Below are 42,924 nucleotides of genomic sequence, written 5' to 3' on the forward strand. Positions count from 1 at the left end.
GAACATCGCGAACACCTCATGGGGAACGCCGAAGCCCTCCGCCATGGTCCGGGCGTACAGCCCCAGCTCCTCACCCTCCACCGGCCGTATGCGCAAGGATCCCGCGGGCGCCGGCGGCATCCCCGCACCGGGTCGCCTGATCATGAGCGGCAACGTGGTGACCGCGGTCAGCCCAAAGCGTGCCGCCACGTCCGTGACGGCCCGACCGGCACGACCACGGACCTGAATACTCCACGGCAGCCCTGTGAGGCTCGGATCGCCGGCCAGGGACTCGAGCACCTGGGGGTTCGGATCACGGTTGGGACTGATGACGCCGTTCAATGTGGCCACAGGCGCACCCGAGACAGCCAGAACCGTGCCGTCCGGATCCCTTGTGCACCGCCCCTCCGCTGCAGCGGCCAAAGCGTCGCGGACGACCGTGTAGGCGAAGACGATCGGTCTGAGGGGGTCGTGGAGCGGTGTCATGGTGTCGTCTCTCTGTGGTCCCTGGACGGTCGGGACTACGGTGGCCATGCGAGCGGCGCTCCGATCCATGCCTGCGACGGTCGACCCGAAGCAGCCACGCCAGAGGCCTCACGGGGAAGGTGGGTGCGGCCTCAGCTCGAGGACGACGGTCTGCGTCGTGCCACGGCGTTCCGCGGTGGGCCGGAGATCGCATGCGACACGTCCGACCATCGCAGCGGTTGCTGCAAACTCATCACACCGCGCAGGGACTCGGATAGAACGCGGATGCCACATGTGCCGCGGTGGTCCGACCGGCACACGAACCGGCCCAACGCTCGCCGACGGCCGTTGACAACTACGGCCGCCCGGAGCAGCCACACGAGTCACTTCAGCGACAGCGAGCTGGTCAAGACTTGTCGAGAGGCAATTGAGGGTAGGGTGACATTTGCGGAGGTTTCTGGGCAGTCTGTAGGGAGCCACGACAGGTTCCATGAGGCCGTTTCCTGCCACGGACACCGAACCGCGCGATGTCGACGCACCGAAGGAAGTGAGCAGCCATGCTGGCGCTCTTCCTGTTTTTCGTACTCGTAGCTGTCGCCCTGGGACTTGTCGGCGCACTGGCGCAGGGGCTCTTTTACCTTTTGATCATCGGGATCGTTGTCTTCGTGGCCGACTTCGTACTGCTGGGCGCGCGTTGGTCCCGGCGGTCGCATCGACACGTCGTCCGGTGAGGGCCTGACGCCCGACTCCACAGCTTCCACGGAGAAGCCTCGGCGATGATCTTGAGATAAGGCGCCGCAACGCCAACCTCGAGGCAGGGAGGGTCAGGCTCAGCGCCTGGTCGCCACGCTCCGCCGACCCACGCGATCCGAAGAGCCGGGCGGCCGGTCGGGGGCGCGGGCTCGTATGCGCGTGCCACGCGATAGAACCTCAGCGCCAGCACTCCTTGATCATTCGACAAGTACCCTTCCCGGCAAGTAAAGTGAGCAAATCCTTGCGTGCGACAACGATGTCACCTGCTTGCAAGCAGTCCTATTCCCCTGTCGATCGCCCTATGCCTTCACCAAGAAGATCGGTTGGAGCGATCGAAAAGAGGCGCAGATGAGTGACCAGAAACTGGAAGATTCCGCAGACCCTTCACTGAACTGCGGCCGCACAACAGATTTCAAGACCAAGTTGGATCTGACGGCCCGGCAGATCAGAGATACCGAGCATATCTTCCAGGAGTGGGAAGGCGGCCCTTTCTCGCACCTCACGCGCCTCACCATCCCTCAGCAATCCGCTCACGGATTCAAATTCTCCGCGAACGGACACCTCTTCGACAGCCTGCTGTCGGTAAAAGTTTACTGCGACTCACTGACGGGGATTTCCGGGAGCAATCTGGACCAGGATCCGATCGTGGCCGACCTGGTCACTGCCGGCCGGATCAGCTTCGCGGGCAAGTACGGCACCCACTCCGTCACACCCGGCCAGATCTGCATCCGCGACACAAAGGCCTCTTGGGAATTCGATTGCGCGCCTGCCACCCGCGTACGCGTCGTGACCATCCCGAGACACCTGCTGTTCTCGCGCATACGATCGACCAAGGTGCTCAATCAGGCGTACGTCTCTGACATCTCTGCCCCCGAGGTCCGCTTTCTTGTGAACTTCCTGGAGGCGATCGAGAAGACCAGTAACGACCTGGACCTTTCGATCTCCGCGCAGAACATTGCGCTGGATACATGCGCGACCTTGTTTTCAGGAATGCTCTCCGAACGCACCGAGCTGGGGCTGCAGGAACACCCGAACGCCACATTGAAGGCCGCGAAGAACGTCATCGAAAAAAATCTCGACAGACACGACCTGTCCCCCGCAATGGTCGCCCAAACAGTCGGGGTTTCCCTTCGCACGCTGCACAGATCTTTTTCTGCATCCAATGATTCCATCATGGCCTTTGCTCGCCGACGACGTCTGCAGAAGGCACACGGCGAACTGGTGAGGCTGGGCAACACGGCCAGCGTCTCCGAAATCGCGGCACGTTGGCATTTTGCAGATGCCAGCCACTTCATCAGACACTTCAAATCAGTCTACGGAACCACTCCGACCGCCTACTTGAGAAATTACGGCGAGGCGAGCAGCGAGAATTGACGCTTCCCTCCCCCACCGTGAGCACCGCGAGGGCAGGGGCAGGAGCCCGACACCGGAATCCGCAGCCCCTCAGAGGCCTTCGCCGTATCGAGAGCAACTCTGCCCCTGCCACGCTCTAGCCCAGAACGGCGGGCTTGAGCACCTCCTCGCACCACTCGCGGAAGTGGGTGGGCGCCGACTCGGGCGTACTCGGCGCGTCAGCCCCGTAGAAGCCCTGTTCGTTCAGGGCGTCCGTCATGTCCGCCAGTGCAAGGGCCCAGGCCTCGCTCACGCCGTGGCGCAGTGCCGCAGCCCTGTACTGCGAGCTGCTGATCAGCTGGGCGCGCACGGGACGGTTCAGCACCTCGGAGACGACGTCTGCCATGCCCCCAGGGGACAGGTCGTCGGGTCCCACGAGCGGGACATCGTGCTGCTCCGTCCACGATTCGTCGAGCAGCAGCCGGGCCGCCGTGGCAGCGATGTCGCGGGTGGCGCATGTGCGCAACACGCGGTCCTCCGTCATCGACAGGAAGAACACCCCGGCGTCTCGGATCGAGGCTGCCTGCCCCAACAGGTTCTCCATCAGGAACGGCGGGCACAGCGCGCGGTAGTGCACACCCGTGGCCATGATCGCCTCGTCCATGGCGAGCGAGGCGGAGATCTGCCCGGCGTTCTTGGCCACCGTGCGGCCAAGGGTCGAAACACTGACAACATGTTCCAAACCGTGGCGTGCGATCGTCTCGCACAGCGGCTCGGTGAAGGCTTGGAAATGACCCTCGACGCTGTCGGCCTGCGGCGCCGGGGGCACCAGCCAGAACAGGCGGTCGGCACCCTCGCACGCCTCCTCGAGGACGGCCGGGTCGGCGTGCGAGCCCCGTACGACCTCTACGTGTTCGCGCACACGGAGGGAGAGCCGTTCGGGGTCTCGGGCGATCACTCGGATGTCCGTCGTGCCGTCCGGGGCGTCCAAAAGGTGGTCGAGGACCTGTCGGCCGATCTGACCGGTGGGGGTGGTGACGACGATCATTCAATGACTCCAACTCGATAAGGCGGACCTGATGTTGTCGAGCCTGCTGCGTAGCGAGCTCGAACTGAAGGATCGATCGGATCGCCTGCGTTACCCTGAGAGCAATACCGAACAGAGGGGGCCGTGTGGAATCACGCCCGCTGCGCTACTTCGTCGCCGTCGCCGAAGAACTCAATTTCACCCGTGCCGCTGAGCGGCTCGGCATCTCCGCGCCACCCTTGTCCCGCGCGATCCGCAAGCTGGAGAAGGAAATGGGCGTCGCCCTCTTCGATCGGAATACCCACGGCGTGGCGCTGTCCCCGGCGGGAGCGGTGCTGCTCGCGGAAGCGAAGATCGTCCTGGACGCCCTGCAGGCCGCCGAGCGGCGGGCCCAGCGCGCCGCAGCGACGGAACCGAAGCTGATCCTGGCCGTCAAGGCCGACGGAGACGCGGGCCTGCTGGAGCCGATCCTCGCGCGCTTCGCGTCGGAACCCGCGGCCATACCGGTCGCCGTCCGCCTGTGCGGCTGGCACGAACAGCCACGGTTGCTGCGGCAGGGAGAAGCCGACGCGGCTCTGGTCCATGAGCCCTGCGACCGAACCGGCCTCGACGCGGAGACACTGATCCGCGAGCCGCGTGTCGCAGCACTCGCTGCCTCCCACCCCCTTGCCGCCCGCGACCAGCTGACCCTCACCGACCTCGACCTGCGCCCTGACGAAGTGGACCAGTTCATCAACCAGCACCGCGGCCAGGGCCGCGACCTCGCCCAACTGCTCACGCTCGTCGGGCTCGGTGGCCCGACCCCCCTGCTGCCCGCCTCCGTCGCCGCTCGCTATCCGCGCCCCGGTGTCGTCTACCGGCCCGTCGCGGACGCACCACTGTCGGTGCTGACCATCGCCTGGCCACAACAGTCCCGCTCGACCGCCACCGCGGCACTCGTCCGGGCCGCGTGCAGTGTGGCCGATGTCGTCAGGGGCTCGGCAGCTACCTCTTGAGGGCGCGTCCTGGAACGCCGCCGAGCCATGGCTGCCGCGGCCCTGCCGTGTTCGTCGGCCCTCCCCTGCCCTCGACGAAAGCACGTGGTCGCAGATGGCGGGATCGTGCATGCCACCGGAAGGAGGGCCTCACCGGCACATCGCATCCGCTCGGGCTATAGGTCCGCACTCGGCAACATGTGATTGTCGACGGCCTATTGCGGGCAGCAGGGCACGGTCACTCACTGCGCAGTGCGGTGGCTGTGTCCTGCTTGGCGGCCCAGCCGGCCGGCAGCAGCGCGCCCGTCACCGCGATGACCAATCCGCCGAGGGCGAGCACGGCCAGCTGAGGTGTGTGGTAGACGGCGACGTCCGAAGTGGGCAGGGCCATACCGACGGCGTTACCCATGAGCGGTGTGACAAACCGGTGCAGGGCGACCCCGGCCGGGACGCCCGCGGCACCGGCGACCAGGCCGATCCCGGCGACCGAGGTGAGGACCATGGTCACGGTCTGGCGGGGCGCCATGCCCAGAGCCTTGAAGACGCCGAGTTCGTGGACGCGGTCGCGGGTCTCGAGGACCACCGTGTTCAGCACGCCCAGGCCCGCGACCGCAACGAGCATCAGGGTGAGCGTCCCGACCAGCGCGTCCATGGTCACGATCACATCGGATGTGTTGGCGGTGTTGGCTCGGGCGACGGCGCCGACCGGCTGCAGTGCGGCGTTGAGCGAGGTCAGGTAGTGCGCCAGAGCCGTGCCTGGTCTCGTCTCTACGTTGTACTTGCCGGGCTTTGCATCGAGTCCCAGTACCGCGAGGGTCGAGGTCCGGGTGAGGAGTTCCATGCCCTCGCCCTGGGTGAAGAACGCCTCGCCGACGATCCGAACCGAGGTCCGCCGCCCCTGGGCCGTCAGGGTCACCGTGTCCCCGACACGGATTCCGCCGGCCTGCAGGAACCGGGGGGTGACCACGGCCTGACCGGGGCCGTCGAGCCAGCTCCCCGAGACCATCTGTGGGGCGGCCCACGAGGCGTCGCCCTGGTACGCCACCACGGTGGTGGCGCCCGTGATCCCGGACGCGATCACCTCCGCCTGGGCCGTGCCGTAGAAGCGCCTCGTCCCCTGCTGCGCACGGAGCGCGGTGGCGATCTCCGCCAGTTCGGCCTTCGGCGCGTCGGGCTCGCCGCCCGCGTGGACCACCTGGGCGCCCGGAGGCGCCTGCCCGCCACCGGTCTCCACCACCACCGAACCGGCCGAGTCGAGCATGCGGCCCGACTGGACGGCCCCGAGCGTCAGGGCGAGCCCGACTCCGAAGGTGACGGTGGCGGCGCCGAAGGCGACCGCGGCAGCCGTCGTCGCCGAGCGCGTCTGGCGGACGAAGGGGTTCGCCAGCCCGAGGCTGACCGCGCGCGGCAGCGGGAGCCGCCCGGTCAGCCGCCGAGCCAGGTGCCCTCGACCGGCGTCGGGGATGCGGCCGACGCTGATCGCCTCCACGGGACGCAGTCGGCCGGCGCGCGACGCTGGTACCAGTGCGGAGCCTGCGACCAGGACGAGGGCCGCGGTCGAGACAACGGCGTCGATCCACACGGGAATCGACGCTGCCGGACCGCCGAAGGCCGTGCCGACCTCACCGAGCACCGGAACGGCCAACAGGTTGCCCAGAGCCAGTCCCAGGGCACAGCCGACCGCCGCCGGGATCAGCGCCTGCCCGACGTAGGCCCGTACGACCTGTGCCGGGGTGAAGCCGAGGGACTTGAGGATGCCGATGCGCCGGGTCGCGGCGCCGACCGCGCCGCTCACCACGATGCCGATGACCAGCACCGACAGGAGCAGTCCGAGGACACCGAAAGCGGCCAGGAAGGGCACGAAGGCCATCGCGTTGGCGGTCTCCTGTTGCTTGACGGCCAGGTAGGAGTGCGACCCGGTCATCGTGCCCCTCGGCACTGCGGTGGTGACAGCGGCGCGGTCCGCGGCCATTTGGGCGTCCGTATCCGCGTGGCGGAAGCGATAGAGATCTCGAACGTGAGGGGACTGCCCGGCGCGGTCAGTGCCTCGGCCTGAGCGGGAGTCACCCAGGCGTCCGCGGTGCCGGTCACCGACCGGGCGACGCCGACCACGGTCAGCGTGGGGCTGCCCGGCGCGGCGGGGAACGTCAGCCGCTCGCCCGGCTGTACGGGCACCCTGTCGTAGGCCACCACGATCTGGCCGGGTCGGGTGGCCCAGGTGCCCGCGACGAATGTGAGTCCGTCGACGCGGCCTGCGGCATCCGCCCGGCCGACGACGGTCAGCGGCGGCAGATCGACACCGGCCGGAAGCATGCCGGAGCGCGACGCCGTGCGCGGGCGTACCGAAAGGGTCCGGAAGGGTCCGACTGCGGCGGCCACGCCGGATGCGTGCGCGGTCGCCGCGAGCTTCGAGGCTGTTGCCTTCGTCCCGTCGAACTGCGCGGTCAGGTGGGCGCCGCGCTGCTGGGCGAAGGCGCGGTCGAAGGGCGCCTGGGCCGCGACGAGCAGTCCGGCGGCGAGCACCGACGCGGTCACGGCCATGAGCGTGGTCAGGATGATCACCGCGGTACGGACGCGCCGCCGCCCGACTCCGGCGCGTACCACCCGACCGAGCGCGCTCATCGGGCTACCGCCGCGGTGTGCTCCGTGTCCTGCACGATCCGGCCGTCGACCAGCTCGACGGTCCGGGTCGCGCAGGACACGGCAAGGCTCAGATCATGCGTGACCAGGATGATCGTCTGCCCTTCCGCGTTGAGTTCGGTCAGCAGTTCTCGGACGTACTCTCCAGAGGCGGTGTCCAGCGCGCCCGTGGGCTCGTCGGCCAGCAGTAGAGCCGGACGGTTCATCAATGCCCGAGCGACCGCGACCCGCTGGCGCTCGCCGCCGGACAGCCTGCCGGGGTAGGCACCGGCGTGCCGGTCGATGCGGAGGTACTCCAGCAGACTGGCGGCACGCCGTCGGGACTCGGCCCGGGGCAGGCCCGCCAACTGCGCGGGCAGCAGCACATTGTCAGTGACTGTCAGGTCGTCCAGAAGGTTGAAGAACTGGAAGACCATGCCGACTTTCACCCGCCGGTACTCCGCCGACCTGGCCTCGTTCAGCTCGTCCACCCGCAGTCCGTCGACCGTGACGTTGCCTGCGGTCGGCCGGTCGAGTCCGGCGATGAGATTGAGCAGCGTCGATTTGCCGCTGCCGGACGGCCCCACGACGGCGAGTGCCTCTCCAGCAAGCACGCTCAGTGTCACGTCGGCGAGAGCCGGCGACCCCTCCCCGTATGTTCTGGTCACGTCGCGGATGTCGATCACGGGCGCAGTCGCTGCCACGGTGCCTCCACAGGCCGGTAGTTGACGGTTCGGCCCGAAGGTAGGGGCCGGGCCGTGCCCTGTGCGTCGCCTGCGAAGGCGAGATGGGCTGCCGTCCCTGGGTGACCCGCCGCTCGGCGTCATCCCTGCGATGTACGCGGGGGATGTAGGGCTCGTCCTCGGCGGGAGGGATGTGACGGGGTCCGGGGCTTGCGACACTGTGCGCATGGGCGCAGCTGTTCTTGCGGAGATCGTGGAGCGGTCGAGGGTGGGTGTCGCAGCGCTGCGTCGCTCGAGCCCGCTGCCCCGGCCGTCCCGGTGGATGTGGGCCGCCGACGCGATCCTTGCTTTCGTCCTCGCCGCATGCACGGTGGGAACCGTCCTCCGGCAGGGCAGCAGCCACGCCCCGGTCCCGTCGTTTCTGGTGCCGACACCACCGCCCGTGCCGACGCTGGACGCCGGGCCGCCTGCTCCGCCCGCGCCGCTGGGCGTCGCGCATCACCTCGAAGGTGGCCAGCCCTGGCAGTTGATGTTGGCGGCGCTGACCGCGTTGCCCCTGGTGGTGCGCCGACGATATCCGTTGGCAGCGTTCTGGGCCGTGATCGGCGCGAGCCTGCTGTTCAACCAAGGTACGGGCGGCGGTGACGCGACCGTGTACACCTTCCTGGCCTGCGCAGTCGCCGCCTACAGCGCCGCCGTATACAGCCCCTACCGGGCGCTCGCCCTCACAGGCCTGGTGGCCGGCACAGGCCTGCTCGCCGTGTTCCACGATGAGAACTTCCCGTCTTTCGCCCCCAATTTGGCGCCGTTCCTCGCGTTGCTCGGTGTGGGGCTCGCAGCCAACGCGATCCACACCTGGAAGCAGCGCCTGCGCGTCCTGCAGGAAGAGCACGAGGCCGCCACGCGGCTGGCGGTCGACCGCGAACGCTCACGGATCGCGCGGGAACTGCACGACGTGGTCACCCACAATGTGAGCGTGATGGTGATCCAGGCGGGTGCCGCCCGCACGGTGATGGGCACCGCGCCCGACCGGGCCCGCGAGGCACTGCTGTCCGTGGAGGCCGGCGGGCGTACCGCGATGGCCGAACTGCGCCACGTCATGGGCCTGCTGACCATGGCCGGTGACGACCACGACACGGCCACCGAGACCGACCTGACGCCCCAACCGGGCCTCGGCCAAGTGCCGGCCCTCACCGACCGCATGCGCGAAACCGGTGTCCCTGTCGAACTGATCGTCACCGGCACCCCGGTGCCCCTTCCCGCAGGTGCCGACCTGGCCGCATACCGCGTGGTGCAGGAGGCGCTGACCAATACCGTCAAGCACGCCGTCGGAGCCCGTGTACGGATCGCAATCGACCACGTCCCCGGCGCCGTGCACATCGATGTGTCCGACACCGGTGGCGTCTCCCAGGCCCCCGCCGGTCCCGGGGGCGGTCGCGGACTGATCGGCCTCCGTGATCGCCTCGCCGTCTACGGAGGCACTCTCCAGTCGGGCGAACGCCCTACCGGCGGCTTCCGGCTCCGCGCCGTCATACCAGTTGAGGAGATTGCGTGAGCAAGCTGCCACGCGTGGTGATCGCCGACGATCAGGCCCTGGTCCGCACCGGTTTCAGCCTCATCCTGGCGGCGAACGGAATCGACGTCGTCGCCGAAGCCTCCGACGGGGACGACGCGATCGACGCTGTCCACCGCACCCGCCCCGACCTGGTCCTGATGGACATCCGCATGCCCGGGACCGACGGACTGGAAGCCACGCGGCGCATCCTCTCCGGCACCGTCCCCGATCTGCCCCGCGTCATCATGCTGACCACCTTCGACCTCGATCGCTACGTTTACGCCGCACTTACCGCGGGGGCGAGCGGCTTCCTCCTCAAGGACGTCACCCCCGAACACCTGGTCGCCGCCGTCCGCCTTGCCCGCACTGGTGACGCGCTTCTCGCTCCAGCCATCACTCGACGTCTCGTCGAACGCTTCGTTTCCCGCGACACCCAGACTGCCGCCCTGCACCGGGACCTGTCTGTCCTCACCCCCCGCGAGCTCGAAGTCCTCCGTTCACTCGGCAGCGGCTTGAGCAACGCCGAACTCGCCGCGCACTTCCGCTTGAGCGAGGCCACCGTGAAAACCCATGTGGCCCGGATCTTGGCCAAACTCCGCTTGCGCGACCGCGCCCAAGCCGTCGTCGTGGCGTACGAGACGGGACTTGTCACCCCGGGGGCAGGCGCCCCAGCGGCGGAGCCGTGGACGGGGTAGCAGGAAGTCGGGTGGCGGGGCAGCGACATCCGGTCGTACCGCGACGGCATTCGCCCGTTCGTGCGCGGCAGATGGCTGAATGAGTACCTGCAATCGGCCCAGGAAGCCGGTGTTGCAACGCCCACACGGCAGCGGCTGGCTAGCGACCGATGCCGAGCGCCGACAGCACCACTGCGTCGATATAGCGGTGTATGAAGGCAGCATCTACCTCCACGTCCTCCAGCAGACATCGGGTGACCACGGAGCCGAGCATCATGTGCAGCAGGAGGTCGGCTGCAGGCACGTCAGCTCTTATCTCCTCGCGGTTGGCGGCTCGCCCCAGCATCTGCCGCACGCCGGTGAGCTCGGGCTCAATCATGTGCCGGCGCATGGCCTCCGCGAGGTCGGGATTAATGGCAGAGGCACGGGCCAAACCCCGGATCAGCGGTACATCCACGGCCGAGCCGTCGCCGATGCGATCGGCGAACTCGTGCAGGTCGCCAGTGAGCGAACCGGTGTCGATGTTCTCGACGTGGACTGCCGTGGTGCTCTTAAGCGCAGTCGCGACCAGCTTCTGCTTGCTCCTCCATCGGCGGTAGAGGGTCGCTTTGCTGCAGCGGGTGCGGACGGCGACCGCGTCCATCGTCAGGGCATCGAACCCTACCTCGCGCACCAGATCGATCACCGCGCCGTACAGCTCCTGTTCCCGTACGGGCGTCAGTCGAGTACGGCGCGCCGGTGCGCTCGAGTCCGTGGTCACTTCCGTGCTCTGTCTCTCGTCCCTGCGAGACTGCTTCGCGTCCATCCGACAATGTGGCGTTGTTCGCCGAAACTGATGCTTTTCGAGGGGTTGGTCTCGACCACTCGGTCGCGGCTTCTGTGGCCCGCTATGCGCAGTTTCTATACCGACCTTGTGAGGAGGGGCTGGCGCACAGCCCGAGTGTTTTACTCCCTCTGGCCTCGCGCATGGCAGACGCCGTGGGCTTTGCCAGGCCTACCAGCGTTGCCGGTAAGAGGTTTTGACGCAAGCGCCGCTGCGGGCGGGAGGCCTCAGCGGGGCAACGGGACAGCCACGGGTTCCTCCTGTCCGTCCCATCTCACCCAGACCTCGCCTGGGAGTGGGTGTCCGAATGTGGGAACCATCAGGAACTGCAGCGACTCGCCGGGCCGTACCGTTGCGTTCTCCGGCACGTTTCGCAAGATCGCCGTCGCCCGGTTGCGGTCCAGGTGCACTCCGGTAGCCGTCTCCGCGCCCCCGTTGCGCAGCAAGTAGGCGTGCTTCCCTCGGCGCTGCAGGTCCCATCCCACCGCGGGACGGCCCGCCAACTCAGGCGTCGCGAGCGGTTGCGGAGGTGTCGTGGCGTTCTGCGCCTGCGCGAGCAGCTTCAGTGCTTTGGCCAGGCCCTCTTCCACGGCGATTGCTCTGCGCTCGGCCGCCTCGACCTGTGCCTGACCGGCGATGTTTGCTTCCTCGGCAATTTCCGCCTGCCTCTTCGCGTCGTGGCGCGTGACGAGAGAGATCACCAGGGTGATCACGATGCCGACCCAGGTGGCGATGTTTCCAGCTTGCATGGCTACCACGGCGGGAGGGGCATCCCGCCTTCCTTCTTGCTGTTACTGATCTTCGAAGCACGGTCGTGCGGTGACGGGCTGTCTGCCGTCAGCCCGTCGTTGCTTCTCCTGCCGTGGTGAAGCGGGCCACGGGCGAACGGTAGGTACCGTCAGGCCCAGGCGACGGCGTCCTCGATAGGCACGCGGGGCAGCCGCGGGAACCACGGGTCGGTACCGGGGTGACCGATGTTGACCACCAGATGCGAACGCCAGCTGGTATCGGCGAAGAACTCTTCGTCCACGCCGGCTTTGTCGAAGCCCGCCATGGGACCGGCCGCGAGCCCCGCCGCGCGTACCGCGAGTAGGAAGACCCCGGTCTGCAGTGCCGAGCTGTAGGCCGCGAGGTTCTGGCGCGTCTCGGCCTGGTGGGCGAACGCCGCTCGCAGCACGTCGCCGCGGGCCGGGAAGACGCTCGGCATCTGCTCGTGGAAGTCGACGTCGTACGCCAGGACCGCCACGGCCGGCGCACTGAGCGTCTTGGCCCTGTTGCCCTCGTCGAGGTGTCGAACCAGTCGCTCCTTGCCCTCGCGGGTGCGCACGAAGAGCGCACGCAGAGGCTGACTGTTGGCAGCGCTGGGCGACCAGCGGGCGAGTTCCCAGATCATGGCAAGTTCGTGGTCGTAGACGGCCTTTGCCGCGAAGGTGTTCGCGGTGCGGGCCTCGGTGAACAGCAGCTTTTGCCCGACGTCGTCAAGGACATCGAGGGCCTGCAGTTCGCGGTCGGTCATGCTCACGGTTTCTCTCTTACTTGGATGTGCGGATGGTGTGGTGGATCTCCGTCCCGGCACCGCTGGAAGGAACAGGGTTTGCGGAGCCGGGTGGGGCACAGAATCCCGGCGCGTGGGCCCCTTGCCGGTTATGTGTGGTTCGTTGACCGCGTGCTCCGTTCGGCGCCCAACCGGGTGAAGAAGGCGATGAGTTCGGGGTTGTCGAGTGCTGCGGGGTTGAGGACCTGTGCGGCGGGGGCGCCCTGGAGCAGGCGTTTGACGGGAACCTCGAGTTTTTTGCCGGTCTTGGTGCGCGGGATGGCCGGCACGGCGAGGATCTCGTCGGGGACGTGGCGGGGTGAGGCGCCGGTGCGGATCGCGTCGCGGATCTTCTCGCGCAGGGGGTCGTCCAGGGTGACGCCGGGGGCGGGGACGACGAACAGGGGCATCCAGTAGCCGCCGTCGGGTTCTTCCGCGCCAATGATGAGGGCCTCGGTGATCTCGGGGAGGCGTTCGACGATGTCGTGGATGTCGGCGCTGCCCAGGCGTACGCCGTTGCGGTTGAGGGTGGCGTCGGAGCGTCCGTGGACGATCACCGAGCCGTGGGAGGTGTGGGTGATCCAGTCGCCGTGCCGCCAGACGCCCGGGTAGGTGGCGAAGTAGGCGTCGTGGTAGCGGCTGCCCTCGGGGTCGTTCCAGAAGTGCAGGGGCATGGACGGCATGGGGCGGGTGACGACCAGTTCGCCGACCTGGTCGAGGACCGAGGTGCCTGTGGCGTCGTAGGCTGCCAGTGCCACGCCGAGGTTGGGTGCGGACAGTTCCCCTGCCCAGACGGGGGTCGTGGGGGCGCTGCCGGCGAAGCCGGAGACGACGTCGGTGCCGCCGCTGGTCGAGGCCAGTTGGACGCCGGGCCCTATGTGGTCACGGACCCAGGGGTAGGCGGAGGCGGGCAAGGTGGAGCCGGTGCAGCCGATGACCCGGAGGGCCGATAGGTCGTGCACGGAGGGTTCGATGCCCAGCTTGGCCATGGCCAGCAGGTACTGGGGGCTGGTGCCGAAGACGGTGACCTTGTGGCGGGCCGCCAGCTTCCACAGGATGTCCGGGCACGCCTGCGGCGTGGGGCTGCCGTCGTAGGTGCAGGTGGCGGCGCCGGTCAGCAGGGTGGAGACGACCAGGTTCCACATCATCCAGTGGGTGGTGGTGTACCACATCAGGCGGTCCCCGACGCCCAGATCGCAGTGCAGGCTGAGGGTCTTGAGGTGTTCGAGCAGGACCCCGCCGTGCCCGTGGACGATGCCCTTGGGCAGGCCGGTGGTGCCGGAGGAGAAGACGACCCACAGAGGGTGGTCGAACGGCACTGGGGCGACGGTGAGGTATTCCGTGCGGGTGGCCGCGTCCTGCCATGGAATCGTCAGCGCCGAGTGGCCGCGCTCGGGCCAGGCGAGGTCCACGTGGTCCACGAGCACCGTGCCCTTCAAGGAGGGCAGGGCGCACGCCAGTTCGAGGGAGGCGGCGCGGCGGTCGTGTGTGGTGCCGTTGAAGAGGTAGCCGTCCGCGGTGATGAGGACGGTGGGTTCGAGTTGGGCGAAGCGGTCGGCGGCGGGCTTGGGTGCGTAGTCCTGGCCGCACACCGACCACACCGCGCCGAGGGCGGCGGTGGCGAGGAAGGCGATGACGGCGTGGGGGGTGTTGGGCAGGTAGCCCACCACCCGGTCGCCCTGTCCGACGCCCAGATCGCGCAGGGTGGCCGCGACGGAGGCGACCTGGGCGCGCAGCTGGTGGCCCGTGATCTCGTAGGAGGCGCCGGTCTCGTCCAGCGCGGTGATCGCGGGGGCGTCCGGGTGCAGGTTGCGCAACGCGTGGTGAGCGTAGTTGAGGGTGGCGCCGGGAAACCAGCGGGCACCGGGCATGGTGTCCTGGGCCAGTACCTGATCGTATGCAGTTGTCGCGTCGATGGCGAAGTACTCCCACACCGCGGCCCAGAACCCTCCCAGGTCGGTGACGGACCACCGGTGCAGGGACGGGTAGTCGGTGGGGTCCTGGATCCCTTCGGCGCCATGCCGGGCCGCCCAGCGGGCGAAGTCCGCGATGCGGCTGTGGGCGGCCGCGTTCGGGTCGGGCGGGAGGAAGGGCTCCGGATACGGCGTGGGGTGCGGGGTGGTCATGGTGTGGTGCTCCTCGGCGAGGGGGCGGACCGGGCATGGGCGGGGCGATGGGCCGTGTGCAGCAGCGGTGCCCAGGCAGCGGTGCCCGTGAAGTCGCCGGTGCCGGCGGGGACGGTGTCCATCACAACGCGGTCGGGGCGCAGCAGGACGGCGTCCGCCCGGCCGCGTGCCAGCCAGGCGGTCACGGTGCCGTCGTCCCTCAGGTCCTCGACGCGGATCACGGGTGCGCCCAGTGCCGCGGCCACGGCCGTCACCTGCGGAGCGGGCGGCATGGTGGTCAGAATGGCGAAGGAGTCCCCCAGGACGTCATCGAGGCGCACCCGCCTGCCGTCGACGACCACCCAGGGCTGGGGGCAGAAGGTGCCGGCCAGCACGCGGCCGACCAGCCGGGGGCGGCACCGCACCAGCGGGCCGGCGGTCAGGGCGGGGCTGAGGTCGCGGCTCACCGTGGCGGTCACGCCGGGGATGCGGCAGGCTGCGCCCACCAGGGCCCGGCGCAGCGCCGCGGCACGGTCCTGGCCGCCGGTCATGGCCCAGCCGACAGCGACCGCGAGGCGGATCACGTGGCGTGCGTGCGGTTTGCGTTCGCGCTCGTAGGTGTCCAGCAGTTCCTCGTCTGCGCCCTGTTGAAGGACCTGGGCGAGTTTCCAGGTCAGGTTGTGGGCGTCGCGCAGGCCGGCGCACAGGCCCTGCCCGATGAAGGGCGGGGTGAGGTGGGCGGCGTCGCCCAGCAGGAAGATGCGGCCCCTGCGCCACCGGTCGGCGAGGCGGGCGCGGAAGGTGTACTGCGCCTGCCGGAGCACCTCGAAGTCGTCGCCCGGCAAGGCACCTTGCGGTAGGTCGACCCAGGGGGCGACCAGGTCGCGCAGGCGCTCCAGCCCGTCCGGGCCGTCCAGGCGCTCGTCCTCGGGCAGCCTGAACTCCCAGCGGTAGCGGTCTTCGCCGACGCGCATGAAAGTGGCCGGCCGGGTCGGGCAGCAGATCTGCTCGACGCCTTCCCAGGTGCGCACCTGGCGGCTGGTGCGTACGTCGACGACCCTCCAGCTCTCCTCGAAGTGCAGGTCCTCCCATACGGCGCCGATGGCGTCGCGGGTGAGGCTGCCCGCACCGTCGCAGCCGAGGACGGCATCGGCCCACACGGTCTCCTCTTCGTCGCTGCCGTCGCGGCGGAAGCTGACTTGGACCGGCCCCGTCGAATCGTTTGTTCCGTCGGTGTCCTGGGTGACGGACACGACTTCCACCCCGCCCCGCAGCTCGCATTCCGGGCGGCGCGCCAGGGCGTTGCGCAGCAGGCGTTCCAACTCGGGCTGGTCGAACATGCTGGTCTGAGGGAAGCCGTGGTGTCCGTGCGGGGACCGCGGGAATTCGGCGATCAGGCGGTGCCGGGCGTCCAGCAGCCGCAGGCCGCGGGCCGGGCGGGCGCGGGCGGCGAACTCCTCGTGGATGCCGGCGCTTTGAAGGATCCGGCGGATCTCGTCGTCCATGGCGACGGCGCGTGGCAGGGGGTAGATGTCCTGGTGGCGTTCCAGGATGAGGCTGCGCACGCCGTGCCGGGCGAGCAGGAGCGCGGCCGTGACTCCCACGGGTCCCGCACCGATGATCACCACCGGGCTCCGGGATGCAGCGCTCATGGGGCGTCCGTCACAGCGGTCCGCTGCTCGCCGAGTTCGATCCGGCCGTCCGGGGTAGTGATCGTGGCGGTGATGAGGTCACCGTTGCGCAGGTAATGGGGGTTCTTGGCCTGGCCGTTGAAGAAGGCCTTCCATTTCAGCGCGGGCGGCAGCAGCGCCGCGATCTTCTCGACCGGCTTGGGCGGGGCCTTCAGGGCAGTGCCCCCGGGCGTGCCGGTGAGCAGCAGGTCGCCCGCATCGAGGGTCTGGAAGCGGGCGAGCAGGGTGAGTGCCTGGGCGGGTCGTACGATCATGTCGGCGAGCGTGCGGTCTTGGCGCGGCTCGCCGTTGACCGACAGCCGCAGCCGCAGGTTGAGCAGATGGGCGAAGTCCTCGGGCTCCAGCAGCGCGAGGTAGGGGCCGGTGGGGGTGAAGGTCGGGTAGGACTTGCTCTCGTAGAACTGGGTCTTGGTCAGCTGGACGTCGCGGGCGCTGACGTCGTTGGTCAGCACGAGGCCGGCGACGTAGTGCGGCAGGTCCCGCTCCTCGACGACCGTGCCCACCGGCAGGGGTGCGCCCATGACGAGGCCGAGTTCCACCTCGTAGTCGAGGAACTTCACGTGCGTGGGGCGGACGATGCTGTCGTGCGGGCCGCTGACCGAGCCGGACGCCTTGCGGAAGAAGGTGGGCGGGATGTCGCCGGTGAAGCCCGAATCGCGGGCGTGGCTGCGGTAGTTGACCATCTGTGCGACGACCCGGCAGGGGGTGGTGACCGGAGGCAGGGCCACCAGGTCGGCGACGGGCGTGCCGCTCTGAGCCGAGGCGGCGGCCTCGCGGACCGCGGCCCGGTCGGCGAGCAGTTCGGCGGTGGTGACCGCCTTGGACTCGATGCGGGCGGCGCGCTCGTCGCGGACCGCCCACCAGCCGTCGGTGGTGCGCAGAACGTTGGTGCTCATGAGTTCATCGCTTTCATCAGGCCCAGCAGGCGTGCGGGGTCGAGTTCGTTGTCGCCGCGCAGGGCCGACATGACCTCGCGGAGCTTGGCGGGGGACGGGTTCGTGCCCAGGAAGTCCCGGGTGACCGGCGGGCCCCACTGGGCCAGGCCGCTCGCCGACATCGGCGCCCAGCCGGGCTCGAGGTCGCAGGAGAACAGGTCGCCGTCGGCGAAGTGCTCGAGCATGAAGCGGTCGGGGTCGCGCCAGTAGTCGAACAGCTGACTGCCCTGGATGTGCCGGCCGATCCCCCAGCTGCGCTGGTAGCCGCGCTCGGCCAGGTATTCACCGCCGGCGGCGATCGCGTCGAGGTCGGTGACCTGATACGCCGAGTGGACGTAGCCGGTACCGGGCCCCAGGTGCATGGCCAGCGTGTGGTGATCCACAGCCCGGCTGCCCTGGTCGCAGCGGATGAACGCCATGGTCGGCCCGCGCCCGCGCTGCCCGTCCAGGAACAGGAAGTCGGACACGATCAGCCCGAGGATGTCCAGATACCAGTTAAGAGTCCGCATGAACACGCGCGTCTCCAGCACCACGTGCCCCAGCCGCTGGATACGCGAGGGCTCCCGGGGCGGTCGCTGGGTGGCGTTCGTGCGGCGGTGCTCGGTGCCGACATTGAGGATCAGCCGCTGCTGCTCGGACAGAGCGGGCAGCTGCTGGGCGCAGTGCACGACCCGGACCGGGAAGCCCGAGGGATCGAGCAGGGCAACCGACTGCCCGCCACCGGGGACGTCGAGGTCCCGGACGGTATCGCCGGTGGCGCGGGCCAGCCGGTCCAGGTCCCCGCGCTCGGCCGCGCGGAAGGCCGGTCCGATGAAGCGGGACGCACGCCCACGCCGGATGACCATGCACGGTGAGCCCGCCAACGTACCGCGCAGCCACAGCTCCCGCTCGGTGCGGGCGGCGATCGCGAACCCGAAGTCACGGGCGAACACCTCGGCCCGGTCCAGGTCCGGCTTCTCGAACTCCAGCCAGGCCAGATCCGCCACCTTGATCACGGGATTCCGGGCCCGTCCGGGGTGCTCGCCGCGCAGGGCGCCCTGCTCGCTGTGGAGATCTTGGTGGGGGGTCCGGGGAGCGGCCCTGTTAACGGGGGTTCGAGACATGGTGCCCTCCAAGCAACACTGCTGTAATGAGGAAATCATCAACTTTGCTGATCCTCATCGTCAATAGGGCAACTCTAGATTATTGATAATCTCATCAGCAATGGCAGACTCATCGCGACGGTTGTTACACTCGCCGTATGCCGACGTCAGCCCCGCCTATGAACCGCTTCGAGCGGCGCCGTGCCGAGACCCGCCAGGCGCTCGTGCGTGCGGCCCGGCAGATCCTCGCGGAGACCGGGGACACCAGCGCCAGCATCCAGGTGATCGCCGAGCGCGCGGACGTGGGTTTCGGCACCTTCTACAACCACTTCGAGTCCAAGACGGAGCTGTTCGACGCCGCGGTGACGGACGCCTTGGAGGAGTTCGGCCAGGTCATCGACGAGCGTGTACAAGGGATTGACGACCCGGCCGAGCTCGTCGCAACCGGCTTCCGGCTCACCGCCCGGATGGCCGACTCCCACCCCGAACTCATGCGGATCCTGCGCGACCGCGGCCTGGCCCACATCCACTCCGACCGCGGCCTATCCCCACGAGCCCTGCGTGACCTGGAGATCGGCATTGCCTCGGGCCGCTTCACCTGCCCCAATCCGACCACGGCCCTGTCCGCCCTGGGCGGCACCCTGCTGTCCCTCGTGGCGCTGAGGCTGGATCGTCCGGACCTCGACGGCGACGAAATCGCCTCCGACCTGGCCGAAATGGTCCTACGTATGCTCGATGTCGCCCCGGACGACGCCCACGAAGTCACCCGGCGCCCCCTGCCCGGCCTCGGTTGAGAGCGTCTATTGGCTTAGCGAGCCTGAGCGTTGCTCAGCCTGGAGCCAATCGCCTTCGTGCCCTGGCACTGAACGACAAGAGCCGCCAGCCCGCGTGGCACGTCCGTCCGGACGCTGGTCGACCAGGCCGCAAGACCCGACCGAGGAGGGTGCCCGACGTCGCCTGGGCGCCGAGCCGTCCCAGTAAATGTCGCGCTTGCCGCCGCTGCGGGCCTCGGCGTCATGCAGGGTGACCAGGCGCATCGCGCCCGGCGGCCGGTCTTTTGGGTCCCGTCGTTGCACCTCGCCCTCTACCAGGTGGAAGGGCTGGACCCATACCTGCCGCAGGGTGCCGGCCTCCGGCAGCTCCCGCAGTGCCGGCGGTGCGTCGTCTGCCCAGATCATGCGCAGAAGTGCATGCCGTCCGCGTCGATCCGACCCCAGCGCGAACTTCCAGTCGATCCTGGCCCGCACGGCCTCCGCGGCCTGCCGGTCGGTCAGCCCTTCCACGAATTGCAACACCAGCACCATCACCAGGCGTCCCGGCGACCAAGCCCGCTTCCCCCGGGCCGGGAGCAAGCCTGCGAACTGCTCGTCGCTGAACAGAACGCCCAGCTCATCCCGCATTCGGATCGCCAGGCTCCCCTTCGGGAAGGCCGCCCGCGCCACCCGCATCGTCTCCGCCGGGACCTCATCAGACCCGCTCGGCATCGACATCGACACCCTCCCCATACGACAACGCCGGCTCCCAAGACCACAATCAGGTCTCGGGAGCCGACGTCACGCACAGGCCCGAATTGATCAACGGCATCCCAGAGGGGCACCGGGCCCCTGCCTGCTCGTGCCGGATGCTTACTTCATGGTCGCCAGGGCCGCGTCGACGCCCGCGGTGGGCGAGCCGAGGCCGGTGACGGTGTCGTAGCCGGGGCCGGCGGTGCACTCCGCGCCGCACCGGCCGTTGGAGCCGGAGGTGATGTCCCGCAGAGAGGTGCTGCCGAGCCCGTAGACATCGGTGTGCGCCGTGTCCCCATACGGGCCGGCCGAAGCCAGGTGAGGCTTCGCGGCGGCGGCCCGGAGCTGGTCGGCCGAGGCGATGATCGCGCCCCAGATCGGGGCGGACAGGCTGGTGCCGCCCACCTTGAACCACATGGACCTGGTGGTGTCACCGGAGGTCATGGTCATGTAGACGGGCACGCCGGTGGCGGGGTCGGCCACGAAACTGACGTCCGGCGTGGCCCGCAGCGGCGAGGACTGCACGCCGTCCTGGTAGGCCGGGCGCGGCTCGAAGTAGCTCAGCCCGCCACCGGTGGACCTCCATGCCGTCTCGTCCACCGTGTTGCCTTCGGCGTCCAGTCGGAGGCTGGTGCCGCCGATGGCGAGGGCGTAGGGGTTGGTGGCGGAATAGCCGGCGGGGTAGCCGTCGTCACCGGTGGACTGGACGCAGAGCGAGTCGGCCAGCTTGCAGTGGCCGTCGTAGAAGGACTGTTCGGAGAACTCGCCGGCGCCCCAGCTGTTGCTGACCGCCGCCGGGTGCAGTGCCGCGGCCGTGTCTTCGGCCCGGGACAGCGCCGCCATGGTCGGGTCCTCGGCCTCGACCAGGACGACCTTGGCGTGCGGGGCCACCGAGTGCGCCCACTCGATGTCCAGCGCCGCCTCCTCGTTCCAGCCGGTGTCCGCCTCGGGCTGGGTGCCGTCCGCGTAGACCTGCTGGAAGTCGAAACAGTCCGCTCCCGCACTCACCGTGTCGCAGGTGGGCGGCAGGTTGAAGTGTGCGGAGAAGTGGTTCAGGTCCTCCTTTGCCGTCGGATAGTGGTAGGCGTCGACGATCGCGATCGTCTGGCCCGTGCCGTCGCCCTTGAGACCCAGGCGCGCCTGGATCTGCTGCGGGGTGTAGCCGGGGGCGACCTCGTCGGTGTTGTCCTGGCCCACGCTCAGTTTCGTGGCTGCCGGGGTCTTCTTCTGGATCTCGATCGGGACCGAGGCGGTGCCGATCGGCATGCCGAGGTCCTTCAGCGGGCTCGCGCTGCGCATCCGGTCATCCGGGGCCTGAGGGGCCTTGAAGGCGGCCTGCGGGGCCGCGAGAGACGTGCCGCCGCCGCTCGGAGGCGCCGGGATCCGGGTGGGCTCGTCCTCGGAGAGCTTGTAGGTGGTCAGGCCGTGCGGAAAGTAGTCGATGTCGTTGACGGCGTCGCCGATCGCCTGGGCCGAGATGTTCAGGGCCCTCCAGTCGAGCGCGAGACCGATCATGTCGTCACCGGGCCTGTCGCCCAGCTTCGCTGTTTCCACCTGGCTGGCCCCCAGGGCGAAGTCCGTGGCGCTCTCGCGGAGGAAGCCGTCGTTGTCGGCGAACGGTGTGTCGTAGGACCACAGGTTCTGGTAAGCGCCGACGAACGCCTCGGTTCCGCCGACAGACCTGGCGAACACTCCCGAGTGGAAGCCGAGGAAGGTGGGCACGTCGTAGGGCTCGCCGCCGTCCGCGGGGTACACATAGTCGTTGAACTCGCGCATCTCGACCAGGCCGGTCTTCTTTGACGCGACGAAGCCCTGCGACATCCCGGGGCTGTCGTAGTTCTTGATCACCGCGCCGGTGCGGGAATCGAGGATCTGCACCAGGTGCTGGTAGGTCCGGAAATCGCCGGTGAACGCGAAGGCGACACCATGCCCGTCCGCGCCCGGGATGTTCGGGTCGGCCAGGGCGGGGTCGGTCGGCGCGATCGCGGCGGCACCGGTACCGGTCGGGGTCTGGGTCCAGATCGGGGTGCCGGTGGCAGAGTCCAGGCTGACCGCCGTCGGCGCCGCATCGGTGACCTCCGAGGGAAGGCCGATGCCGTGGTGCGCGCCGCCGTACTCGAAGAACAGGTGTCCGGCGTTGTCCGTGGTGACGCTGGAGAAGACCAGGCTCTTGCCCTCCGTGCCCTTCGGCTGGTACGTCCACAGCTTGTTGCCCTGCGCGGTGTACGCGGTCAGGCTGCTGCCCGGGATGACGATCTCGGAGTTGCTGTGGCCGTCGCCCACGACCGTGAGTGAGGCGACATAGCCGCCGGTGTGCACGTTCGCGCGCACCTTACCGCTGTGCGCGTCCAGCACGGCGAAGCCGTGGTCGGTCGCGGCCACCACGGAGTCGCCGGCTGCTTCCATGCCGGGGTTCGGCAAGAGGCGCAAGGTGTGCACCGAGCTGTCGGCGGTGGCACGCCACAGGACGGTCGGCGCCGCCTTCTTCAGGCTTCTGCCGTCGAGGGCGAAGACACCGCGGCTCTGGCCGGCCACGATCAGGTCCTTGGTCCCGTCCTGGTTCACGTCCGCGGCGACGGCCGCGTAGAGGTCGCCGGCCAGGGGCATGGCGTGCGACGTACCGCTGCGGGGGTTGACCGTGTAGGCGGTGTCGTCGTAGCCGACGGTGAGCAACCCGCCCTGGTACGGGGTGAGCGTGTCGCCGGAGACAGCGCCCTCCTGCCGCCAGTCGAGGTGCCCGGTCGCGGCGTTCAGTCCGATGAGCTGGGTGTGCTCGGGACCCGCGGGAGTGGCTGCAGTAGCTCTGGCCGGGTCGGAGACCGAGGCGAACACCTCGCTGCCCTTCGCATCGGAGGACAGCCCCATGGTCGGGGCGTTGGGGCCGCCGATAGTGGAGGCGGTGGTGTACGACCAGAGGGTGTGACCGTGGCTGTCCCAGCCGGAGATGCTGCTCTGACCGTCCGACAGGTCGGCGTCGATGCCAAGCTCCGCCACCGCGAACTGGGGCTGCCGAGCGTGCGCGTTCGGCAGGACCTGGAAGGCCTCCGGCACAGTGCCCTCACGAGAGGCGAGCACTGTCCGGTCGCCGCTGTGCGCATCGATCGCGGTCAGGTCCCAACGCACCTTGTCGAAGGGATCGTTCTGCTCCACCACCAGGACGCGGTCCGCGCCCGGGTCCTTGACCAGTATGCGCGGGTAGCCGGGTGTCTTGGCGCGGGCCGCGACGCGGCCGTCGGAGGTCTTGAGCACCAGTACGTTGCCATCGGCCGGGCGCGGGCTTCCCAGGTCCATGGGGGTGTCGGACCAGGACGCGGCGATCCGGCCGGCGCCCATCGAGGTCAGATCACCCCAGTACGCCCAGGGCGCGTGCGTCGAGTAGGTCCAGTCGGCTCTCCCGGTGAGCTTGCCCTGAGCGGCGCGGCGGAAGCTGTAGGAGGTCAGGCTGCTGCGGCTGTCGCCCTGTTCAGTCACCGGATCGCCGCCCCAGTCCGGGCCGGTGGAGTCGGCGACGATCAGCTTGCCGTCCTGGACGAGCATCGTGCCGACGAAGCCCGGGACCAGTTTGCTCCACGCCGTCTTTCCGCTGCGTCCGTCAAGGACGGTCAGGAAGGTGCCGTAGTCCAGCTTGGAACCGGGTGAGGAGTACGGCCGAAACGGCCAGTCGCCGACCGCATAGGCCACGGCGACGTCAGCGACGCCGTCGCCGTTGAAGTCACCCGTGACATAGGGGTGCTTACCCGTGGCGGACATCTGGTACGGGTTGTAGCCGGCGTAGAGGTTCGGCAGATACGGGTACGGCTGGAACCAGTCGTTGGGAGTGACCTGCCAGTCTTTGTAGAGCGAGGTCGCTCCGCGGTGCCACACCTGGTTGCCGTGCGCGTCGTGACGGGCGACGGTGCCGCCGCTGAAGACGCTTATCCAGTCCTTGGTGCCGCCGAGCGTCAGGCTCTCGGCGAAGCCCCGGGCAGTCTCCCACTGGCCGGTCCGCTCAAAGCCCGGGGCGGCGGACGAGGTGTTGGTGTGCGTGCCGGAGCCCGCCGTCACGGTGGGCTTGGTGCCCGCCAGCGTGGGGGCGGCAGCAACGGGGCCCTCCTGGGCGGCGACCTGCCCGGGTGTGCCGTCGATCCGGGGTTGGTACCGCTTGCTGAGCCTCTCGATCGCAGCGGCGGTCAGCCGGATGCCCTTCGCGCCGTGCGGAGGGTCCGCCTGAACCGGCGGTGTGACCAGCAAGCTGGCGGCCAGCCCCAGCACAGCGGCGACCATGCCGGAGCGTATGCCCTTTCTACGCATTCTCAAGTGACTACGCGCCTTTCGCGTGGGGAACAGGGCGGTCGGCTCACGAAGAGCACTGGTGAACGGCCCTGTGGGGAATGCCGGTACTGTTCCAGCGCACCCGCCTCACCGGGTGAGGAACGGCTGGCCGATACCGGTCAGCAGCCGGTAGCGGCCATACATCGTCGCGGCCGCGAAACACAGGAGGGAGGCGAGCCTGTGCTGGAGTCCCTGGGTCTCGACGATCCGACCGAGCGCACCTATCGCCATCTGCTGGCTTCGCCGCCACTGACCGCGACCGAACTAGCCAGGCATCAGTCCTGCAGCACGGCACAGGCCCGCCGCATGCTGGACGACCTGGTCGCAGCGGGCCTGGCGGTCCCCTCGGCGGGACGGCCCACCCGCTACGCCCCGGTGGACCCGCGCATCGGCCTGGCCGCCCTGATCCGCGCGCGCCGTCTGGAGCTGGAGCGCGCGTCGGCCGCGCTGGACGCCTACGGCGCCGAGTTCAACGAACGCAAGTTGAGCTCCGATCCGAGCCGGCTGGTCGAGATCCTCGAGGGGCCGGCCACAATCACCGCCTGGCTGACCGAGTTGATGGCGGGCGCCGAGCAGGAGGTCCTGTGCTTCGACACCCCGCCCTACCTCACGGCTGACGCGAGCGCGTTGCAGTTCGAGGAGGAGCTGCTGGCCCGTGGCGTGCGGGCACGAGCGATCTACTCGAGCCAGGTGCTGGCCATCCCCGTGCGCGCAGAACTGCTCCAACACCTCGTGCTTCTGGGGGAACAGGCCCGGGTGCTGCCCCATGTGCCGCTGAAGCTGCTGGTCTTCGACCGCCGAGATGCCCTCGTTCCGCTCACCACCGGCGCCGACGGGCTGCGCAGTACCGCCGCCCTGGTCCACCGGTCACCGCTGTGCGACGCGCTGGTCGACCTCTTCGAGGCGAGCTGGCAGCAGGCCACCCCCGTTTTCGGCAGCGAGGCACAGGAGACGGAAAGCCATGCCGACCTCAGCGAGGCTGATCGCGCCCTGCTCCACCTGCTCCATGCTGGGCTGAAGGACGAGACGATAGCCCGCCAACTCGGCCTCAGCGAACGCACCCTGCGCCGCCGGATCACCGATCTGACCACCCGCCTCGGGGCAACAAGCCGATTCCAGGCAGGCGCGCAAGCAGTCCGCCGCGGGTGGCTCTGAACCAGGCGCGCAGGCCGCTGAACACAGCAGCCCCCGCTGCCAGCCAGCCACGGCTGGTTCGACGCTGCAGCGGTGCTCGCCGCAGTTGGTTGGAGTCCGTGCCCCTTGGATGCGGTTCAAGGGCCGCAAGCAATAGACCGTGGGCGCCGGTGCTCCCTCAAGCACCGGCGCCTACTCACCCCTGCCCAGGGTGGCTTGATGCCCTACTGACGAGGCGTCAGGGGACAAGGATGAGGCGGATCGGGTCGCCGATCTTGTACTCCAGCCGGTGGATGGCGTCGGCGGCCTCGATGAGCGGCATGTGGTCGGTGATGGAGGGGGCCAGGTCGAGACGTCCGTTGGACGCCAGCTGCACCAGCTCGGAGACGGACTCGGGGAAGCCGCCATAGTGACCGCGCACCTGCTTGGACAGGTAGTTGAAGGTCAGGCCCTCGGTGATGGTGAGCGGCTTGGGTGTGATGCCCACCAGGATCAGGGAGCCGCCCAGACCGAGCACGGAGGCGGCCTGCTCGCGGACGGCGGGCACGCCGGCGCAGTCGAAGGCGAAGTCCAGGCCGCGTCCGCCGGTGGCAGCGCGTACCTGGTCAGCGAAGTCGAGGGGGGCCGGATCCAGAGCGAAGTCCGCGCCGAAGGCCAGAGCGCGCTCCCGCGCGCTGGGCAGCGGGTCGACGGCGATGATCGGCGCGGCGCCGACCAGGCGGGCAAGGCGCACGTTGTGCGCGCCCACTCCGCCCACGCCCCACACGCCGACGGACTGAGCGGCACGGACGCCTGCGGTGGCGACGACGGCGGCGTAGGGGGTGGAGACCGCGTCGGGGATGATCGCGGCCTGGTCGAAGGGGAGGCTGTCGGGGATGGGGATGAGGGTGTCCTCGCGGGCGAGGGTGTACTGGGCCCAGCCGCCGTCGTAGTCGATGCCGGCGGTGAGCATCTGGGTGCAGGGCCGGCGGCGCACGCATCCGGCGCACTGGCCGCAGGTCTTGCCTGCCTCCAAGGTGACGCGGGTGCCGACGCTGAGACCGCGCTTGAGGTCAGGGCCGAGCGTGTGGATCACACCGGAGACCTCGTGGCCGACGGTGACCACATCGGAGGTGGCGAACAGCGGGACGAGGGAGCCGTCGATCAGGTGGACGTCCGACAGGCAGACGCCTGCGGCCTTCACCTCGATGAGGACCTCGCCCGGGCCGGGCACGGGGACGGGGACCTCCTCCACAAGGAACTTCTTGCTGTCCAGGTGGAAGCGTCCGGCGAGCATGGTGTCCATGGGGATCTACTTTCTGTGAGCGGCACTCCCGGCGGTTCGGGCCGATAGGCGCCGTGTGGTGTCTGGCTGGCTTGTGAGGGCCGGGAGACGTACGGGGTGGCAGGACGCGCCGCACGCCTCCCGGCGTCCGGGGGTCAGGCGAAGACGTCCTGCTGGTAGCGCTCGTCGGCCTCGAGCTGGGCGAGCCACTGCTGGGCGGCCTCGTCGTCGCTGCCGGTGTGCTGGCGGTAGATGGCAGCGAGGGCTTCGCGCACGGCAGGCGCCATGCGGCGGCCGTCACCGCAGACATAGATGTACGCGCCGTCTTCGATGGCCTGCCACACCGTGTCGGCGGCGCCTGCGATGGCGTTCTGCACGAACCGGGCGGGGTGGCCGGTCAACGCGGAGAAGGCGGTGTGGACCTGGGCGATCCCGGCCTGCTCCCAGTCCTGCATCTCCTGGCGGTAGAAGTAGTCGTGCTCGGGGTGGCGGCAGCCGACGAACACCTGAGACAGGCCGACCTGGGTGCCGTTCGCCTGCTCCCGGGCCCGCTCCTCCAGGAAGCCTCGCAGCGGCGCGATGCCGGTACCGGGGCCGATGAGGATCAGCGGCGTGGCGGGGTCGGCCGGCGGGGCGAAGGTCGGGGAGGGCACGCGCACGTAGCCGTAGACGACGTCTCCGGGCTCAAGGCGTGCGATGTAGGAGGAGCAGGTGCCGCGGTACTGGCCGTCGCCGGACAGGGCGGGGCCTTCCAGCAGGCCGACGGTCAGCCGGACGTGGCGCGGGTTGGCCAGCGGGGCGGAGGAGATGGAGTAGAAGCGGGGACGGATCGGGCCCATCATCTCCAGGAAGACCGCCAGCGGCAGTTCGACGGCGGAAAAGCGCTCCAAGAGGCCCAGCACCGAGACCCGCTTACCGAGGATCTCGCTCTGGTAGCGCTCTTCGGCTTCCTCGGTGTCGGCGGCGTACGCCTGCAGCTGCGGCCGGGTCCACGGGCACTGGGTGTGCTCGGCCAGGATGCGCACCTGGGTGCGGGTGGCCACGTCCTGCAGCTCCACGAACTCGGTGAACAGCAGGCCGGCGGTGACGGGCGTACCCACCGGCAGGTGCGTGCGGCCGCCTGCGGGCTGGTCGAGCCGGAGGACCTGGTCGCGGTCGACGGCGAGGCGTGCCAGCGCGCGGTTGACCAGGGACGGCTCGTTCTTGGCGAAGACGGCGAGGTGGTTGCCGGTCTCATAGGTGACGCCCTCGGGCAGCTCGATGGTGATGGACTTCGCGGACGGACGCGGCGGCTCGATCTGGAAGTCCCAGAGCCCGGTCGCGTCGGCCACGAGTTCCTCGTTGGCGACCACGGTCAGGGGGTATGCCTGCTCGGAGACGATGGCGGGGCGCACGTCCGCCTCGGTCAGCAGCTGCACCTGGTAGCGCGGCGCACCGTCGTCGGAGGTGTCGGCGGCGTACTCCTCGGCCAGGGTGGCCCACAGGGTGTCCATCCAGCGACTGGCCATGCCGTCGAAGTCGCCGGCGGCATCCGCGATGCCGCGCTCGATGACGGGGGTGGCTCCGGCGGCCAGCAGGGCGGCTTCGATCCGCTTGGGGAAGGCCTGGTAGGTCGCCACCCACTGGGTGTTACCGGCGCCCAGCAGTGCGAACCGCACGTTCGCCAGTGCGCCCTCGCCCAGCCCGGTCCCGATCAGGTCATCGAAACGCTGGGCGTTGTCAGGTGCCTTGCCGTTGTAGCTGGCGGCGACGACGACCAGCAGGCCCTCGGCGGGCAGGTTGTCGCCCAGCTCGTCCAAGCTCACCAGGGTGGTGCCGAAGCCGGAGCGCTCGCTGCGGTCGGCGATGGTGCGCGCCAGGTCCTCGCACGAGCCCAGGCTGGAGGCGTAGGCGACGGTCAGGTTCACCCCGACACCGCTGACCGCCGTCTGCGCCTGCGTGTCGTCGGTCTGCAGGTCGGCGGCGCCGAAGACGGTCCGCTGGTGCTCCTGACGCTTGCGGACGACCAGCTGGAAGTCGCCGGGCTTGCGCGTCAGCGCCTCGCGGACGTCCATCTTGTAGTCGGTGGTGTCGGAGAACCTGAACTTCTGCAGCACTAGCGCCAGCGCCAGACGGGCCTCGGTCAGCGCGAACTGGCGGCCGATGCAGGCACGCACCCCGTTGCCGAACGGCTTGTAGGCGTGCGGGTGCTGCTCGGCGCGGTTCTCCGGCAGCCACCGGTCGATGTCGAACTCCTCCGGCCGCTCCCACGCCTTGGAGTGGGAGTGCAGGGCGCCCATGAGGATGTTGGCCCTGGTTCCCTTCTTCAGCTCGTACCCGTCGCCGATGACGGTGTCGTCGATGGGCGCCTTGGCGATCAGCGGGATGGGAGCCCACAGGCGCAGGGTCTCCTCCAAGATCCGCGGGATCACGTCGAGCTGCATGATCGTGTCGTAGTCCGGGACCGTGCCACCGGGCATGAGGCGGTCAACCTCGGCGTACGCCTGCGCCAGGACGTGCGGGTTGCGCATCAGCGAGTACGTGGCGAAGGACAGCAGGCCACTGGTGGTCTCGTGACCGGCGATCAGGAACGTCACCACCTGGTCGCGGACGTTGCCGTCCGCCAGCAGCTTGCCGGTCTCCGGGTCGGTGGCCTCCAGCATCAGGCCGAGCAGGTCCTCCTCGCCGGTGCCCTTCCCCTCACGGCGCTCCTTGATCACACTCTCGACCAGGTCGCGCATCAGCTGGATGTTCTCGCGGTACTTCCTGTCGTCCGCCTTACGGAGCTTGGTCATCATCGGCAGCTCCTGGGAGCGCCGCATCGACTCGATCAGCGCCTCCAGCAGTGCGTTGAGGAAGGGGTGCAGCTCCTCCTTGTCGAAGGACTGGAAGCGGTAGCCGAAACCGGACAGAGCGATGGTGTCCAGAGTGAGCCGGGTGTAGTCGTCGGTGATGGCGACCGACTGGCCCTCCCGGCTCTCCCACTTGCCGACCAGGTTCTGGGCGATCTCCAGCATCTGACCGAAGTAGGTCTTCATGGCCCGCTGGCTGAAGGCCGGCAGGAGGATCCGGTGGGCCATGGCCCATTCCTCTTCGTGCTGGTGGGCCGTGAACAGGCCCGCACCCGTGTAGTCCCGGACGTGGCTCAGCGGCGTCTTCTCGATCTGCTTGAAGAATCGCGTCTCGTCGCAGACCTCCGCCACCAGGTCCGGGTCGTAGACGAAGACCTGCTCGATGCCGGCGATGTCCATGCCGTAGATGCCCTCGGGGAACCGCTTGGACAGCTCGTTGAAGTACTCCACCGGGTTGGTGTCCGGGATCTGCGGCGTGTGGCCGAGCAGGGGGATCCCGCGCGGGGACCGTATGGGGCGAAGGTCGTTCGCGGAGTGGGGGGTCATGGCTTGCTCCTTTGTGCGGAGAAGGGATGGGCAAGGGCGCCGGTCGGTGCCGCGGGTACACCACAGAAACATACGCCGTATGGAAGTAGTAACATACGTCGTATGGAAAGTCGAGCGCACCCCGGCCGCACGAGCCCTTGGGGCTGCCACCTGCGATTAAGGCTTTCCGTACGCCGCATGCGGCTGATACCGTACGCGGTATGGAAAAGGCGAAGCGTCCCCCGCGGGGGACCAGGAAAAGGGACGTGCCTCTGACCGAGGCGGGGATCTATGCCGCCGCCCTGCAGCTCATCGACGCGGACGGGGTCGAGGCGCTCACCATGCGCAAACTCGCGACCGTGCTGGATGCGAACCCGATGTCGCTGTACCACCACGTGCCGAACAAGGATGCCCTGCTGCGCGGCGTGGCGAGAATGGTCGGCGCCCAGTTCCGCACCGTGACGCTTCAGGACTCTCCCTGGCAGGAGCGCATCCGCCTGCTCGCCACGGATTTCCGCACCCTGGCGCACCGTCACCCCAGGCTGATGACCTACTCGTTCGGCCAGCCGGACTTCATCCAGCCCGAAGACCCCTTCTGGACTGCGCTCACCGCGACACTGGACTCCGCAGGGGTGCCGCACGCAGAGGTCCCGCAGATCGCCGCTGTCATGTGCGCTGTAGTCATCGGCGTCCTCACCGCCGAACTCAACGGCGCGCTCCACCGGTGGTCGAACCTCACGCCCACCGCCCCCACTGCCAACGAAAACGGGCCCACGGAGCCAGGCCCTGACGAGGACCGCATGTTCCGCCTGGTGCTGGACACGCTCATCACGGGCCTGGAAAGCCGGCTCACCGCCGATCGTGACGGCCGGCGCGCCGACCGTTGAGCCCGCAGTCCCGAGACGACCTGCCCCCTTCAGGCAGGCTCTGGCCGGGCTAGCTCAGTCGGTGGCGCATAGGGAGGCATCCATCACACCTGGAAAGGCCGTCTCGATGTGGCCGCTGCAGATGCGCGGTGTGCTGCGGTTGGGCCGGGCGACCGATCTGTGGCCCAAGACAGCAGCGCTTAGTGTCCTGCTCGCGATGGCCGTGCCAGGTCTGGTGCTGCTGGCCATGGGACGCGTAGACCTGATGGTGTACACGGTCGGCGGATCCACGTGCGCGCTCTACGGGCACAACCTGCCCTACGCTGCCCGTGCCCGCGCTCTGGCCTGTGTGGTGCTCGGCATGGCTGCGAGCAACGGGGTGGGGCTGGCGACCGCGGCCGCCACCAGCAGCACCGCGATCCGGGTTGCTGTGGCAGCTCTCCTTGCTGCTGCTCTCAAGCTTGTGTGTGAGACCCCCCGGATCGGTCCGCCGGGCAACGTCATCTTCACGTTCGTCGCCGCTGGCTGCGCCTTCTTTCCCCAGCGCTTAACCGATATCCCGGCCACCTCACGCTCACCCTTGCCGCGGCGTTGCTCGCCTGGATGGTGTGCATGACCCCCGGCCCCGTCCAGTCCCAGGAACCGCAGCGTCTGGCGGTGGCCAGGGCCCGCAACCTGGCCCTCACCTGGCAACGCCCCCTCAACCGGGTCTTCGGTAACGTCGCCAGCGTGTTTTTTGCCCAGGAGATCGACCGTCCCCGGACGAGGCCGAGCAGGTGATCGACCACCTGCGTGACGGCTTCGGGGTCGATCCCGTATGCCGGGTGCTTCAGCTGTCTCCGTCGACGTACTTCGCGCGCAAGCGTCCGAAGTCGGCCCGCCAGCTCCGCGACGAGGAGCTGATCCCGCTGGTCACAGCGGTGTGGGAGGACTCCGGTCGCACCTACGGCGCCCGCCGCGTCACCCGCGCGCTGGCCCGCGCGGGGCACTGTGTCGCGCGGGGCACCGTCGAGCTGATGCGCCAGGTCGGCATCGAGGGCGTCATCCGCGGACAGCGCCGCCGCACCACGATCCACGAGCCGGCCGCCCCGCGTCCGCCGGACCTGGTCAACCGTCGGTTCGCCGCCGAGCAGGGCGTGGGCAATTTCGCGTGGTCTCACAGACCTGAGCGCCTCAGCCGCCCGGGCCGCAGGGCGGCTCGGTACCTGTCACGGCAAGGGTGAGTCGATGGTGGGCCTGAGCACGGACTCGGCAACGTTGACGATCTGGCCGAGGTCGAAGCCCTCCATGTCGGCACGGAATTCAGGGCTGGACAGGTACGCGTCCATCCGCTCCTGCACGTCGTCGGCGTCTTGGTAGGAAACGAGAGCGTACAGTCGGGGCGCCCCGCTTCCACGGGTCGCCGGTACCGTCCAGACGCCATGTGTGGTGATCCGGTGTTTGGCCAAGCCGGGAATGTGCTTGGCCCAAATGCTCTCGTAGGCGACGAGTGCCTCAGGGCTGCGCAGTGTGTAGACACGAAGCTGGTACTGGGACATGAACGCTCGTTCCTTGTCTTTCTAAGCGTGACTCCTCCCCCTCATGGATGAGGGGGCTTCTCGCTATGCCGGGTTGGCGTCGCGACGGACCAGCCCGGACCGTAGAATGTTGATCGCGCCCACTGTGTCCGCGTGCGCCGAGTGGCCGCACGAGACGCAGTGGAACTTTTCCTGGGTGGGCCGGTTCTCCTTGGCGGTGTGCCCGCATTCGGGGCACTGCCGTGAGGTGTTACGGGGGTCCACCGCCATCACTTGCCGTCCGGCTCCTTCCGCCTTGGCGGCCAGGATCGCGAGGAACACCCCCCATCCGGCATCAGCGATCGAGCGGTTGAGTCCGGCCTTCGCGGCGGCCCCGTTGGGCAGAAACACGCCCGGCTGTTCGAGGTCCGGCTTCGGTGCGGGGGCCTTGCTCATGTTGCGGATCTTGAGGTCTTCGTGCGCGATGAAGTCGTGTTCCCGCACGAGGTCGAGAGCGGCCTTGTGTGCGTGGTCCAGGCGCTGACGGCGGACCTTGCGGTTCAGGGTCGCGACGCGTTCGACCGCCTTGCGGCGGCGCTTGGACCGTCGCTTGCACCGGGCGAGGGCCTGTTGTGCGGCTTCGAGCTTGGCGGCGGCCTTGGCGCCGTGGCGGGGGTTGGGCACGAACTCACCGCCTGAGTCGGCAAGGAAGTTGGCTATGCCCATGTCGACGCCGACCACGCTGCCGGTCGCGGGAAGCGGCTTGGGCGCGCTTTGCTCGGCGGTCAGGATGACGTACCAGCGGCGACCTTCCCGCTTCACGCTGATCGTCTTGACCTTGCCGATCACCGCACGGTGCTGGTGGACCTTGACGTGCCCGACGCCTTGGAGGCGCACGCGGGTGATCCGATCGTGCGGGGTTGAATCCCAGCGGCAGCCGTCGCCATCCTTGGGGAAGTCCACGGTGTCGAACCGCTTGCCCGACCGGAAACGCGGATATCCCGGCTTGTCACCGGCCTTCACGCGCCGGAAGAACGCAGCGAACGCCTTGTCCAGCCGGCGCAAGGTGGCCTGCTGACTTGAGAACGACCAACGCCCCTGACGCTCGGGATCGAAGGAACGGATGTCTTTGAGCTGAGCGGACTGCTGCCCGTAGCGGACCGTGGTCTTCGAGGTGTGCCGGTAGGCGTCGCGGCGTTCCTGCAAAGCCCCGTTGTAGAGAGAGCAGTGGTCACGCAGCATCTCGGCAAGCGCGCCCGCCTGGCCCACGGTGGGCCGCATGAGGAATTTGTACGCACGGATCATCCGGCCCACCCCCTTCCTGGTCAGATTCGAAGATCATACTACGCTTGGTGTATGTCACCACGTTGGGAACCAAATCCCGATATCCGCACCGGTCGCCACGTCGCCTACAACCTGCACGCTCACTTGGTGTTCGTCACCAAGTACCGCATGGACGTCTTTGATGAAGCCATGCTGAAGCGGTGCGAGGAGATCATGCGGGAGGTATGCGGCAGCTTCGAGACAGAGCTGAAGGAGTTCAACGGCGAACGCGATCACGTACACCTGCTCGTGCACTACCCGCCGAAGATCGCCCTGTCCAAACTGATCAACAGCCTCAAGGGCGTCAGCTCCCGGTACCTGCGCGCCGAGTACACCGGCCGCATCAACCGTATCGGGCTGGGCTCCGCGTTCTGGTCCCGCTCATACTTCGCCGGCTCGTGCGGCGGCGCACCGCTCAGCATCGTCCGTCAGTACATCGAGGGCCAGAAGCGGCCCACCTGACCGTCACCGAAAAAACGTAGCGAACTCCGGCGCTACGCGCCCCCGGCCCGAGGACGCGTTTCCCTCCCCGGCTGAAGCCGGCGATACCCACGCAAGACCAGGGATGGATGTCAGCGGTCGCGGTGATAGCGGCCGACGGGGCGTGCAACGGGTTTAAGGGTTTCGTGGCGGCGCACGCACAACGCGGGGAACAGGACGGGGCGCTGGAGACGCGGGTCGCATACTGCCGCCTGGGCAAAGCGCCTCGTTCGCAGAGCACTTGGGAGACGTTCTTCAGCTTTCCGCGAGCAGGTTCGCCAGTTCGGTGTCCCATTCGATGCACCTGGACTCGGCGCCCTGTGGCACCAGAGTCTCCGTGTTCTGCAGGAACGTCTTGAGGTCCTGCACTGGAACCTCGAGCATGGCGGTGCCCGCGGAAGACCTGAGGGCGATGTACATCGCTTGGTCACCATGGCCGACGGCCGACCAGATCCGGACGTCTCCCTCGCCTGCGCAGCCCTTCAGGCCATCGGCCAGAAGGTCACGCCCCAGGACCCATTCAACTGCCTCGTCGTCGCTGTCAGCGGTGAAAAAGGCGGCATGGACGACATAGGGATCACTGGGCTCGTACCGCAGACGCATGCGCATGGACAGCGAATAGCTGCGCTCGATGATGAGCTGCACAGCCACCCCCTGTACCACGGTCTTCAATGACTCCATTGACTTTCACTCCAAGACGCCTTTGTGCCACGCCGCCGGACCACCGTTGGGTCAGCAGCGAACATCGAAGAGAGAGGCGTTATAACAGGGCCCGAACGCCGGCCGGGTAGCGGATTCGTGGCGTCGCGGCAGCTGGGCGGCGCAAGCCTGCGACACACGGTGGGCGTCCGCAGGCAGGGGGGAGGCAGGCCCTCAGGCGGCCGCCGGATCATCGGTCAGGGACCGGAGATCCTTGGACCAGTGGTCGCCTCCCTGCTGCCGGCAGGCATCACGGCGATGCGCACAGCCTGGGCCCAGGGGTACAAGCGGCCCTGCCTCACCGGTCGTAGTGGTTCCGGTCCTGGCCGTCGTGCTCGTAGCGGTTCCAGTCGTGCCGGTACGACACGTCCGACTTCCAGCCGCATTCCTTGTCGTCCCAGCGGTAGAAGTGACTGTTGCGGCGGTACCGGTCCGAATCGGTGACGCAGTCATCGTGATGCCAGCCGCGGATCCGGTCCCAGGAGTAGCCCTCCTCGAGCAGGTAGCCGACGCCGTGATCCCAGCGGTAGTCACTGGCCTTGACGCTGACGGCCGGGCGCTGGGCGTGCGCGGACTCAGGGGTCGCGGCCGAGGCGGCGCCCCCGGCACCAAGAACGGCAACACCCGCGACCACCGCGGAGCAAGCAGCTGCAGAGATGCGCTTCGTGAGCTTCTTCATGATCTTTCCTCCCGGAACCGGTGCGATCTGCACCATCGGCTGCTTGTAACAGGCGGTGTGATGCGCCTGGAACTGTCTGAGTGAGCGGTTCCATACGCCGTATGGAACCGCCTTTCCAGTAGTAACATACGGCGTATGGAAATGTCGAGGGCGCCTCGCTGAAAGGTCCCCGGGGGACGCATCGGCGGCTTCGACACCGCCCCGGCGGCCGTCCGTGGGAAGGTGGCCCGCGCGACCGGCTGCGACCGGAAGAACACTGCACCGGGACTATCCAGACGGCCCCGTGCGTCCCCGCTCCGTCGGCACGCATCCGCCGGCCGGCTCGAGGTCCTCGCCGAGACCAGCCACAGCATCAGCAGGCCTCGTCGCCGACACACAGCGAGATCCGTCGGAATCTGGCGCGCCAAAAGCACCATCTCGGCGGTGGGCTCGGTTCTCGGTTGTGGTCAGTAGGGCGACTCGGCGGGACAGGCCTGTCCAGAGGAAGGGCTCGCCGAACCAGAGGGACTTACACGGTTCGTCGCACATCCGGCGTACTTCATCTCGGTCAGGCCGCAGAAGATCCGGTGGACCTCGCCGAGGAGCGCGGTGGCAATCCGCGCAAACGACACGTCCTCTGCCTTCGTCCGCACGCCGGATGCGTCCCTGCGGCTCATGCAGGCGGCACCGCGGACCTTGCCAGGCTGCCGTTCATCGCGGGATACGAGGCCACGTCGACCTGATCACCAATGAAGCCACGCACCGCGGCGGGCAAGAGTGGCGGGTTCCTGGTGGCGCCTTATCCAGGCACAGGAAGCGGTGCGCAGTCGGCACCGGCAGGCCGGTGCGCACGGTAGGACAGTGGGGCCCTCTTCAGGCTGCAGCGGGAAGGGGGCGCCGGGCGAGGTCACGGGCCTCATCCAGGGAGAGACCGAGCATGTGCAGGAGTAGCTCAGCCATTTTTCCTGCCGCGTGGACGCGGTCGGCCTCGGGCCGGTTAAGCCATAGCTCCAAGAGCGCCAGCAGGCCGCCGTTCAGTACGGTGAGGGCGACGACGGGGTCGAGCACGGTGAAGCGGCCCGTGGCCATGCCCTGCTCCATGTCACGTTTCGCACGCGGAGCCAGTCCGTGGCCGGCACATATGCGGCCGAGCTGGCTGTGGCACAGGATCCGCATGATCTCCGGGTGCGACTCAGCCATGTGTGCGCTGAGCCGCACGCCCCCGGCAAGGCGCTCGGCGGGATCGCTGATGCCGTGCAGGCGTTTGTCGATGGCTTGGGCGTACTCCTCCAGTGCATCGGCCACGGCCGCATCGAAGAGGTCCGGCTTGCACGTGAAGTGGTTGTAGAAGGAGCCGAAGCCCACGTCCGCGCGTTCCGCGATGGCCCGAATGCTGGCGCTCGTGTCGCCGGACTCGGCCAGGATCGTCCGCGCGGCGCGGACGAGCGCCTGCCGGGTCTCGGCCCGACGGCGTTCGAATCGGTTCCTGGGTGAGGCTGACATCGGCACCCTCCTGACAAGAGCACCACTTCTGATGCATTCATCATTTCACTGAAGGACTCGACTGTCCACCATGGGGCGCCACCGGAATCCCGCCCCCCACTCTGCGCATGGGCGCCGCCACACCCTGCCATCCGGAGCAGTCAAACCTGATGAAACAATCAGGTTTGGGGGTATTGACGACAAAGCCATCGCATCTGATAATTTCATCAAACATGGACAAAACGTCGGTGAATGCGCGCCCCGTAAGCCGCTCAACCGGCGACGAGGGCGTTCGCAACGCTCGCCCGGGGCGGCCCCGGTCCTACCCGAGGGTTCCTCAGCCCCCTGGCCTTCACCGTCCAACCACGGCTACAGATCGGGCCGCCGCGCCCCCAGGCCGACGCTTTGTCGCCCCCGCACCGATGGGATCAACACCGCGATGACGAAAACCGACCACATGCCGCTCGCTGAGCCTGTGAGCTCCAGCGAGATACCCGACGCGGCGATAGCGATGATCGATGCCGAGGGGACGGTGGTGGCGTGGACGCAGGACGCTCAGCGGCTTGTCGGGCACTCGGCCGGGGAGATGGTGGGCCGGTCCGCCCTCCAGGCGCTGCCGCGCCGTGAGGACGCCTTGAGTGCAGCGGCGGCCTTCGAGCAGTGCCGTGCCCAGGGTGGCTGGTCCGGCACCGTGGCGGTCCGCCACCGCGACGGCCGCACACTCACCATGACGCTGCGGGTCTCGCTGCTGTGGGGACAGGGCGCCGCCACCCGGTGGCTGGTGTCCGGGACCGACATAGGCGCGCTCTCCTCGGGAACGGCGGACGGATCGGTACGCGAGTCGCTGCTCTCCCACGCACCGATCGGCATCGTCGTTCGTGACCTGCAACTGCGCTGCGCATGGGCGAACGACGCCATGGAGAGCCACGACGGAATCCCTCATGACCGACGGTTCGGGCGCCGCCTGAAGGATTCGCTGCCCGGTTTCGAAGCCGAAGCGCTCGAGGTGGTGATGCGGCAGGTACTGGAGAGCGGCACCACCATGGTCCACGAGTACCGGGCGTGGCCACCGGCCGATCGGCGCCGGGAGCACGTGTTCTCGGCCTCGTTCTTCTGCCTTCAGGACGCGGACGCCAAGCCGCTGGGGGTGTGTTCCCTGAGCGTGGATGTCACCGGCAACCGGCGGGCGCGCGAGCGCCTGGCCATCCTCAGCGAAGCCAGCACGCGCATCGGCAGCACCCTCGACGTCATGCAGACCGGGCAGGAACTGGCCGAGCTCGCCGTGCCCCTGCTGGCCGACCACGCCCTCGTCGATCTGGTGGAGTCGGTCTCCTTGGGCGTGGAGCCCTCGGCACGGATCGGCACGACGAACGGCCGCCTGCCGCTGCTGCGCCGTGCCGGTCTAGCCTCCATCGACCCGGATATCCCGGAGTTGCCGTGGGTGCGCGAAGAGGTGATCCACCCCCACCCGAACTCGCCGTTCGCCGCCGTCCTGCGCATGGGCCGCTCTCACCTGGAACCGGTGCTGGACACCCATGCCGGCCCGTGGGTCGACCACGACCCGGTGCGGGCACAGAGGGTACGCGACAGCGGAATCCACTCGCTCATGGTCGTGCCCATCCGTGCGCGGCACTGCGTGCTGGGACTGGCGCTGTTCGGCCGCTCCGAGGAACAAAAGCCGTTCCAGGAGGACGACCTGCTCCTCGCCGAGGAACTCGTCACCCGGGCCGCGCTCTGCCTGGACAACGCCCTCCAGTACGCGCGTGAGCGCACCGCGGCCCTCACGCTGCAACGCGACCTGCTCCCCCACAGGGTGCAGGGCGGTGCCGCCGTCGAGGTGGCCTCGCGCTATGTGCCGGCCGATATGGATTACGGCGTGGGGGGTGACTGGTTCGACGTGATCGAGCTGTCCGGCGCCCGGGTGGCCCTCGTCGTCGGCGATGTCGTTGGGCATGGCATCAACGCCGCGGCAGCGATGGGACGGCTGCGCACCGCCGTCCGCACGCTCGCGGACATGGATCTGCCTCCCCATGAACTGCTGGCGCACCTCGATGACACGGTCCGGCGGCTGGGCGAGGAAGACGCCGACGATCCGGACCAGATCCCCGCGGTGGTAGGCGCCACCTGCCTGTATGCCGTCTATGACCCGGTCACCCGACGGTGCACGATGGCGCGGGCCGGGCACCCCCCGCCCGCGATCATCGACCCGCAGGGGCACGTCGTCTTCCCCGACCTGCCCGCCGGAACCCCCCTCGGCCTCGGCCTCGGGCTGATCCCCTTCGAGTCCGTGGAACTGGAACTGCCCGAGGGAAGCCTGCTCGCGCTCTACACCGACGGTCTGGTCGAGTCCCGCGACGACGACATCGACGTCGGCCTCCACCGCTTGGGCGCCACCCTGGCACAGCCCGGCTCATCCCTGGAGAACCTGTGCTCGCAGGTGATCGAGACCCTGCCGACTCAGGCACCGGTCGATGACGTCACGTTGCTCCTTGCGCGGACCCGCGCGCTCCAACCGGCCCAGGTCGCCTCGTGGGAGCTGCCGAGTGAGCCGGCCGCGGTCTGTACCGCCAGACAGGCGGCTGCCTGTCAGCTCAGCGCATGGGGGCTTGAGCGTCTCGTGCCCACTGTGGAGCTGATCGTCAGTGAACTGGTCACCAACGCCATCCGCTACGGCCAGGGACCGAACCGCCTACGGCTCATCCAGCACCAGGTTTTGACGTGCGAGGTCTTCGATACCGACACCAGCCACCCGCGCCCCCGCCATCCCCGAATCCTCGACGAGAACGGCCGCGGTCTATTCCTCGTCGCTCAGCTGTCCCGCAGGTGGGGCTCCCGCTCCGCGACGGATGGCAAGGTCGTCTGGGCCGAACAAGACCTGCCCGCCACGGCCGTTGCGGGATGCGCTGCCATCCCCGGCGACGACTGCTTCATAAGCACCGAACCGAAGGCGCCGCCAACGTCGCCGCAGGCGCACGAAGGGAAGTGCAAAAAATGAACGCATATGCGAACAATGCCCAGTCGATCGAATCTGGTGGCACCGGCAGGGCGTACACCTTCGACGGCCTGGCAGCCGCCATGCTCGACAACCGAGGCTCGGTGGTGCGATGGAGCAGGGCAGCAGAGGACCTGACGGGGGTTACAGCCGAGGAGGCTTGCGGCCACCCTGTACTGGAACTGGTGGCCGACCTCCCCGACGATCTGCCCCGTGCCACGCAGATACCGGCATCCGGTCGGGTACGGCTGCAGCACCGGCGCGGCAACCTCATCGATGTCACTTTCCGGACCCTCAAAGTGGACGACTCGGAGGAGTTCCTCGTCCTTGCGGTGCCTACCCACCACGTCGCCGACCACGAGCAGGGCGCAGCGCTCCTGCGTGCGCCGTCCTCCCAGAACCGGATCACGATCGCTCTGCACGACATGGATCTCACCACCGTGCAAACCAACGCCACGCCGAGCACGATCGACGACCGTCCCGTACAACCCGGCACTCGGCTGTGCGACGTGCTGTGCACCGAGGACGCCGAGAACCTCGAGGCGGTACTGCGCCAGGTACTCGAGACCGGCGCACCGGTGGTCCGCAGGAACGAACTGGTGAGTCGGCGGCACGATCCGGCGCGGCGTCACGCCCTGTGTTTGTCCGCCTTCCGTCTGGAAGACGCGCAAGGATGCCCTACAGGGGTCGCAGCACTGTACATCGACAGCACTGACGCGCTGCGCACCCGCCGCAATCTGGATCTCGCCCGCGAGGTGGCCGAGCAGGTGGGAAGGTCCCTGGATGTCGTGCGCACCGCGCAGGACCTTGCGAACGTACTCGCACCCGCGTTCGGGGATCTCACCACAGTCGTCCTTGCGCAGTCCGTGCTCGACGGCGACGAACCACCCAAGCGGTTGGGCGGCGGAGATCTCCATCTGTGCGCCGCGGCCCTGGCGCCGACCACCGCCGCATGGCCGGCCGGCATCAAGTGCGGCAACCCCGTCCCACCACTGTCCGACCACCCCCTCCTGCGCAGCTCCCAACACGGCAAGACCGTCGTCTACGGCCGTGACGACTTCGCCGCCCTGATCGGCGGCCCACACCCGGCCGAGGATTTCCTCCCGAACGACGCCCACACGGTGATGGTGGCGCCGCTGTACGCCCGCGGCCTCACCCTCGGAAACATAGTGGTCTGGCGCACCGGCCGATCCGACCCGTTCAGCGAGGACGAGACGGATCTCATGAAGCAGATCGCCTCACGGGGTGCGCTCGCCATCGACAACGCCCGCCGCTACACGCGCGAGCACAGGGCCGCCGTGGCGCTGCAGCAGCGCCTCCTTCCCCCGGCCACGACCGACACTCCGGCAGCCGAGACCGCCGGCGTCTACCTGCCCGCAGGCGGCGGGGCGGACATCGGCGGCGACTGGTACGACGCCATCGCTCTGCCCTCTCTGCGGCTGGCCCTTGTCGCCGGAGACGTGGTCGGCCACGGCATGCCCGCAAGTGCCACCATGGGCCGCCTGCGCGCCGCCATCCAGACGCTCGCCGACCTCGAACTGGAGCCGGACGAGTTGCTCACCCGGATCGCGGACCTGGTCCAGCGTCTGGCGGCCGAAGCCCCACCCGGCGACCACGACAGCATCGGCGCCACCTGCCTGTACGCGGTCTACGACCCGGTCACCCAGCGCTGCGCTCTCGCTAGTGCCGGGCACCCTCCCCCCGTCCTGGTCCGGCCCGACGGAACCGCCGAAACCATCGGGATCTCCCCGGGGCCAACCCTGTCCGTCAGCGGCATGCCGTACGAGACCACCACGATCGACCTGGAGCCGGGCAGCATCCTCGCCCTCTACACCGACGGCTTGATCGACCGGGGTGACCGCGACATCGACCAAGGCCTGCGGCGCCTGACGGATGCCCTCGCCGCGTCCTGCCGTCCGGACCGTGCACTGGACGAAACCGGCCGGACCCTCCTCGCCGATCTGGTGGCCCAAGTGCCGCGCGACGATGTGACCCTGCTGCTGGCCCGCACCCGCGCCATACCGGCGCAGGACACCGCTCACTGGGAGATCCCGGCCGATCCCGCCGCCGTCGCCGAGGCCCGGGAATGGACAACCCGCCAACTCGCCACGTGGGGGCTCGACGAACTCCTCTTCACCACCGAACTCATCGTCAGCGAACTGGTGACCAACGCCATCCGCTACGGTCGCCCTCCGTCGGAGCTGCGTCTGATTCGCCACAACGTTCTGGTCTGCGAAGTCACCGACTCCAGCAGCACCCAACCCCGCCTGCGGCGTGCCCGAACCACCGACGAAGGGGGACGCGGCCTGTTCCTCGTCGCTCAACTCGCCACGCGCTGGGGCTGCCGCCACGGTCAGAATTGCAAGACGATCTGGTCCGAGCAGCACATCGAGTGTCCCCCTGATCGCGCTCAGGGCTCGACGCGATGTTCAGCCGCGCGCTGACACCCGTTGGCGCGCTGCTTTCGACCGTGCCTCCTCCCTGATCGCTTGTGCCCCTCTCCAGTTCCTGCAGGGCTCTTGACCATCGTGGAACCTACAGGGAGTCCCAGGCCGGGAATCCTGCGGACGCCTTCTCGCTCAGCTCCGCCCACACCGTCTTGCCTTGTCGGGCGTGGCGTGTTCCCCAGTGTTCGGCGATTTGGGCGACCAGGAGCAGGCCCCGTCCTCCCTCGTCGAAGGTGCGGGCCCGGCGCAGGTGAGGAGTAGTGCTACTCGCGTCGAAGACTGGAAAAGCCGCACTCGCACCCCACCGAGGAGAGCGTCTCTCGCGGATCGACAGTCGGACGCCAGACCGCCTACGCCTGCGGCGCCTTCGACAGCACCGCGGGGGCGGTGAACAGCGCGCGGACGGCGCTGCGGACCTGGTCCGCCACCACCTCGGGCGTCGAGGTGTCGAGCTTGCCGTCCAGGCCCGCCCTTGACGCCCGCGCCACGGTCATCCTCAAGGGACGTCTCCGCACCAGTCGAATACACACCCATCCGCCTGCCTGGGCGCATACAGAGCCCGACCACCCGGACCGTACCGTCCTATCTCCGTGCGCAAGGCGACACCTTCAGCCCGATCATGCGCAGACCAGCCCGTGACATCCAAGAGCAGACCGTCCAGCGGGCCCGCGACCAACTCC

General features: G+C 68.7%; 34 protein-coding genes and 4 pseudogenes. 14 read left to right on the top strand and 24 right to left on the bottom strand.

Annotation, left to right across the window (positions count from 1 at the left end; genetic code table 11):
* Window positions 1–513: pseudogene (locus tag ADL25_RS34565) on the bottom strand (GNAT family N-acetyltransferase); the annotation flags it as partial.
* Between the two features lie 488 nt (window positions 514–1,001).
* Here ADL25_RS34565 and ADL25_RS49315 point away from each other — a divergent pair.
* Both ADL25_RS49315 and ADL25_RS34570 read left to right on the top strand, forming a co-directional pair.
* Window positions 1,002–1,175: a hypothetical protein gene (locus ADL25_RS49315; protein WP_159045064.1), complete on the top strand. Its 174-nt coding sequence runs from the start codon at window positions 1,002–1,004 to the stop codon at window positions 1,173–1,175.
* 370 nt (window positions 1,176–1,545) lie between these two features.
* Entirely contained in the window at window positions 1,546–2,571 is a 1,026-nt protein-coding gene (locus ADL25_RS34570; RefSeq protein ID WP_079050759.1) for an AraC family transcriptional regulator, read from the top strand.
* Between the two features lie 115 nt (window positions 2,572–2,686).
* Here the strand turns inward: ADL25_RS34570 and ADL25_RS34575 are convergent, their stop codons facing one another.
* The gene (locus tag ADL25_RS34575) at window positions 2,687–3,577 is read right to left on the bottom strand and encodes an NAD(P)H-binding protein (protein WP_059131858.1); all 891 of its coding nucleotides are present in this window, start codon (window positions 3,575–3,577) and stop codon (window positions 2,687–2,689) included.
* A 125-nt stretch (window positions 3,578–3,702) separates the two neighbouring features.
* Between ADL25_RS34575 and ADL25_RS34580 the strand changes: the two genes are divergently transcribed.
* Window positions 3,703–4,551 carry a LysR family transcriptional regulator gene (locus tag ADL25_RS34580; RefSeq protein WP_059131859.1) on the top strand — a complete coding sequence of 283 codons (849 nt, stop codon included), beginning with the start codon at window positions 3,703–3,705 and terminating at the stop codon, window positions 4,549–4,551.
* A gap of 217 nt (window positions 4,552–4,768) precedes the next feature.
* Here ADL25_RS34580 and ADL25_RS34585 read toward each other — a convergent pair whose 3' ends face one another.
* Genes ADL25_RS34585 through ADL25_RS34590 form a run of 3 tightly spaced genes read right to left on the bottom strand, consistent with a single transcriptional unit; the run spans window position 4,769 to window position 7,853 of the window.
* Entirely contained in the window at window positions 4,769–6,502 is a 1,734-nt protein-coding gene (locus ADL25_RS34585; protein ID WP_324614087.1) for an ABC transporter permease, read from the bottom strand.
* Complete coding sequence (locus tag ADL25_RS51975; RefSeq protein WP_324614088.1) at window positions 6,451–7,152, bottom strand: hypothetical protein; 702 nt, start codon at window positions 7,150–7,152, stop codon at window positions 6,451–6,453. The genes ADL25_RS34585 and ADL25_RS51975 overlap by 52 nt, the downstream gene beginning before the upstream one ends.
* Window positions 7,149–7,853, bottom strand: a complete 705-nt coding sequence (locus ADL25_RS34590) for an ABC transporter ATP-binding protein (RefSeq protein ID WP_059131860.1) — start codon at window positions 7,851–7,853, stop codon at window positions 7,149–7,151. Before ADL25_RS34590 ends, ADL25_RS51975 begins: the two co-directional genes overlap by 4 nt.
* Window positions 7,854–8,058: 205 nt before the next feature.
* Between ADL25_RS34590 and ADL25_RS34595 the strand changes: the two genes are divergently transcribed.
* Window positions 8,059–9,387, top strand: coding sequence for a sensor histidine kinase (locus ADL25_RS34595; protein ID WP_079050761.1), 1,329 nt, complete (start codon window positions 8,059–8,061; stop codon window positions 9,385–9,387).
* A gap of 14 nt (window positions 9,388–9,401) precedes the next feature.
* Window positions 9,402–10,082 (top strand): response regulator, encoded by a 681-nt coding sequence (locus tag ADL25_RS34600; RefSeq protein ID WP_420711393.1) that lies wholly within the window; start codon window positions 9,402–9,404, stop codon window positions 10,080–10,082.
* A 139-nt stretch (window positions 10,083–10,221) separates the two neighbouring features.
* Here the strand turns inward: ADL25_RS34600 and ADL25_RS34605 are convergent, their stop codons facing one another.
* The 7 genes from ADL25_RS34605 to ADL25_RS34635 all read right to left on the bottom strand — a co-directional run bounded on the left by ADL25_RS34605 (window position 10,222) and on the right by ADL25_RS34635 (window position 18,252).
* Window positions 10,222–10,746 (bottom strand): TetR/AcrR family transcriptional regulator, encoded by a 525-nt coding sequence (locus tag ADL25_RS34605; RefSeq protein ID WP_234381156.1) that lies wholly within the window; start codon window positions 10,744–10,746, stop codon window positions 10,222–10,224.
* 365 nt (window positions 10,747–11,111) lie between these two features.
* On the bottom strand, window positions 11,112–11,597 hold the full coding sequence (locus ADL25_RS34610) for a hypothetical protein (protein ID WP_159045065.1): 486 nt from the start codon (window positions 11,595–11,597) through the stop codon (window positions 11,112–11,114).
* Window positions 11,598–11,782: 185 nt separating this feature from the next.
* The gene (locus ADL25_RS34615) at window positions 11,783–12,400 is read right to left on the bottom strand and encodes a malonic semialdehyde reductase (RefSeq protein WP_059131864.1); all 618 of its coding nucleotides are present in this window, start codon (window positions 12,398–12,400) and stop codon (window positions 11,783–11,785) included.
* Window positions 12,401–12,528: 128 nt separating this feature from the next.
* Window positions 12,529–14,544, bottom strand: coding sequence for an acetoacetate--CoA ligase (locus tag ADL25_RS34620; protein ID WP_059131865.1), 2,016 nt, complete (start codon window positions 14,542–14,544; stop codon window positions 12,529–12,531).
* A complete protein-coding gene (locus ADL25_RS34625; protein ID WP_059131866.1) occupies window positions 14,541–16,175 on the bottom strand; it encodes a bifunctional 3-(3-hydroxy-phenyl)propionate/3-hydroxycinnamic acid hydroxylase in 1,635 nt (544 codons plus the stop codon). The genes ADL25_RS34620 and ADL25_RS34625 overlap by 4 nt, the downstream gene beginning before the upstream one ends.
* Window positions 16,172–17,110, bottom strand: a complete 939-nt coding sequence (locus ADL25_RS34630; protein WP_059131867.1) for a fumarylacetoacetate hydrolase family protein — start codon at window positions 17,108–17,110, stop codon at window positions 16,172–16,174. The genes ADL25_RS34625 and ADL25_RS34630 overlap by 4 nt, the downstream gene beginning before the upstream one ends.
* Window positions 17,107–18,252 (bottom strand): VOC family protein, encoded by a 1,146-nt coding sequence (locus tag ADL25_RS34635; protein WP_059131868.1) that lies wholly within the window; start codon window positions 18,250–18,252, stop codon window positions 17,107–17,109. Before ADL25_RS34635 ends, ADL25_RS34630 begins: the two co-directional genes overlap by 4 nt.
* A gap of 137 nt (window positions 18,253–18,389) precedes the next feature.
* Here ADL25_RS34635 and ADL25_RS34640 point away from each other — a divergent pair, with 137 nt between their 5' ends.
* Window positions 18,390–19,025, top strand: coding sequence for a TetR/AcrR family transcriptional regulator (locus tag ADL25_RS34640; protein ID WP_059131869.1), 636 nt, complete (start codon window positions 18,390–18,392; stop codon window positions 19,023–19,025).
* Window positions 19,026–19,199: 174 nt separating this feature from the next.
* Here the strand turns inward: ADL25_RS34640 and ADL25_RS34645 are convergent.
* Together ADL25_RS34645 and ADL25_RS34650 are read right to left on the bottom strand one after the other, a co-directional pair.
* Window positions 19,200–19,721, bottom strand: a pseudogene (locus tag ADL25_RS34645) (transposase); the annotation flags it as partial.
* A 135-nt stretch (window positions 19,722–19,856) separates the two neighbouring features.
* On the bottom strand, window positions 19,857–24,026 hold the full coding sequence (locus tag ADL25_RS34650) for a PQQ-binding-like beta-propeller repeat protein (RefSeq protein WP_107116783.1): 4,170 nt from the start codon (window positions 24,024–24,026) through the stop codon (window positions 19,857–19,859).
* Window positions 24,027–24,227: 201 nt separating this feature from the next.
* Here ADL25_RS34650 and ADL25_RS49320 point away from each other — a divergent pair, with 201 nt between their 5' ends.
* The gene (locus tag ADL25_RS49320; RefSeq protein WP_059131872.1) at window positions 24,228–25,202 is read left to right on the top strand and encodes a helix-turn-helix domain-containing protein; all 975 of its coding nucleotides are present in this window, start codon (window positions 24,228–24,230) and stop codon (window positions 25,200–25,202) included.
* A gap of 217 nt (window positions 25,203–25,419) precedes the next feature.
* Here ADL25_RS49320 and ADL25_RS34660 read toward each other — a convergent pair whose 3' ends face one another.
* Together ADL25_RS34660 and ADL25_RS34665 are read right to left on the bottom strand one after the other, a co-directional pair.
* Window positions 25,420–26,466 carry a zinc-binding dehydrogenase gene (locus ADL25_RS34660; RefSeq protein ID WP_059131873.1) on the bottom strand — a complete coding sequence of 349 codons (1,047 nt, stop codon included), beginning with the start codon at window positions 26,464–26,466 and terminating at the stop codon, window positions 25,420–25,422.
* Between the two features lie 134 nt (window positions 26,467–26,600).
* Window positions 26,601–29,822 carry a cytochrome P450 gene (locus ADL25_RS34665; RefSeq protein WP_059131874.1) on the bottom strand — a complete coding sequence of 1,074 codons (3,222 nt, stop codon included), beginning with the start codon at window positions 29,820–29,822 and terminating at the stop codon, window positions 26,601–26,603.
* Between the two features lie 245 nt (window positions 29,823–30,067).
* On the opposite strand from ADL25_RS34665, the gene ADL25_RS34670 reads away from it, so the two are divergent.
* The 4 genes from ADL25_RS34670 (at window position 30,068) to ADL25_RS34680 (ending at window position 31,890) form a co-directional block, all read left to right on the top strand.
* A complete protein-coding gene (locus ADL25_RS34670; protein ID WP_234381157.1) occupies window positions 30,068–30,688 on the top strand; it encodes a TetR/AcrR family transcriptional regulator in 621 nt (206 codons plus the stop codon).
* Window positions 30,689–30,794: 106 nt separating this feature from the next.
* On the top strand, window positions 30,795–31,283 hold the full coding sequence (locus ADL25_RS34675; protein ID WP_059131876.1) for a hypothetical protein: 489 nt from the start codon (window positions 30,795–30,797) through the stop codon (window positions 31,281–31,283).
* Entirely contained in the window at window positions 31,280–31,447 is a 168-nt protein-coding gene (locus tag ADL25_RS49325) for a hypothetical protein (protein WP_159045067.1), read from the top strand. Before ADL25_RS34675 ends, ADL25_RS49325 begins: the two co-directional genes overlap by 4 nt.
* Window positions 31,444–31,890 carry an IS3 family transposase gene (locus ADL25_RS34680; protein ID WP_079050765.1) on the top strand — a complete coding sequence of 149 codons (447 nt, stop codon included), beginning with the start codon at window positions 31,444–31,446 and terminating at the stop codon, window positions 31,888–31,890. The genes ADL25_RS49325 and ADL25_RS34680 overlap by 4 nt, the downstream gene beginning before the upstream one ends.
* Here the strand turns inward: ADL25_RS34680 and ADL25_RS34685 are convergent.
* Together ADL25_RS34685 and ADL25_RS34690 are read right to left on the bottom strand one after the other, a co-directional pair.
* Window positions 31,876–32,205, bottom strand: a complete 330-nt coding sequence (locus ADL25_RS34685) for an NIPSNAP family protein (protein ID WP_059131877.1) — start codon at window positions 32,203–32,205, stop codon at window positions 31,876–31,878. The two genes, ADL25_RS34680 and ADL25_RS34685, sit on opposite strands and share 15 nt — an antisense overlap.
* A gap of 63 nt (window positions 32,206–32,268) precedes the next feature.
* Window positions 32,269–33,468, bottom strand: a complete 1,200-nt coding sequence (locus ADL25_RS34690) for an RNA-guided endonuclease InsQ/TnpB family protein (RefSeq protein WP_059131878.1) — start codon at window positions 33,466–33,468, stop codon at window positions 32,269–32,271.
* Between the two features lie 51 nt (window positions 33,469–33,519).
* Here ADL25_RS34690 and tnpA point away from each other — a divergent pair, with 51 nt between their 5' ends.
* On the top strand, window positions 33,520–33,948 hold the full coding sequence (tnpA, locus tag ADL25_RS34695) for an IS200/IS605 family transposase (RefSeq protein ID WP_079050766.1): 429 nt from the start codon (window positions 33,520–33,522) through the stop codon (window positions 33,946–33,948).
* A gap of 273 nt (window positions 33,949–34,221) precedes the next feature.
* Here the strand turns inward: tnpA and ADL25_RS34700 are convergent, their stop codons facing one another.
* The 3 genes from ADL25_RS34700 to ADL25_RS34710 form a co-directional block, all read right to left on the bottom strand.
* The gene (locus tag ADL25_RS34700; RefSeq protein WP_234381158.1) at window positions 34,222–34,611 is read right to left on the bottom strand and encodes an SsgA family sporulation/cell division regulator; all 390 of its coding nucleotides are present in this window, start codon (window positions 34,609–34,611) and stop codon (window positions 34,222–34,224) included.
* 352 nt (window positions 34,612–34,963) lie between these two features.
* Window positions 34,964–35,344: a hypothetical protein gene (locus ADL25_RS34705; RefSeq protein WP_059131881.1), complete on the bottom strand. Its 381-nt coding sequence runs from the start codon at window positions 35,342–35,344 to the stop codon at window positions 34,964–34,966.
* Window positions 35,345–36,196: 852 nt separating this feature from the next.
* Window positions 36,197–36,832, bottom strand: coding sequence for a TetR/AcrR family transcriptional regulator (locus ADL25_RS34710; RefSeq protein WP_059131882.1), 636 nt, complete (start codon window positions 36,830–36,832; stop codon window positions 36,197–36,199).
* A 412-nt stretch (window positions 36,833–37,244) separates the two neighbouring features.
* Here ADL25_RS34710 and ADL25_RS34715 point away from each other — a divergent pair, with 412 nt between their 5' ends.
* Entirely contained in the window at window positions 37,245–39,800 is a 2,556-nt protein-coding gene (locus ADL25_RS34715) for a SpoIIE family protein phosphatase (protein ID WP_079050767.1), read from the top strand.
* Entirely contained in the window at window positions 39,797–42,241 is a 2,445-nt protein-coding gene (locus tag ADL25_RS34720; protein WP_079050768.1) for an ATP-binding SpoIIE family protein phosphatase, read from the top strand. Before ADL25_RS34715 ends, ADL25_RS34720 begins: the two co-directional genes overlap by 4 nt.
* 91 nt (window positions 42,242–42,332) lie before the next feature.
* Here the strand turns inward: ADL25_RS34720 and ADL25_RS50980 are convergent.
* The 3 genes and pseudogenes from ADL25_RS50980 to ADL25_RS50985 all read right to left on the bottom strand — a co-directional run.
* Window positions 42,333–42,524, bottom strand: a pseudogene (locus ADL25_RS50980) (ATP-binding protein); the annotation flags it as partial.
* A 70-nt stretch (window positions 42,525–42,594) separates the two neighbouring features.
* Window positions 42,595–42,708 (bottom strand): annotated as a pseudogene (locus ADL25_RS48515) (TetR family transcriptional regulator); the annotation flags it as partial.
* Between the two features lie 32 nt (window positions 42,709–42,740).
* The coding region (locus ADL25_RS50985; RefSeq protein WP_079050769.1) for a hypothetical protein at window positions 42,741–42,924 on the bottom strand (184 nt) is incomplete at its 5' end.

Origin of the sequence: Streptomyces sp. NRRL F-5122, assembly GCF_001507435.1 — a bacterium.
GTDB lineage: Bacteria > Actinomycetota > Actinomycetes > Streptomycetales > Streptomycetaceae > Streptomyces > Streptomyces lannensis.

Coding starts and splice junctions, on each gene's coding strand:
- ADL25_RS49315 (WP_159045064.1), top strand. CDS start 1,002: ATGCTGGCGCTCTTCCTGTTTTTCGTACTCGTAGCTGTCGCCCTGGGA.
- ADL25_RS34570 (WP_079050759.1), top strand. CDS start 1,546: ATGAGTGACCAGAAACTGGAAGATTCCGCAGACCCTTCACTGAACTGC.
- ADL25_RS34575 (WP_059131858.1), bottom strand. CDS start 3,577: ATGATCGTCGTCACCACCCCCACCGGTCAGATCGGCCGACAGGTCCTC.
- ADL25_RS34585 (WP_324614087.1), bottom strand. CDS start 6,502: ATGGCCGCGGACCGCGCCGCTGTCACCACCGCAGTGCCGAGGGGCACG.
- ADL25_RS51975 (WP_324614088.1), bottom strand. CDS start 7,152: ATGAGCGCGCTCGGTCGGGTGGTACGCGCCGGAGTCGGGCGGCGGCGC.
- ADL25_RS34595 (WP_079050761.1), top strand. CDS start 8,059: ATGGGCGCAGCTGTTCTTGCGGAGATCGTGGAGCGGTCGAGGGTGGGT.
- ADL25_RS34615 (WP_059131864.1), bottom strand. CDS start 12,400: ATGACCGACCGCGAACTGCAGGCCCTCGATGTCCTTGACGACGTCGGG.
- ADL25_RS34620 (WP_059131865.1), bottom strand. CDS start 14,544: ATGACCACCCCGCACCCCACGCCGTATCCGGAGCCCTTCCTCCCGCCC.
- ADL25_RS34625 (WP_059131866.1), bottom strand. CDS start 16,175: ATGAGCGCTGCATCCCGGAGCCCGGTGGTGATCATCGGTGCGGGACCC.
- ADL25_RS34630 (WP_059131867.1), bottom strand. CDS start 17,110: ATGAGCACCAACGTTCTGCGCACCACCGACGGCTGGTGGGCGGTCCGC.
- ADL25_RS34635 (WP_059131868.1), bottom strand. CDS start 18,252: ATGTCTCGAACCCCCGTTAACAGGGCCGCTCCCCGGACCCCCCACCAA.
- ADL25_RS34640 (WP_059131869.1), top strand. CDS start 18,390: ATGCCGACGTCAGCCCCGCCTATGAACCGCTTCGAGCGGCGCCGTGCC.
- ADL25_RS34650 (WP_107116783.1), bottom strand. CDS start 24,026: ATGCGTAGAAAGGGCATACGCTCCGGCATGGTCGCCGCTGTGCTGGGG.
- ADL25_RS34660 (WP_059131873.1), bottom strand. CDS start 26,466: ATGGACACCATGCTCGCCGGACGCTTCCACCTGGACAGCAAGAAGTTC.
- ADL25_RS34665 (WP_059131874.1), bottom strand. CDS start 29,822: ATGACCCCCCACTCCGCGAACGACCTTCGCCCCATACGGTCCCCGCGC.
- ADL25_RS34675 (WP_059131876.1), top strand. CDS start 30,795: ATGTGGCCGCTGCAGATGCGCGGTGTGCTGCGGTTGGGCCGGGCGACC.
- ADL25_RS49325 (WP_159045067.1), top strand. CDS start 31,280: ATGACCCCCGGCCCCGTCCAGTCCCAGGAACCGCAGCGTCTGGCGGTG.
- ADL25_RS34685 (WP_059131877.1), bottom strand. CDS start 32,205: ATGTCCCAGTACCAGCTTCGTGTCTACACACTGCGCAGCCCTGAGGCA.
- ADL25_RS34690 (WP_059131878.1), bottom strand. CDS start 33,468: ATGATCCGTGCGTACAAATTCCTCATGCGGCCCACCGTGGGCCAGGCG.
- tnpA (WP_079050766.1), top strand. CDS start 33,520: ATGTCACCACGTTGGGAACCAAATCCCGATATCCGCACCGGTCGCCAC.
- ADL25_RS34705 (WP_059131881.1), bottom strand. CDS start 35,344: ATGAAGAAGCTCACGAAGCGCATCTCTGCAGCTGCTTGCTCCGCGGTG.
- ADL25_RS34715 (WP_079050767.1), top strand. CDS start 37,245: ATGACGAAAACCGACCACATGCCGCTCGCTGAGCCTGTGAGCTCCAGC.
- ADL25_RS34720 (WP_079050768.1), top strand. CDS start 39,797: ATGAACGCATATGCGAACAATGCCCAGTCGATCGAATCTGGTGGCACC.